We start from the raw sequence: 57,272 nt of genomic DNA, 5'->3' as shown, positions 1-57,272 counted from the left end.
CGGCGGACGCCTCAACCGCCTCCCTCCTGGAGGCCGGCGTCGACGACGTCAAGATCACCCGCCAATAGCCCCTGCGACACGTACGGCGGAGGCCACGCGACGTGGCCTCCGCCGTACACAACTCAAGCTGTCAGCGGCGCACGCCGACGGCCTGGCCGACGCGCCTGACGAGTTTGGCCGGAATGGAGCGGCCCAGCGCGGTGAGCGCCTTGTAGCGCTTGGAGGGGATGCTGACCCGCAGGCCGTGGGCGAGGTCGCGCATGGCCTCGTCGACGACACGGTCGGCGGAAAGCCACATGAACCCCGGGATGCCCGACACGTCGAGCGTGGCTCGCTGATGGAACTCGGTGCGCACGAAACCGGGGCAGAGCGCCATGACGCGGACCGGTGAGTCGCCGAGGCCCTGGGCCACCGACTCGCTGAAGCTCGTGACGTATGCCTTGGTGGCGCTATAGGTGCCGGTGGGGAAGAACCCCGCGACCGAGGAGACGTTGACGACCCCGCCGCGGCCCCGGGCGAGCATGCCGGGCAGGGCGGCGTGGGTGAGGCGGAGCACCGCCTCGCAGTGCACGCGGAGCATGCGGAGCTCGTCCTCGATGGGCGACTCGGGGAACGTCCCGTGCAGACCGAAACCCGCGTTGTTGACCAAGAGGTCGACGTCTTTGCGCAGCCGCCTCTCGACCGACTCAAGCCCGTGTTCGGTGGCGAGGTCGGCGGGGAGCACCTCGACGCCGACGCCGTAGCGCAGCCGCAGATCGCGGGCGCACTTTTCCAGCCTGTCGGCGTCGCGGGCCGTGATGACCAGGGAGAACCCGTCGGCCGCCAGTCTCCGGGCGAACGCCGAGCCGATGCCGGCGGTCGCCCCGGTGATCAGAGAGATGGGCATGTGGTCAGCCTAGTGCCGTACGTGGCCGCCCTTGAGCGCGCCATTCCGACAGGAGAACGGGAGGAAGCCCTCGCCACGGGAGGGGGTCGCGGCGAGGGCCTCCGCAGAAGGCGACGACCGGCAGGTGGTCAACCGCCTCGGAGATGCCGCTCCGGCCCTGGCAGGCGGTGCCGGAGCGGCGGGAAGGGTCTAGCGGCCGATGTTCGCGGGGTGGCCGATGGCCAGGCCCGAGTCGGAGTCGAAGAAGTGCAGGTTGTGCGTGTCGACCGCGAGTTCGATGTTCTGGCCGGGGCGCACGTGGCTGCGGGCGTTGACGCGGGCGGTCCACAGGGACTTGCCGCTGGTGAGCGGCATGCTCGGCTCGGAGTCCTCACCGGCGTCGGCGGCGGCGACGGTGTCGCGGTGCACGACCGGCGGGGCGTCGATGAGGAACAGCACGTTGATCTCGCTGCCCAGCTCCTCGGTGACCTCGGCGCGGGCGGGGATGCGCACCCAGCCGTTGCTGACGTTGCCGTTGGCGGCGACGGCGTCCTCGAAGTCGGAGGGGCGCACGCCGAGGATGACCTTGCGGCCGATGTACTGCTCAAGGCCCGGCTTGTTGTGGAACGTCGAGTCGGGCACCGGCAGGCGGTAGCCGGCGAAGGCGACGGCGGCACCGGTGGCGTCGCGGACGAGCTCGGCGTTGACGAAGTTCATCGACGGGGAGCCCATGAAGCCGGCGACGAACAGGTTGACCGGCTTGTCGAAGAGGTTCTGCGGGGTGTCCACCTGCTGGAGGAGACCGTCGCGCAGGACGCAGACCCGGTCGCCGAGGGTCATGGCCTCGACCTGGTCGTGGGTGACGTAGACGGTCGTGACGCCGAGGCGCTCGTGCATCTGGTTGAGCGAGGCGCGCATGGAGACGCGGAGCTTGGCGTCGAGGTTGGACAGCGGCTCGTCCATGAGGAACGCCTGCGGCTCGCGCACAATGGCGCGGCCCATCGCGACACGCTGACGCTGACCACCGGAGAGGGCGGCGGGCTTGCGCTTGAGGTACTGGTCGAGGCCGAGCATCTTGGCGGCCTCGTTCACCCGCTTCTGGATCTCCGTCTTCGGCATCTTGCGAAGCTTGAGGCCGAAGGCGAGGTTCTCCTCGACCGTCATGTGGGGGTAGAGCGCGTAGTTCTGGAACACCATCGCGATGTCGCGGTCCTTCGGCGGCAGGTGGTTGACCTGCTTCTCGCCGATATGGATCTCGCCGCCGCTGATGTCCTCAAGACCGGCGATCATCCGCAGCGCGGTGGATTTTCCGCAACCGGACGGGCCGACCAACACCATGAACTCGCCGTCCTTGATCTCAAGGTTCAGGGAGTTCACGGCCTTAACGCCGCCGGCGTACACCTTGTCGACGTTGGTTAGAACGATGGATGCCATGACAGTCCTTCGTGCTCCGGAACCGCTCACGGAGACGGCCCGTTTCCGTGGGGATGACCACCGGAAGTGGATACGTTTTCATGCATCTCACCCGAAACGGACAAGTGTGTCAACCCCTTCGCGCAAACCGGCTTATCAACCGCTATCCGTTACCAGGCCGAGCTTTCCGTGACTTGGAAACTATGATGGAATCGTTTCCATGAAGGTCAGTGGGCATCGCCGTATAACGATCAAGGACGTGGCGTCCGCCGCCGGCGTCGGAGTCGCGACCGTGTCGCGAGTCCTGTCCGGCGGGTCGGCGAGTCCCGAGACACGGGAACGTGTGCTCGCCGCCGCCGCGCAACTCGACTACCGCCCGAGCGCGCTCGGGCGGAACCTCCGCCAGCGAAGAACGGGGGGCATCGCCCTGCTCGTGCCCGACATCACCGACACGTTCTACGGGCGGCTCGCCGAAGGGGTGCTCTCCTGCGCCCGGTCCGCCGGCGAACCCGTCATGGTCGGCGCCACCGGCGACGACCCCGAACAGGAAGCCGAGCTCATCGGCACCTTCCTCGAACAGAGCGTCGACCGCGTCATCGCGGTTCCCTCCGGCGACGCCGACACCTGGACCCCCGCCCTCCGCGCCGGGCTCACCGTCGTCTTCGCCCACCGCAGGCCCCCCGGCCGCGACGACGTCCCCGCCGTCCTCGCCGACGACCGCCTCGGCACACGCACCGCCGTCGAATATCTCGCCGGCCTCGGCCACCGCCGCATCGCCTTCCTCGGCGGCCCCGGCGGCGGCCCCCGCCTGCGGGCCTTCCGCGACACCCTCGCCGCCCTCGGCATCCCCGGCGACGACGAACTCGTCGTCACCGCCCGCGCCGCCCGCGACTCCGCCTACGCCGCGGCCTCCGGCCTCTTCCAGCACCGGCCCGACCTCACCGCGGTCGTCGCCGGCGGCAACATGCTCGGCGAAGCCGCCATCCTCGCCGCCCGCGAACTCGACCTGCGCATCCCCCGCGACGTCTCCATCGTCATGTTCGACGACGTGCCCTGGGCCGAACTCTGCTCCCCGCCCCTCACCGTCATCGCCCAGCCCGCCCAGGACATCGGCTACCGCGCCGCCGAGCTCGTCATGCGCGAAACCACCCGCCGCACCCGCGACACCGTCCTGCCCACCGAGCTATTGGTCCGCGGCAGCTGCGGCCCCCGCCTCGGCAAGCCGTAACCCGGCGGCCTCAGGCAGCGTCCCGGCGCCCTGCAGGCGGCGTTCCAGGCGCTCTACAGGCGGCTTACGGCAGAGCCCGCATGGCGCGCCCTCGCCGCTCCCCGTCCCGTCCCCCCGCGAGCGTGCCACCGCTCCGGCACAGCGCCGCCGTCCCCGCCCCTGAACCCTCCCGGGGCGGGCACCCGCCGCGCACCGCCGCACTTCCCGGGGTCACTCGTCCCTGAGCCCTCTCCCCGGGCGGGCACCTGCCGTACGTGCTCCCGCGGGCTCACCCCCGCATGACCCCCGTGAGCATCAGGTCCAGCAGCCTGTCCGCCTCGGTCGTGTCCTCGGGCAGGTCCTCGGTGGCCCAGGCGAGGGCGGCGGCCAGGCGGAGGAGGTCCGCGGGCGAGGCGTCCTGCCGGACGACGCCCGCGACCTGCGCGTGGACGACGAGGACATCCCAGGCGACCTGCATCTCCTTGCAGGAAACGAACAGGACCGACCCCTCGTCGTAAAGCGCGTTCTTCATCGATGTGGCCAGCCCGCGAAAGGCGCGCAGGTCGCGGACGAACGCGCTCAGCCATCGCGGCACCGCCTCGGCGGGCGGCGCCGTGCCGGCCAGGTCGCGGGCGTGACCGGCGAGGGCGTGGTAGCGGTCGGCCAGCATGGCCTCCAGCAGCGCCTCCCGCGTGGGGAAGTGGCGGTAGAGGGTGCCGGGCCCGACGCCCGCGCGGCGGGCGATGTCGTTGAGGGAGGCGTCGACGCCGTGGCGGGTGAACGCCTCCCTGGCCGCGGCGAGGATGCGCTCCTGGTTGCGGCGCGCGTCGGCGCGCGGTGGACGCGCGCCGCCGGCGGGTGTCTTCGCCATGACGTCCTCCCATACAGGGTGCCGAAAACAGGTGCCGAAAACATGATGCGGAACGGAGAACCGTTGCTAAACGGAGAACCGTTCCGTATCGTCGTGACCGTCAACCGGAGAACCTCTCCGATTAGTCCGGACCTCCAGGAAACGAGGGTTCCATGACGACGTCAACCGTAGTCGAGGAGGCACGGCGGCGGCTCGGCCCGATCGGCGTGTGGCTGCCGATCTCCGCCCTGCTCGCGGCCCCGGCCGAGGTCGAGCGGGACGCCGTCCGGCGGCTTGAGGCGGCGGGATACGGCTCGTTCTGGACGGGCGAGGTCCTCGGCGGGAAGGAGGCCTTCGCCCACCACGCGGTCCTGCTCGCCGCCGGGCGCTCCATGGTCGTCGGCACGGGGGTCGCCAACCTGTGGGCCCGCCACCACGCCGCTATGCAGGGCGGCGGCGCGACGCTCGCCGAGGCGTATCCGGGGCGGTTCGTGCTCGGGGTGGGCGTGAGCCACCGGCCCCTCGTGGAGAACAGCGGGCTGACCTTCGACGGCTCCCCGCTCCAGCGGGTGCGCGACTATCTGGACGGGATGGACGCCGCCGCGGCCGGACCGCCGGACGCCCGCTTCCCGCGGGTGCTCGCCGCACTCGGCCCCAAGATGCTCGAACTGGCGCGCGACCGGGCCGACGGCGCCCATCCGTTCCTGGCCACCGTCGAGCACACGGCCCGCGCCCGGCGCATCCTCGGCCCCGGCAAACTGCTCATCCCCCACCAGCCCGTGCTCCTCCTGCCCGACCCCGCGCAGGCCCGCGCCGTCGCCCGCACCGACCTGGCCGAGGCCGTGGCCGTGGAGTCGGTCTACGGCAGGCACTTCAGGCGCCTCGGATACGGCGACGACGACCTGGCCGGCGGGCTCAGCGACCGGTTCGTCGACGACGTCGTGGCCTGGGGCGACGAGACGGCGATCGCCAAGCGTGTCCGCGGGCATCTCGACGCGGGGGCCGACCACGTGCTCCTCCACCCACTGCTTCCCGGACGTCCTCTGCGGGCGGCGGGGGCCGGGGATGTGGCCGCTGCCGTCGGGGTGCTCGAAAACCTGGCTCCTGCCGTACTCGGAGCGTGAGGCGGGGTAACCTGCCTCGGTGGGGGAACTGCGGGAGATGACCGCGCAGTGGATCCGGCTGCTCACCGTGACGGGCGACAAGTCCCTGAGCAGGCAGGAGCAGATCGACCTGATCCACGAGGTCAACGGTCCGATCGTGTTGGACGTCCCGATCGGGCGTTATCGGTCGGCATGGGACCAGGCCATCGCCGACGAGGTGCTCGACGCCGCCGGCACCGCCGCGCTCGCCATGCTCAACTGGCGGGTCAACGCCGCCCGGCTGTGCACCGACCACCTCGTCAAGCGGCTCTCGGAGGCCACGGGCGAGTCCCGGGAGCAGATCCTGCAGGAGATGGCGCTTACCCTCGACGCGGCCATCGTGGCCGCCGAGGAGGAGCTCGACGGGTTCGACTAGTCAGGTGCCGTCCTTGTCGGAGTCGATCGCGAAGACGATGGCGCCCTTGTAGCCGTCGTCGGCGGGTTCGGTCTTCATCAGCATCATCGGGTCGAAGATGCCGTCGTCCTCGTTGAGGGTGTCCCGGCCGCGGCGCTGGTTGTAGGGCGCCTTCCCGAGCACCTTGGCGTTGACCGCCTCGTCGAACATGATCTGCGTGGTCAGGGGGCGGTTGTCGTCGATGTGGACCATCGCGTGGATGTGCACGGTGCGCCCGCGATACCACCCCGGCCAGATCGTGACGAAGGTCACCCGCCCGAAGGCGTCGGTGACCTGCGCGCCCCGCAGGTAACGGTTGGCGTCCTGAGGTTCGAGGTCGCCCCCGCCCCCGCCCGGCGCCTGCCCTGCGCCGCGCGACAGGTCCTCGGCGCCGGAGTACAACCCGCTCGCGTCGCAGTGCCAGAGCTCCACCACGGCGTTGGGCACGGGAGTGCAGAGCTCGCTGTCCTGCACCTGGATGGCCAGCTCCAGCCGCGTGCCCGGCCGGCTCTCCCGGATGTCGCTGCGGATCTTGTCCGCGTCGAAGTAGTAGGGCCCCTGCGTGGTGCTCGGGGTGAGCGTGCAGGTGTTCGCCTTGTCCAAGAGTGCCGTCGCGCTCGGCGTGACCTCGGCCCGCGGCGAAACGGGCGCTTGCGTGCCCGTCGTCGTCGTGGCCGTGGGCTCGTTCCTCGAGCAAGCGGTAAGAAGCGCGGCCAAACCCACCGAGCTGATCCCCGCCAATGCCTTCCGGCGGCTTACCCGCTTGCCTTCGTCGTGCATAACGTTCCTCTCGATCAACACTTGCACAGATTGTGCCTGGAAAATCGATAAGGCCGCCGTGAGCCAGTACGCGGTGACGAAGTTGCCCATCATCGTCATGTCTTCGTGTTCAAGATTGTCGCAGTGGAAGCATCCCGGCGAGGTCGGCGGTATGGCCAGATCTCTGCTCGTGACGGCGGGCTGCGCGGTAATCTTCACGGTTGTCGCGGTCGTGCGTTTTCAGCCCTCGGAGGGCAAAGCGGGAACGACGTGACGCCGGAGCGGTGAGGGGAGGGTCACGTGAGTGCCGAGCGGCCCGCCGGACCGGCGCTCAACCGTGACTACATCATCCGGATGGCACTCGGCCTCGTCGACCGTGTGGGGATCGAGGGGCTGTCCATGCGCGAACTCGGCGTGGAGCTCGGGGTGGACCCCATGGCGGTCTACTACCACCTGCCCAACAAGGCGGCGCTGTTCGACGGCATCGTCGAGGCCGTCTACGCCGAGGTCGACGTCGCCCCGGGGGCCTCCGGCGACTGGCGCGAGCTGGTCGCGAACTTCATGCGGCGGCTGCGCGAGGTGCTGCGGCGCCATCCACGGGCGGTGCCCATCCTGGCGACCCGCCCGAGTTACACGCCGAAGTCCCTCGCCGACCAGGCGCTCGGCAGCCTGCAGGCGGCGGGGCTGCCGCCGCGCCGGTCGCTCGACATCGTCGCCTGCCTGGGCGCCTACACAATCGGCCATGTGCTCGCCGAGGTCTCCCCGCCCGCGGGCGGGGAGACCGCCACCGCGGAGGAGGCCGCGGAGCCGATGGCCCCGGACACATTCCCGCACCTGGCGCGGGCCGTGGCGGGCGGCTATCGCGGGGACGAGCAGTTCGAGGCGGGACTGCGGGCGATGCTGGCGGGGTTCACCTCCGACTAGATGGCGCCCCGCGCCAAGCTCCGTGCGCCACCACGGCTGCGGGCGATGCCGGCGGGGTTCACCTCCGACTAGGGCCGCTCAGGCGACGACCTTCTCGATCGCCGTGACGACCTCCGGGTCCTCCGGCTCGGTGCCGGGCCGGAAGCGGGCGACTACGCCACCGTCCGGGGCGAGCAGGAACTTCTCGAAGTTCCACTGGACGTCGCCCGCCTCGCCGGCGGCGTCGGGGACAGTGGTGAGGCCGGCGTAGAGGGGATGCCGGCCGGGGCCGTTGACGTCGGCCTTGGCGAGGAGGGGGAAGTCGACGCCGTAGGTCGTCGAGCAGAACTCCTGGATCTCCTCGGCCGTGCCGGGCTCCTGGCCCTTGAACTGGTTGCAGGGCACACCCACCACGGTGAACCCGCGCGGCGCGTAGCGCTCCTGGAGGCGCACCAGGCCGGTGTACTGCGGGGTGAGGCCGCACTTGGAGGCCACGTTCACGATGAGTACGGCACCGCCTCCGGAGAGCTCGGCCAGGGTGGTGGGGTCGCCGGCGAGGGTCTGGAGCGGAATCTCGTGGATGCTCATGAGGGGGAGCCTACTCACCCGTCCGGCGCACGCTGCGAGGCAACACCGGGCGCCGCAGACCTGGATATTATTTGCGCAATTACGCAAATATGCTAGTCTCTGAGCCCTGGTAGTGCCGTAGCGACCATGTGTGTCCCCGCCGATTCCTGCCGGGACCTCGTTCGAGGCCGACAAGGCGGGGCCGTTGAGGGCGTGGGCGCCGGCACGCGCCGATGGGAAGGAGGCGGAGATGGACGGCCACTGTCCGAGCCATAGTCGGGCCTCACTCCCCCCGCGCCCGCTTCCGCCCATCGGCGCCTAACGGTTGATCGCCGACATCGACGGGGTGAAGGAGAACGCGAGCTACGAGCACGACAAGGTGCGCTGTCTCCAGCAGTCGATCATGACCTCGCTCGACGTGAAGCAGAACCAGATCGTCAAGGTTCACGATCATCACCGCCGTCTTCCTGCCACCCACCTTCTACGGCGTGAACTTCACGGTGATGCCTGAGCCGGCCGGAGAGCACGGCTTTCTCACCGCGACGCTGCTGACGCTCGTGGCGGCGCTGATCCCGCTCTGGCATATCCGGCGCAAGGGCTGGTTGCGCTGAGCGCATCGGGGGTCTCCTTGCGTAACCGTCCGTGCGCTTAGACTTTTCGCATGGTTGCGCAAGTGCCGTCCGATGACCCGGTGGTGTCCGTCGACGCGATCGTGGACGTGCTGAAGGCGGTGGCCGACCCCACGCGGTTCCAGATTCTGCACGCCGTGTCGATCGAGGAATACGGCGTGAGCCAGCTCGCGGAGAAGGTCGGGGCGCATGTCGCGGCGGTCTCGCAGCACCTGGCCAAGCTACGGGCGGCCGGGCTCGTGCTCTCGCGCCGCGACGGCACGCGGATCTTCTACCGCGCCGCCAACTCCCACGTCGCCGGGCTGCTGACGGAGGCGGGGCTGCTCACGGGATATGTGACCGGCGTGATCGACTCCCCCGGCGACGGCGGGACCGCCGCCGGGGCGCGAGACGCCCCCCGCCCCCAGTGGGTGCTGACCCCCGGACGCCTCCGCCCCGCCGGCGTCTGACGCCTGGCGGGGGGCCGGGCGCAGGCCGAGCGGGGGCAGCGGCGCCGCCTCCGGGCGGCCGGTCATCACGGCGTAGAGCCGTTCGATCTGGGCGGCGAACTCCGGCGCGTCCCGGTCGCGCGGGCGGGGCAGCGGAATGTCGTAGACCGTGCCGACGGCCCCGCCAGGCCCGGTGCCGAGCACGACCGCGCGGTCGGCGAGCAGCACTGCCTCCTCCAGGTTGTGGGTGACGAGCACCATCGCCTGGGTGGGGAACTCCCCCGACTCCCACAGCTCCAGCAGCTCGCCGCGGAGGTTCTCCGCCGTCAGCACGTCGAGCGCGGAGAAGGGCTCGTCCATGAGCAGCAGGTCCGGCTCGACCACGAGGGCGCGGGCGAAGCCGACGCGCTGCCGCATGCCGCCGGACAACTCCTTGGGATAGGCCGACTGGAACCCCGCCAGCCCGATCAAATCGAGGGCGTTGAGCGCGGCGTGCCTGCGTGCGGCGCGGGCGACGCCGCGGGCCTCCAGGCCCACCTCGACGTTCTGCAGCACGGTCAGCCAGGGCAGCAGCGCGAAGGTCTGGAAGACCATCGCCGCGCCCGGGTTGGCGCCGGTCAGCGCGACGCCCCGGTAGGTGACCGCCCCGGTTGAGGGCGGGAGCAGGCCGGCCAGGCAGCGCAGCAGGGTGGACTTGCCGGAGCCGCTCCTGCCGAGCAGCGCGACGATCTCGCCCTCACGCACGTCGAGGTCGAGGCCGGCGAGCACCGGCGGGCCGTCGCCGTAGCGTTTCGTCAGCGCGTGCGCCGCGAGCAGCACGTTCGGTTCACCGGACACAGCAGGACCCCCTTCAGTCAAGCGAGTAGCGCCTGTCGGCCAGCCGGTAGAGCCTGCGCCAGACCAGCCGGTTGAGCGCCATCACGTAGAACGCCATGACCAGCACACCGGCCACCAGCCTCGGATGGTCGCCCGCGTCGGCGGCCTGGGAGACATATGCGCCGAGGCCCGTCGCGGTGACCACCGTGCCGCCGAAGGTGACGACCTCGGCCACGATGGAGGCGTTCCACGCGCCGCCGGAGGCGGTGATGCCGCCCGTGACGTAAGCCGGGAACACCGCCGGGATGACGAGTCTGCGCCAGCGGCGCCAGCCGTACACCCCGAGGCTGTCCATCGCCTCGCGCAGGTCGGCGGGGACCGCGGTCGCGCCCGCGATCGCGTTGAACAGGATGTACCACTGCGCGCCCAGCGCCATGAGGAACGCCCCTCCCACGTCGAGCCCGGCGCCGGTCGCCAGGAACAACCAGGTTGCCAGCGGGAACAGCAGGTCGGCGGGGAAACTCGCGAGCACCTGCACGATCGGCTGGGCGATGCGGGTGAGGCGCGGCGACAGGCCGATCGCCACCCCGATCGGCACCCACACGAGCGTCGCCACGGCGACCAGCACGAGCACGCGGACCAAGGTGACCGCGCCCAGCAGCAGCGGTTCGAGGAGCAGGGCGGGCCCCGCGGGGTGCCGCGCCAGATAGACGGCCAGTACGGCGAGAGCCGCGCCCGCCGACGTGCAGACGGCGGCGTTGATCAGCGTGTCCCCCGAATGGCCGTTCTGCTGCCACCCGTCGCCCCGGCGCAGGCATTCACCGGGGCGACCGGCGCCCGGACGGTGCGAGCCGGCCCTTTCGAGCATGTCGCGGGCCAGGCCCAGGGCCCGCCCGGCGAGCCGCGGCCACCGGGACCGCCGCAGCAGGTCGAGCACGACCGAGCGCTGCACCGTGGCCCCCTCGGCCTGCTCGACCTTGAAGCGCTCGGCCCACGCCACCAGCGGACGCCAGAACAGGAAGTTGACCACGACGACGGTGGCGGCGGTCGCGGCGACGGCCCAGCCGACGCCGCCGAGGTCGCCGGCGGCCACTGCGGCACCGGCGAAGGAGCCGACGCCGGGCAGCGCGTGCACGCCGCCCGCCGCCGTGGCCGCCTCGGCGGCCACGAGGAAGAACCAGCCGCCCGCGAAGCTCAGCATCCCGTTCCACACCAGGCCGATCGCCGCCGACGGCAACTCGACCTTCCAGAAGCGCATCCACCGGGTGAAACCCATGTCGCGCGCCATCTCGTCGAGTTCACGCGGCAGCGTGATCAAGGACTGGTAGAACGCGAACGCCATGTTCCACGCCTGCGAGCTGAAGATGGCGAAGACCGCGGCGGCCTCAAGACCCCACTCCGACCGCGGGAGCACGGTGGTGAACCCGCTCACCGCCACCACGAGGAAACCCAGCACCGGCAGCGACTGCAACACGTCCAGCAGCGGGATGAGGACCCGGCCGACACGCCGTGACCGCGCCGCGGCGTAGGCCCATACCAGCGCGAACACCAGCGACAGGGCGAGCGCGGCGAACATCCGCAGCAGGCTGCGGCCCGCGAGGTAGGGCAGATCGGCCGGGTCGGTGCTCACCGAGGCGGGAGACGAGGCGGCCTCGTAGCCGAGGCGGATCGCGGCGTAGGCGACGGCGAGGACACCGAGCCCGACGACGGCGTCGCTCAGAAACGACGGCGCGAGCCGGGCGGTGCGGCCACCCGCGCCCGACGGCATGGCCATGGGCGGCCCTTTCCGGGTGGGGGACACATTTCACGGGTGGGGACACGCCGGGCCATCGGCCTCCATGGGCGTCCCCGGGTGTGGTGTCATGGACGGCCTCTTGCGCAGACTCATGTACGGCATAAGCCGAATGTCCCTGCACATTCCGACGAGTGTGACATCTCGCCATGTGCCCCTGCAATCCAGGTGTCTTGCCGCCGCCCCGCTCCGATAATTGTCGGGTTTTAGCAATCGATAACACATTCCGGGGTTGGCATCCCGAGTTGGCGTACGGCACGCGTCTGTCATGGGCGCTGCGGCGCACTTCGCGTCTTAAACCCCATGGCGGGCAGATTTTTCGCACAATGGCGCACCAGACTGCGGTCGGGGCCCGTCAAGAGGAGCCCCCCAAGCCGTACAAATCAAACGCCCCGTTGGTAAACACCTGTCCGACGCGTGCCTCGATCGGCCGTGCCGGGCCCCGGCGCGTAATACAAACCGCCTTGAGAACCCGTCGCGGTGCCGCCTGGAGGCTCCCGCCCGGACGACAGGCATTCGCCTGCCGTCCGGCGCGGAGGTCAAAGGATCCAGACGGCCACGCGGGACGCCGGCGTCCGAGCCACGGACGAGGGACGACACAGCGCGCGGCACACCAGTGTGCCCGCGCCGCCCGCACGCGACCCGACGACAAGGATTGATTTGAACAGTACTCGTGTCCTACGCACCGCAGTCGCGACCGCAGTCGCCGCAGCCGTCATGAGCGGCTCCCCGGCGGCGGCGGAAGCCCAGCAGAAGGACCGGCCGAAGTCCGAGAACCGCATCATGCGGACCTGGTCTCTCGTCGCGGTCCAGCAGCGTGCGGCCCGTAAGAAGGTCGTCCCCAAGCGTGTGATCCACCGCAAGTGGACGACGGCCACCAAGCCCAAGATCCGATTCAAGGCGCGAAAGGCCAAGAACTCTCCTGGCAAGAACAAGGCGATCGCGTTCCGCCTGGTCGTCCAGCGAGCGTGGTCGATGCGGCAGTTCCGCTGCCTCGACAGCCTCTGGACCCGGGAGAGCAACTGGAACCACCGCGCACAGAACCGCTCATCGGGGGCCTATGGCATCCCACAGGCGCTTCCCGGTCGAAAGATGAGCGGGATCGCCAGGGACTGGCGGTTCAACCCGGCGACACAGATCCGCTGGGGACTGAAGTACATCAGGGGCCGCTACGGAACCGCGTGCGGCGCGTGGGGTCACTTCCAGTCGCATAACTGGTACTGATCCACGTCGAGCGCCTCCCCGGGCCGCGCACAGCGCGCACGGGTTCGGAGGAGCTCGTCGAGTGCCCGGGGGAAGGGCGCACTCACAGACCCCCGGGGCCCGCGTTTTGCGGGCCCCGGGCGTCCAGCCGTCCGGCCACACCTCGGCCGTGCCCCCCCGGTTACGCCCGTCGGACACGCGCCCGGCCGCGTCGCGGCCGGGGACGACCGGGCTTTGCCGTACTCTCCCTTGTGAGCTCTGGCCCTTGTCAGCTCTGGGGCTCGTCGGTGTTGGAGGGGGCCCTGGGAACGACTGCCGCCGCCTCCACCAGCATGCGCAGGCCGAACTCGAACTCCGCCTCGTGATCGCAGGTGGCGAGCCATCCGTAGAGGTCGGCCGTCTCCGGGAACAGGGTGGCGTCGAAGCTGCCGGCGATGGAGCCGCCGCCGCCCGCCGGGTCGAAGGTGGAGGTGACGCCGACCTCGCGTAGCAGGCACCCCACGATGTAGGCGACGAAGGCGCGCAGCACGCTGACCGCCTGGTCGCGCTCGAAGCCCGCCCTCTTGAGGGTGGCGAGCGCACGCTCGGTGGGCAGCAGCCCGGCGGGGGTGCGGAGCTGGCGGGTGAGCACCACGAGGGTGCAGCGCGGGTAGTGCATCGCGATCTGCCGCAACGCTCTGGCCTGGGCTAACACCTGCTCCTGCCAGGGGGCGGAGATGTCGTCGTGGAATTCGATCTGCGCCATCACCGACTCGGCCACGCCGTCGAGGAGAGACGACTTGTTGGGCACGTGGTTGTAGAGCGACATGACCCCGACCCCGAGCTCGGTCGCGATGCGGCGCATCGACACCGCGTCGGCTCCCTCACGTTCGATGAGGTCGACGGCTGCGGCGACGATGCGCTCCCGGGACAGGGGCTCCGGCTTCATGGCGGCCTTCATACCGGCATTGTCCCGCCCTTGTCTGCTCCTGCGCATCCGGCACGCCGAAAGAATTGACAAATTCGTTTGTCAATTGGCAGCATGAGGCCTGTGAACGGGATCGACAGCGACCTTGACGTCGTCAGGGAGGCCGAGCGGCTGCGCGGCACACTCTCCCCGCTGCGGCGCCGCCTGCTGGAGGAGCTGCGTGAGCCCGCCTCGGCCACCGGCCTGTCCACGCGGCTCGGCGAGAGCCGTCAGCGGATCAACTACCACCTGCGGGAGCTGGAGAAGGCCGGCCTCGTCGAGCTGGTGGAGCTGCGGCAGCGGCGCGGCCGCACCGAGCGGCTGGTGCGGGTCACCGCACGCGCCGTGGTGGTCGCGCCCGAGGTGATCGGAGAGCTGGGCCCCGCCGGGCAGGACCGGTTCGCCGCGTCCACCCTGATCGCCTCGTCCGCACGCACTCTGGCGGACGTGGCCGAGATGCGTGAGGCGGCGGCCGAGCTGGGCAAGCGGCTGCTGACCTTCCACATCGAGACCGAAGTCCGCTTCGCGCGCCCCGCCGACGTCGAACGCTTCGCCACCCGGCTGGCCGAGGCGATGGCCGAGGTGGCCGCCGAGTTCGACACACCCGGGATCTCCCGCCGCTACCGCGTGACCGCGGGCGGCCACCCCGCCAAGACAGCAGAGTCCAAGGAGGAGACATGAGCGAGCAGAGGCCGTTCACCGTCGAGCAGGTCGTCGCAGCGCCGAGAGAGGAGGTCTGGCGGGCCCTCACCGAGCTTGACCAGGTCGCCGAATGGTTCGGCTGGGACCACCCCGGGTTTCAAGGGGAGATCCAGTTCATCTTCGCCGACTACGCCAAAACATCGGCGCCGGAGCGCATCGAGTGGGACAACGGCCAGGACATCACGCTGGAGGCCGACGGCGACCGCACCGTCGTGCGGGTCACCATGGCCGGTCCTGCCGACGACTCCTCCTGGGAGGATTTCTACGACGGGCTCCGCGAGGGGTGGCGCTCGTTCTTCGAGCAACTCCGCTTCTGGGTGGAGCGGCGCCCCACCGGGCGCCGCCGCACGCTCTTCCTGACCGGCGAGCTGGTTCCCGCCGCCGCCGTCGCCACGGCGGAGGAGAGCGGAGTGCGCGAGGTGTGGCACCGCAGCCACTTCCAGCACCAGTTCGTGGACGACGAGGGCCACTTGATCGTCGTCAACGCGCAGGTCCCCCTGACCAGCCAGGACGAGGCCCAGGTCGGCATCACGATCACGACCTACGGCCTGACCGACGCCGACTTCGCGTCCCTCCGCGCCCGCTGGGAGACCCGCTGGTCCACCGCGGCCCGCAACCACGAGGTGACCGTCTAGGCCCGATCCCCTCGCTCTGCGAGCGTCTGTTCGCCCACCCCGTGCCCCTCGGGCCTCTCCCCCGCACACGCGGGATGACCTGGTAGGGCGACGCCTCACTCGGGCCCATGCCGGCCCCGTGGGGGCAGGCAGGTTCCGGGGAGTGACCACCGCTAAACCATGGCGGGGAAGGGGCGGCCCCGCAGGCACGCAGATGTTCCCAGGTCACCCCGTCCGGGGCGCGGTGCGCACACGTCGGCCCCGCACACGCGGGGATAGTCCGGGCAGTAACCACGGCCCAACCGTGGCGGGGAAGGGGCGGTCCCACAGGGCGCGGGGACGTTCCCCGGGCACCCCATCCGGGCGCCCACACCTCGGCCCCGCAGCCACGGGGGCTTCCGGGCGAGAACGCCCCACTCGGCCGCCGACCTGGGTCGTCCCTACACACGCCGCGGCGCGACGTTCACTTTGATCCTTGGTACTTCCTCCCCGCAGGCGAGGGGTGGCCCCACTCAGGGCACATCCCCCTGACCGCCGCCGATATCCATAGATGCCAGGCATTGCCCTCCTCAGCGAGGTGCGGCGTGCAAGCGCCAGCCCCCCGGGGTGTCGATGGGCCGACGCCCACCGGGCGGCCCAAGTCCACCAGCTCGAGTCCACCGGCCCGAGGGCAACGTGCGGGCCCGAAAGCCGCAGGCGGGCCCGAGGGCAACCTGCGGGCCCGAAAGCCGCAGGCCAGCGCGAACCCACCAGACGGCCCGAGTCCGCAGCCGGCCCGAGGGCAACGCGTGGGCCCAAAAGCCGCAGGCGGGCCTGAGGGGCAGAAGGCGGCGCGAACCCAGCGGGCGCCACAAGTCCGCCAGGCGGATCCGAGGGCAACGCGTGGGCCCAAAGCCGCAGGCGGGCCTGAGGGCAGAAGGCGGCGCGAACCCACCGGGCGGGCCCGAGGCAGCGGGCGGCCGGAAGTCACCGACGTGCCCGAACCCACAGGGCGGCCGGAGTCCGAAGCCGGCCCGAGGCCAACGTGCGGGCCCGGAAGCCACAGGCGGGCCTGAGGGCAGAAGGCGGCGCGAACCCACCGGGCGGGCCCGAGGGCGGCGGACGGCCGGAAGCCACCGCTGGCGCGAACCCACCAGACGGCCGGAAGGCGCCGGATGGGGGCCACCGGGTGGCCGTAACCTCCGGTGGGTGGGTTTGGGGTCACATTCGCAGGGCGAAGATCAAGGCGCCGGCCGCGATCGCGAGGGCGCCGATCCAGGCGATGAAGCCGTCGACCTCGTGGGACAGGGCGCGGTTGTCGTGCAGGGCGTTCTGGACGCGGCGGTAGCGGCGGCCGGTGCGGGCGAGGAGTACGGCTCCGCAGAGGGCGGCCAGGATGAAGGCGGCGGTGTCCACGGCGGGCAGGCCGGCGCGGACGGTGATGCCGGCGGCGCCCAGGCCGCCGACGGCTAGAGCCATGGCGGTGCGGACCCAGGCCAGGCGGGTGCGTTCGCTGGGCAGGCCGGGGTCCCAGGGCCCGTGGTCGATCACCGGTGACTCACCGGAGGGCCGCCACGAGGACAAGGACGAGGGCGAGTACGGCTACCGTCGCGACGCCGTAGCCGAGGACCGGGGCCAGCGCGGGGGTCGGGAGGGGCGCGTCGGCGCGCATGGCCCGCTCCACGCGGCGCCATCGGGGGTAGGCGAGGGCCGCCACGGCGCTCGACAGGACGATGAGGGCGACCGCGAGGAGGGTCCGCAGCCAGGGGAGGAAGACGTCGGTGGGCACGGCCGCCATGGCGACGCCCGCCGCGCTGAGCGCGAGTGATGTGCTGAGCCAGGTGAGGTAGGTACGTTCGTTGGCGAGCGTGAACCGAGGATCCGGTTCCTTCCCCTGAACTTTCATGAAATGAGGCTATTTTTCCAGTATTTCCCGTAGAGAAGCTGGGGTAGCCCTACGGCCCCCTCCCCACGGAAACGCCGACTCCGGCCAGGTACGGCACTGCCGGCACACCTCAAGACGCACACGGAAACGCCAGTTCAGGCCGGGTGCGGCACCGGCGACGGCCACCTCAAGACCCACACGGAACCGGCGGAGAAGGCCCCTCCCCCGGAAACGCCAGTTCGGGCCAGGTACGGCACCGGCGACGGCCACCTCAAGACCCACACGGCACCAGCGGACCAAGCCCCTCCCCTCGGAAACGCCGGCTCAGGCCGGGTACAGCACCGGCGGACCAGGCCCCTCCCCCCGGGCAGCCGCCAGGCGCTGGGCCCGAGGGGCATGGAAACAGCAGGTCAAGTCGGTTATCCCCCCGGCAACCGCCTCAAGACCACGACCGGCCGATCCTCCTGGGCAAAGGGATCGAAACGACCCCCGCGAGGAAACGGCAGGTCAGGTCAATTGCCCCCGCCGCCGCAGGAGCTGTTGAGGTTGGTGATGAACTTCGTGGAGTCGGTGACGACCTTCTGCGCCGCGTCGACGGCGTTGTTGGCGTCGGCGACGCTGAAGTTCTCATAAGACTTGGCGAGGTCGTTCATCGCTTCCTGGAGCGTGGTGTTGCCGACCTTGTCCGCTGCCGTCTGGAGGTCGGCGGCGGCGTCGTTGAGGGTCTTCTCCAGGGCCGCGGGGTCGGTAGCCTGGCCTATCGCCTTGCCCGCGACCTCGCCGGCGGCCTGCACCGCCTGGGCACACGCCTGCACGTTGCCCACAGCGTTCTGAACATCGTCTACGGCGTTGTTGATCTCCTGAATCTCACCACAACCGGTAATGAGGACCGCCGCGAGAGCAGCGGTTGCAAGGGGGGCAAAGCGCCGCGAGATATATCGCATAGCTTGACCCTACCCAACCCCTGTGGGGAATACGCGATGTCAGAAGATGCACTATAGCGACATGAGCACTTGTGAACACCTCCGTGCCGCGAACGAGCCGACCCCACGCACCACGGCGGGGTGTGAGGAGTGCCTGCGACTGGGAACCTCATGGGTCCACCTACGGAAGTGCCTCAGCTGCGGACACATCGGATGCTGTGACTCCTCACCGGAGAAGCACGCCACGGCGCATTTCCACGAGACCTCTCACCCTGTTGTGAAGTCGTTCGAGCCCGGCGAGAGCTGGCGCTGGTGCTACGTGGACAACGTCGTCGGCTAGTCCCGCTCCAGTGTGGCCTCCTCGAAGTCCAGCTCCGCCATGACGCGGCGCATCACCTCGTCGTCAATGCGCCGCTCGTCGCGGAGCCGGACAAGCACGTCCCGCTCGGACTGCAACATCTCCCGTCGCAGACGGCGGTAGACGGCGCTCGGAGTCTCCTCCCCGCGCGGCCCGGTGCCGCCGCCAAGGCGTTCCCACGCCTGCAGGGCGCGCCGCTCGGACCGTGTCCGCAGATCGGCGACCACGTCCGCGTGCACGGGGTCCACTCCCTCGGCGGTGAGCTCCTCCAGGCGGATGAGCGCGGCGGCCGCGGCGGCCTGCTGGGCGGCGGCCTCGGCCAGGTTGTCCTCGTAGACCTCGCGGTCGGCGCTGACCCCGAGAACGCGGATCACGCGGGGAAAGGTGAGGCCGTGCACGAGCAGGGTGGCCACGACGCTCGTGAAGGTGAGGAACAGCAGCAGGTCCCGCTCGGGGAAGGTCGCGGGCATGGCGAAGGCGGCGGCCAGCGACACGACGCCGCGCATGCCCGCCCACGAGATCACCGCGACCTGCTGCCAGGGTGGTGAGGGGTCCCGCTCGCGGATCTTGCGTGACAACATCCTCGGCAGGTAGGTGCTCGGCACGAGCCAGACGATCCTGGACAGGACGGCTGCGCCGTAAACCGCGGTGGCGTAGCCGATCAGCTCCCACGGGCCGCGCTCCGACAGGCCCTCCATGATCGGCTTGAACTGGAGCCCGATGAGGGCGAAGACGATCGCCTCCAGGACGAACGTGATGACCTTCCAAACCGCGTCGGAGATCAGCCGGGTGCCGAAGCCCGCTCTGGGCATGTGGTGGCCGAGATAGAGCCCCACGATCACCACGGAGATCACGCCGGACGAGTGGAGCAGCTCGGCGGCGAGATAAGCGGCGAACGGGGTGATCAGCATGACGGTGTTCTCCACGAGCGGGTCGCGGAGACGCTTAAGCACATAGAGCAGGGGAAGCGCCAGGGCGAACCCGACCGCCACTCCCCCGGCCGACGACAGCAGGAACTCCCCGATCGCCCCCCACGCGCTGATGCCGTGCCCCACAACCGCGCCGACCGCGACCCTGTAGGCCGTGAGCGCGGTCGCGTCGTTGAACAGGCTCTCGCCGACCAGGATCGTGATCACCCTGCGCGGCAGGCCCAGCCTGCGCGCGACCGCCACGGCGGCGACCGCGTCGGGCGGCGCCACGATCGCGCCCAGCGCGAACGCCGCCGCGAGCGGGAGGCCGGGCAGCAGCCAGTGCACCACGAACCCGATGACGACCATGCTGAACAGTACGAGCCCGATCGATAGCAGCCCCACCGCGCGCCTGACGTCGCGCAATCGCAGGTAGGAGCTCTCCAGCGCCGAGGAGTAGAGCAGCGGCGGCAGGAAGACCAGCAGGATGATCTCAGGGTCGATCTGGTAGGCCGCCACCCCGGGCACGAACGACACGATCAGGCCGACCAGCACCAGCAGCAGCGGCCCCGGCAGGTCGCGCCTGCGTGCGAAGCCCGCCACGGCGACCGCACCGACGGGAAGCAGAAGCAGCTGCAGGGCTGTCGTTGTGTTCATGCCGGGACTTCCCCTCCGCCGGTGACGCGAGTCGGCGGGGGCTTGGTGGAGCCGCCGTCACCACACCGCGGGGATCAGCGTAAGGCTTGCGCGGCCGTGGGTCGCGCAAGCCCGGTCACCAGTCGCGGCGCTCCCCACGCCGGCGGCGCTCGCCACGCTCACCGCGCGCTTCGGGGCCGCGCTCGTCGTATTGCCCGCGACCGTATCCCTGGTCGTCGTAATGCTGGTCGCCGCCGTAACCCGGCTCGTCGTAGCCGCCGTCAGGGCGCATGCGCTCACCCGTCGTATACATCGAGTCGTGCACATAGGGCCGGGAAAGCTGCGGGTCCACGCCCGGCGGCACATAACCCTGCCCGCCGGGAGCCCCCGGGCCACCCGGGCCTCGTGGGCCGCCCAGGGGGTCGGCCGGGTCGAGCGGCCCGGCATATGCCTGTCCGCCGCCCTGGCCCCCCTGCGGGTAGGCCCCGCCGGGCACGCCGTAGGGATCGGAGGCGTTGCCGCCCTGCTGCTGCCCATAGCCGTCGGAGTATTGCGAAGCCCCGTAGGAGTCACCCTGCTCGGGCCGGTGGCGCCTGCCGTAGGACGCCTGGTCGCCGCCGTAGTGCTGCTGCTGGCCGTAGTGCTCGGCGGGGTCGCCGCCGCGCGGGGTGCCGTAGGTCGTGCCCGTGAACGGGTCGGCCGGCTCCTGGAAGGTCGCGCGGGGCGGGTAGGGCTCGGCGGACCGCGCGCCGTAGGGGTCGGACTGGGCGCCGCCGTAGTGGTCGGGACCGCCCTGCTGCGGGGGCATGCCGTATTGCTCGGGCCCGTCGGGCCGCTGCCCGCCGTAGGGGCCGTCGAGGTGGGACTGGGCGCCGTAGCCGGGGGTCGCGTCGGCGCCGTGCGCCGCGTGGGCGGGCTGCGCCGCGGGCTGGGCGGCGAAACCGTGGGGGTCGGTGCGCGGCGGGGCGTTCGCGGCCGGGGACCTGAAGGGCCCGCCCGGCATCTGGTAAAGGGGCTCGGAGTCGCCGGGGCCCTGGCCCGCTCCGTATGGCAAGGCGTCGCCGACGATCATGTTCTCCCTGGGCACGACGTCGCCGCCGCCCTGGCCGGCGTAGGACGCCACCAGGCGGTCCTTCTGGCCCGGCGCACCCCTGGCCACCAGCACGTCGTTGGGGCCGACCGTGGGCGCGGAGCGCTCCTCGACGGCCGGGGCGACCTGGGTCTCGGCGTCGTAGTGGCCCACCTGGAGGTTCTCCGGCCGCACATATTGCCCGGTGCCGGGATATCCGCCGCCCGAGTCGCCGTAGCCGTCGTCGCCCTGCTCCTCCTCGGGCGGCACGCCGGCGACCTCGGCATAGCCCTCGTCGAGCGTGTCGAGCAGGCGGTCGACGTCCTCCAGCGGCATGCGGAAGCTCGCGGTGCACATCTCGCCTCGCCACAGGCTGAGCACCAGCGTGCCTTCGTGCCAGGTCACCCGGAGCACACGCTCCTGACCTCGCGCGTCGAAGAACACCTCACCGAACGATGGCAACGGGACAACTTCCGACATGGCAGACATAGTGCTTTAACCAGCCTTTATTCGTCCACTCGACCCCGGAGAACCCTACCGACCGGACTAACCAGCCCCATCCCGATCCCCTGCGCAACCACGAAGGGAAGATCGTCGTTGACCATTCCGCCCGGCCCGCAGAGACGGCACCGCCAGTCTGCCACGCGACATCGCCCTCCGGTTCCGGAATGCCGGTATGCGTCCATCCAAGGCCTCCCGCGCGGGCTCCGGCAGGGCCCGGGGAGGAGTGCGACCGGCCGCCGCACCCGAAGCAGTTTTCCACAGACCCGGCCCCCTCGCTCCGGCCCCGGGCGGCAGGCGAACACCACGCCGCCGAGAGGAGGTGCCGGATCGGCCAGGGCACGGATTTCTACAAGTCCGGCATTCCATCACGTTTTACATTGAACTTATTTGTCGTGCCACACGTTTCACAGCCCCCGTCGGCGCTGCTTTCCGCACGGGAAGGATCACGTCGACCTCCGGATCACATACGCGCAAGAGGGAACGCCCACAACCAGCTCTACTTCCTCGAAAAGGAAGAGCCCAGCTGCTTTTCCCGGCCGGCACCGGGGGCGGGAATGGCCTCCGGTTGATCCCTCCTCCCAACCACCGCCATCGGGTGAATTCCCACGCTTTTCCCGACCTCTGGCTCAGGAGGCTTCGCCGTACGGGGCGGCAATACCATCCGGTTCCGGAAAGCCGCATATGCCCTCCCCACAGGACTCCGTGAGCGGGCCCCGGAGGGCTCGGGAAGGGGGTACCGTTGGCTGTCGTGCCCGAGCAGATTTCCGTCGACGCGACGTCCTCAGACCAGCCCGAGACCGTTGCCCTCCCGCCCGTCGACGAGCTGCTCCACGCCGCCGTCGAGGCTCTCGGCGGCAGCAGCAGGCCCGGCCAGATCGCCATGGCCGAGTCGGTCACCCAGGCGCTCGACGACGACCGGCACCTCGCCGTCCAGGCGGGCACCGGCACCGGCAAGTCGCTCGCCTACCTCGTGCCCTCCGTCCGCCACGCGGTGGGCAAAAGCGAAGCCGTCGTGATCTCCACGGCGACCATCGCGCTCCAGCGGCAGCTCATCGACCGCGACCTGCCGCGCCTCGCCGGCGCCCTGGACGGGCACCTCCCGCGCGAGATCTCCTTCGCCATCCTCAAAGGCCGGCGCAACTACCTGTGCCGCCACAAGATGGCCGAGGGGTTCCCCGAGGACCAGCCCGACCAGCTGTTCGACCCCGGTGAGACGAGCGCCCAAGGGCGCATGGTGCAGCGCGTCAACGACTGGGCCGACACGACCGAGACCGGAGACCGCGACGAGCTGGTGCCCGGCGTCAGTGAGCAGGTGTGGCGGCAGTTCTCCGTCAGCGCCAGGGAATGCCTCGGCGCCCAGCGCTGCCCCAGCGGGGAGGAGTGTTTCGCCGAACTCGCCAGGCAGCGCGCCGGCGAGTCCGACATCGTGGTCACCAACCACGCGCTGCTCGCCATCGACGCCATGGAGGAGTTCCCGCTGCTGCCCGAGCACGGCGTGGTCGTCGTCGACGAGGCCCACGAGCTCGTCGACCGGGTCACCTCCGTCGTCACCGACGAGTTGTCCGAGTCCACCGTGTCCCTCGCCGCCCGCCGCGTCGGCCGCCTCGTCGAGCAAGCCGTCGCCGACCGCCTCACCGAGGCCGGCGAAGACCTCAAGGCGCTGCTCGCCGCCGCCCCGCCCGGCCGCCTCGACGAGCTGCCCGAGGTCCTCGGGCAGACCCTCGCCCTGGTGCGCGACGCCTCCAGGGCGTGCGTCACCGCGCTCGGGCCGCGCGGCGCCGACAAGGACAAGCCCGACTCCGCCGCCGCGCGCAAGCTCGCCTTCAGCGCCCTCGACGAGGTGCACGACACCGCGGTGCGCATGCTGGAGGCGTTCGGCCACGCCTCGGAGGTCGACCGCGCCGACGTCGTGTGGCTGGAGCCCTCGACCGACCGGCGGCCCCCCACCCTCCGAGTCGCCCCGCTGACCGTCGGCGGCATGCTCCGCGACAAGCTCTTCGGCGACCGCACCGTGGTGCTCACCTCCGCCACCCTCGCCCTCGGCGGCTCCTTCGACGGCCTCGCCCGGCAGTGGGGCCTGCCCGACGGCCACTGGTCCGGCCTCGACGTGGGCTCCCCCTTCGACCACGCCCGCAGCGGCATCCTCTACATCGCCAAGCACCTGCCCCAGCCCGGCCGCGACGGCCTGCCCGCCGCCTATCTCGACGAGATCGCCGAGCTCGTCGAGGCCACCGGCGGGCGCACCCTCGGCCTGTTCTCCTCCATGCGCGCCGCCCGCGCCGCCACCGACGCACTCCGCGACCGCCTCCCCTTCCCGCTGCTGTGCCAGGGCGACGACTCGACGTCCCAGCTCATCAACGAGTTCGCCGACGACGAGAAGACCTGCCTGTTCGGCACCCTGTCCCTCTGGCAGGGGGTCGACGTGCCCGGCCCGTCGCTCCGCCTCGTGATCATCGACCGCATTCCGTTCCCCCGCCCCGACGACCCCCTCACCTCGGCCCGCCAGCGCCACGTCGCGGAAAAGGGCGGCAACGGCTTCATGACCGTCGCCGCCACCCACGCCGCCCTCCTCCTGGCCCAGGGCACCGGCCGGTTGCTGCGCTCCCAAGCCGACAAGGGCGTCATCGCCGTCCTGGACCCCCGCCTGGCCACTGCCCGCTACTCGGGCTTCCTCCGCGACTCCCTCCCGCCCTACTGGACCACCTCCAACCCCGACGTGGCCCGCGCCGCCCTCAAACGCCTCCGCGACTCCTAGGGGCCATACGGCAAAGCCCTGCCACGTGGCCGTGGCTCCGTACGGCAGAGCCGGGCCACCTGGCGTGGCTCCCCAGGAGGCGATACGGCAGAGCCCGGCCACGCGGCTGTGGCTTCCGGCGCGTTGCCGGCTCACAGGTACCCGATTCCAACCGGGCACCACCGGGCGACATGTCGTAAGAAGCCCCCGGCGAGATGGCTTCGCCGTACAGGGCGGTTACACGTGCCCGATCCCAAGTCGGCCACCGCCGGGCGACATATCGCGATATGCCCTGGGGTGATGGCTTCGCCGTACGAGGCTCTCCTTACCTGCCTTCACGACCGACGTGTCAGGTGCACCCGCCCGCCCCGGCGGCGACAGCCGTACGGCACTGCCCGGCGCGACGGCCTCCCCCACCGTGGCCGGACCCTCCGCCGCCGACGTCCGCTTCGCCGAGACACGCGGCTCGTCAGGACGAGGCCGTGCGCGCCGGCCTTGCGATACAACGCCACCCCCGTCGAAGCCCACGTCCGCTGGACGACGGCCCGAGCCCGGCAACCTGCGCAGCATCCCGCCCTGCTCATCGGCCGAAGCATCCCTAAAAGCCAGGTGAGTGCGGTCGCCGACGGTCGTGGAACGTGGTCATCTCCCTCGCCCACACAGGCTCACGATGGCCATGTGGGCGCCGCCGCTGCGGATGCGGCCAGGCTCTCCCCTTCCCAGGTGGGCGACTGGCGCAGGATGCTCGCAGCGGCGGGGTGATTGCGGATGGGGCGGACGAGTGCACCGGTCACACTCGGACACATACGGCACGCCGTGGTGGCGCGGGGCGCAGATGACAAGGCGGCATCCCTGTGACTCTGGCGGGCCGGTCAAGTCCGGCATCGCGGTCTGGCGCGGGATGCGGGTGACAGGGCAGGCACACCTCTGGTCCCGGCGGGCCGACCGGGTCCGGGCCCGCGGTCTGGCGCGGGATACGGGTGACAGGGCAGGCACACCTCTGGTCCCGGCGGGCCGGTCGGGTCCGGGCTCGCGCTCTGGCGCGGGATACGGGTGACAGGGCGGGCATACCCGCAGCCACGGCAGGCCGGTCAAGTCCGACATTGCGGTCTAACGGGGGAAGGTCGCGCTGCTCAATGCCCGGCGGGGACCGGGTGAGCCGAGCCCTGCCGCGCGATGGTTTGTCCCCAGGGGGTGGTGGGGCCTAGGGCCACTCGGTCAGGTTGGGGCGTTTGGGGGGGAGGCCGTCGCCGGAGGAGGTGCCGCGGAGGCGGCGGCCCAGCCAGGGGAGAAGGTGTTCGCGGGCCCAGCGGGCGTTTTCCGTACGGCTGGCGGTGGGGGCGGTGGGGAGGGGCCAGGTTTTGTGCCATTCGCCGGCGTCCGGCACGTCCAGGGCGGTGAGGACCTTGGCGGCGACCAGGCGGTGGCCTGTCTCGTTGAGGTGCAGGCGGTCGGGGTTCCAGGCTCGCCAGTCGCGGAGGCCCTGCATGGACCACAGGTCGACCAGGCGGCAGCCGTACAGGTCGGCGAGGGATCTGATGTGCAGGTAGTAGGTGGCGAACCGGCCTCGGGCGTGGCGGATGACCGGGCTGTCCCGGGGGTCGACGCCGGTGAACAGGAGCACCTCGGCGCCGGTCGCGCGTAGTTCGCGGATGCCTTTGGCGAGGCGTTTGGCCAGGGCGTCGGGGTCGCCGTTCGGGCGGAGGAGGTCGTTGTTGCCGGCACAGAGGCTGATCAGGGCGGGGCCCATGGCTACGGCGCTCGGCACCTGCTCCTCAAGCACCTGGTCGAGGACTTTGCCGCGGATGGCGAGGTTCGCGTAGCGGAAGCCGGGGGTCAGTGCTGCGAGGTGCTCGGCTACGAGGTCGGCCCAGCCGCGGAAGGTCCCGTCCGGGGCGAGGTCGCTGAGCCCTTCGGTGAAGCTGTCGCCGATGGCTACGAATGAAGCGTAAGTCGCACCTCGGTCGTCACCGGGCTTCGTCGCCGTGTCCCCCGTCGCGTCGTCGTCGCTCACTTGCTTCCCCCTATGGCGCTGAGCCGTCAAGCCACACCGTGCGCACCCGCGCAGGCGGCATCCATGCTGCCCTAGATCCCACCGGACACCTCGACCGCCCCCGGCCTCAGTATGCCGAGCCAAGGATGCGGTGCCGTACCGGACGGCCCTTCCGACCACAGCGCGGGACACCGGGCGCGCTTACTCCCCCGCGACGGCCCAAAGAGCCCGAACCCGGCGAAAGCCCGCGCCGCCGTACCGGGCGGCTCCGAGTCTCCACCGGCCGGGAGCCCTTACTCCTTGGCGCCCGCGATCGCCCGCAGGCCCAAGACATAAGACTGAAGCCCGAACCCCGCGATCGTGCCCGTGGCGACCGCGGCCACGACCGAGGTGTGCCGGAACTCCTCGCGGGCCGCCGGATTGGAGATGTGCACCTCGACCAGCGGCGCGGTGCGCTGGGCGATGGCGTCGCGCACGGCGTAGGAGTAGTGGGTGAACGCGGCAGGGTTGAGCACCACGGGGATGCGCCCGTCGGCGGCCTCGTGCAGCCACGAGATGAGTTCGGCCTCGGAGTCGGTCTGCCGCACCTCGACGGACAGGCCGAGTTCGCGGCCGGTCTCACGGCACAGCTCGGCGAGGTCCTCGAAGGTCTGGGCGCCGTAGACATCGGGTTCGCGGATGCCGAGGCGGCCCAGGTTGGGGCCGTTGAGCACGAGTACGTGTGTCATCGGGCGACCTCAAGACGGGACAGGCGAGGGTCAGGCACGGCGGACCTCGCGGTAGGCGGCGGCGAGCAGCTCCTCGGACGGGTTCTCCAGCCGTGCGGGACGTGCCACGTCGTCGAGGACCACGAACCGGCGAGTGGCGCCGCGGTTCTTCTTGTCGACGCTCATGTGCTCGACCAGCGCGGGGAACGCGTCCGCGCGGTAGGACGTCGGCAGCCCCACCGAGGTGAGGATGGCGCGGGTGCGGTCGACGAGCCCGGGGCCGGCGTGGCCGGAGAGCTCGGACAGGGCGGCGGCGAACACCATGCCGATGGCGACGGCCTCGCCGTGGCGCATGGTGTAGTGCTCGACGCGCTCGATCGCGTGGGCCAGCGTGTGGCCGTAGTTGAGGATCTCCCGCAGCCCCGACTCCCGCAGGTCGGCGCCGACGACGTCGGCCTTGACCTGGATCTTGCGCTCGATGAGCTCGCGGGTGTGCACCCCCTCGGGGTGGCGGGCGCCTGCCGGGTCCTCCTCGATCAGGGCCAGGATGGCGGGGTCGGCGATGAAACCGCCCTTGACGATCTCGGCAAGCCCGGCGACGTAGTCTTCACGCGGCACACTGACCAGGGTGGCGAGGTCGCACAGGACACCGGCGGGCGGATAGAAGCAGCCGACGAGGTTCTTGCCCTCGGGCGTGTTGATGCCGGTCTTGCCGCCGACCGCCGCGTCGACCATGGCGAGCAGGGTCGTCGGCACCTGCACGACCTTGACGCCACGCAGCCAGGTCGCCGCGATGAAGCCCGCGAGGTCGGTGGTCGCGCCGCCGCCGACCCCGACGACGGCGTCGGAGCGGGTGAGTCCGTGGCGGCCGAGCGCCGACCACAGATCACCGGAGACCTCGACGGTCTTGGCCCGCTCACCGTCGGGCACGGGCAGCGGCACGACGGCGAACCCCGCCGCCGCCAGCGCCCCGCACACCGGACGCGCGATCTCGGGCAGGGTCTCGGGGTGGATCACCGCGACGGTGCGCGCCCCGGCGCCGATGAGCCCGGGCAACTCGCCGAGGACGCCGGTGCCGACGACCACGTCGTACGGAGCGTCCCCCTTGACCGTGATGCGGGTCGCGGTCACCGGCCGCCCTCCTTGCCAGTCGTCGGGTACGGCGGAGCCGTGTCACGGGCGATCGACGCCATGGCCGGCGGCTTCGCCGCGCCGTGGCTCGTCGGGAGCGTCACCCGTCCTCCCCCTTCGCGATGGACTCGGCGATGGACTCGGCCACCTCGGCGGCCTCACGGCCGCCGGTGGGGACCTGGAGGGTCGCGAGGCTCTCGTAGATGGGTTTGCGCTCGGCCATCAGAGCGCGCATGCGGCTGCGCGGGTTGAGCACGAGCAGCGGCCGGGCCTGGGCGAGGCCGACGCGCTTGACCGCGTCGTCGAGGGGCACCTCAAGGTAGATCACCGTGTGGCCGGCGAGCAGCTCGCGGGTCTCGGGGCGCAGCACGGCGCCGCCGCCCAGGGACAGCACACCGTCGTGCTCGGCGAGGGCGAGCCGCACGGCGTCGGCCTCAAGGTCGCGGAACCGCTCCTCGCCGTCCTCGACGAAGATGTCGGGCACGGGCTTGCCCGCCGTCGCCTCTACGTCGGAGTCGGTGTCGCGGAAGCCCGTGCCGAGCCGGTCGGCCAGGAGCCGGCCCACGGTCGACTTGCCGGAGCCGGGCGGCCCGATCAGCACCGCCTTCGGGGCGGTCATTTGACCACCAGGGAGGACATGTAACCCGCGAGGTTGCGGGCGGTCTCCTCGACGGAGTCGCCGCCGAACTTCTCCGCCGCGGCGTTGGCGATCACCAGCGCCACCATGGCCTCGGCGACGATGCCGGCGGCGGGCACCGCGCACACGTCGCTGCGCTGGTGGATGGCCTTGGCGGGCTCGCCGGTCCTGACGTCGATGGTCGACAGGGCCCGCGGCACGGTGGAGATCGGCTTCATCGCGGCCTGCACACGCAGGACCTCGCCGTTGCTCATGCCGCCCTCGATGCCTCCGGCGCGGTTGGTGACCCGCTCGACGTTGTCGAGGGAGCCGACGATCTCGTCGTGAGCGACCGAGCCGCGGCGGCGGGCCGTCTCGAAGCCGTCGCCGACCCCCACGCCCTTGATCGCCTGGATGCCCATGAGCGCCGCGGCGAGGCGGGAGTCGAGGCGGCGGTCCCAGTGCACATAGCTGCCGAGGCCGGGCGGGAGTCCGTAGGCGAGCACCTCGACGACTCCGCCGATCGTGTCACTCTCCTTGCGGGCGAGGTCGATCTCGGCGACCATCGCGGCGCTGGCCTCGGGGTCGAAGCAGCGCACCGGGTCGTCGTCGACGGCGGCCTGGTCCTCGGGGCGGGGCAGCGTCCCGGCGGGGGCCGCGGCGGTGCCGATGGAGACCACGTGGCTGACGATCTCGACGCCGAGGGCCTGCTTGAGATAGTTGCGCGCGACCTGCCCGAGCGCGACGCGGGCCGCGGTCTCGCGGGCGCTCGCCCGGTCGAGCACGGGACGGGCGTCGTCAAAGCCATATTTCTGCATGCCGGCGAGGTCGGCGTGGCCCGGCCGCGGCCGCGACAGCGGCGCGTTGCGGGCCAGGCCCTCCAGCAGCGCCGGGTCGACGGGGTCGGCCGCCATGACGTTTTCCCACTTGGGCCACTCGGTGTTGCCCACGCGGATCGCGACGGGCGCCCCCAGGGTCCGGCCGTGGCGCACGCCGCCGACGATCGTCACCACATCCTGCTCGAACTTCATGCGACCACCCCGGCCATAGCCGAGTCTGCGGCGACGCAGGGCCTCGACGATGTCGGCCGTGGTCAACTCCACCCCGGCGGGCAGCCCTTCGAGGATCGCGACAAGCTCGGGGCCGTGGGACTCTCCTGCAGTCAACCAGCGCAACATGCCCACAAGTCTTCCATGCGCACGGTGGTGCGGCGTCCCCCGGCCGCGTACCGGCGGTTAACTAGGGAATCAGCACGCCCGCCAGGCCGCCCAGCAACATGAAGGGGCCGAACGCAAACTCGGTCTTCCTTGTCGCCTCTTTCCAGACAAGCAGGCTGATGCCGTACAGGGCGCCCAGGAACTGGCCGCCGAGCGCCGCCACCGTCCACGCCTGCACCCCGAGCATGCCGCACACCATGCCGATCAGCCCCGCGAGCTTCACGTCCCCGAGGCCCAGCCCACCCGGGTTGACCAGCCAGAGCACCAGGTAGGCGAGCCCCAGCGCCAGCCCGCCGAGCAACGCGGGGCCGAGCTCGCCGGTAAAGGCGATCAACACGGCCAGCAGCGGATAGGCGGGCAGGGTGATCACATCGGGCAGCCTGCGCGTGCGCAGGTCGACGGCCGCGAGGAGGATCCCGATCAGAGCGGCGCACAGCCCCACCACGAGGTACGGCACAGCCCAGCCGGCCCCGAACCGCCACACCATGCCCGCACACACCACCCCGGTGACCACCGCGAGCACCGGGTCCACGCTCCGCCACCCGCCACCCGCCGCGGCTTGGCGCATCGCCGCCAGTTCTTCACGCCACCCGACGGGTTCCTCCCCAAAAGCGCCTGCAAGCGCCCGAACAGGCCCACTCACGAGCACCCCCAGCAGGGCCGTCGCGATCAGCGTCAGCGATGTGAGGAGAGACACCCCCACGACCCTACGGCAGAGCCCGCCCTCACTCGCAGGCATCGACGGAGGACGGGCTCCGACCTGGAAGTTCTCAACAGCCGTTCTCGATCCGCCCGGCAGAGACCAGGGGGTGGTGGTCACTCTCGGCGAGCAGGTGCCGGGACAGATGATGTAGGTGACCCAACCTGATCAGGAAGAGCTCTGTTTCCTCTTCATCACCCTGGCTGCTTGAAGTCGCTTGGAAGTGAACGGGTCCACGGCTCCGGCCCCCTCGCCCGGGGTGGAGTTCCACCCGCTGATCCTGTTTGCGAGCGCGTCCAGGCGTTTGTCTCCGGGAGGGACGTCGATCTGGAAGTGACTTTCCTTCGGCACCTTGAAGTCGCCGCCCCAGCGAACAACGCCGTCACACTCCGCGAGGATGTCTCTCAGGATCAATTCCTCGTGGTGGCGGACTGTTCTGGCTTGTCCAGCACACCCCGGCCGACCAGACGCCTGGAAAAATCATCGCGAGGCAGGCCCGGTATCCCTGGTCATTCGGAACTCAGAAGATCGACCTGTACACACCGCCTGAGACGAGGGCCGCTCCCGACTACCCCGCCCCCGCCGTCTACGGCGCGCGAGTGCATCTGAACACGCCGGGCAACGACGGGAGAATCGTCGTCTCCCATATTGTAGGGACAAGCGCGGCGAGCCTTCACTGCTGGAACCGCACCAACTACTTCCCCGACGATTATCGCGTGCGCTTCATCGACATCTCCCCAGCGGACTTCTTTATCAGCGGGAGCCCTTAACCGATGTTCGGCCACAGAAACGTGAGGCGGCCGGTCCTTGTGGCCGGCCGCCGTCGGCCCCCTGGTGTTCTGCACGCGCTGGTCGTTGTTCTCTTGCTTGTTGGATGTACGCCGACCGACGATGAGATGTTCATGATCGTGAACAACACCAGCGAAGAGGTGGCCGTAAGGTGGAAGCTCGACGCCAAACCGTTCAAGACATTCGCCCCCGGCCAAGGGCTCCACCTTTTCCCGACCAAAGAGCGCTGCCGGTTCGCCAAAGACGAAGACTCCCTCGTGGCGACCACCGCCTCCGGACAGACATACACCTATGGGCCGCCTATCTGCGCCAGGGAGGCGTTCGTGATCGGTCGGTGATCCGCCCGCCGCGTGGGCAGCAGCGCCAGCCGTCGGCCCTGATCGCGTGTCATCGAAACTTAAACCCAATGGCGCGGGGACCAGATCTTGCGCGAGCCTCTGACCAGCACCATTACCAGATCACCCTCACAGACGAAGGAAGCAGGCACGCTGGTAGAGCGCCATTTGCATGTCGGGTGGCTCACCACCACGGGCGTGGGGACCAGTGGAGGTGTCGTCTCGCTTACTCATGATGCCCTGGCTCACCCCCACGGGTTTGGGGACCAGAGCGAGGCTCGCAGCAACACCTCTCAAGCGGCCGGCTCACTCTCACAAGCATTGAGACCAGCTACTCGACTGAAGACGGCACATTCGCCATCAAGGCTCACTCCGTGAGCTGACCTCAATGCGCTGATCTCACAGCACCACGTGGTCCTTCCCCCGGACGTGGGGGTGGGTCGCGTCCAGCGGAGTGGTATACGAAAACGATCTCCGCGTGATCCTTTTTCCGCAGATTAAGAGGTTCAGGGTTTCCACCTTTGAGAGCACCGTTTTCCGGGACTGCATCCTGGCCAAGGCCGACTTTCAGAACGCCGATCTGCGCGGGGTCCGCTTCGAGAGATGCGATCTGACCGGCGCGCAGTTCTCTCAGGCTCAGATGGCGGGGGCGCGATTCACCGACTGCGCCCTCCTGGGGGTGAACGGCGTGACAAGCTTCGCCGGCGCCACCGTCTCCAGCCGCGACGCCCAGGAGTTGCTGCACGCGCTCGCCGGTGCCCTGGGCATCACCGTCGAGGAAGACTAGGTCTGGTTGTAGAACCCTTCGTCGGCGATTTTCCCGTCGTCGGTGATGAAGGACGAGCCAGCCGGCATGATCATGAACACCTTGGCGGACAACCGCTCGATGTCTCCCCGGCGACCGAGAATGAGACCCGACGCGAAGTCGATGATGCGACGGGCATCCGCGCTGTCCATGTCCTCGAAGTTCATGATGACCGGGATGTCCTGGCGGTAGTACTCACCGATGGTGAGAGCGTCCCGGAAAGTCCGAGGCCGCACAATCGCGATCTGCAACCCGCTCGCGCCCCCGTCGGCTTCCTCGCCCGCGAAGTCGTCGTCGAGGGCCTCCTCCGCGTCATAGACGTCGTCGTCATGTTCACCGAGACCTAGCCGGACGCCCGCCCTGCGAAGCCCCACACGCACCTCACTACCAGACCACAATGTCTACTTTGACAAAGGTACGTCATGTTTCCGCCCAGGCCTCGGCAACACGCCGAAGGCGGCAAAGGATAGGTCGGCTCTGCCGTACTCGAGGGGAAGGCCGTTTGTGGCTTCTGTGCTTGTATCGGGCATCCTCCAGGCTCGGAGACAGAGCACGATGCGAAACTGCCCGGTCAGCTGCACGACCGGGCAGTGGGGGGCATCTCCGACGATGTCAGGTGTTCTCGGTGGTGGAGTGGGCCAGGTTCTTCGGCGACCTCCCGCAAGAGGACGCCTTCGGTGTCCGGGCGGGGTGGGTTCAGCGGGCCGCGCGGAGGATAAGGTCGGCGACCGCTTCGGGTTCGGAGACGGTGACCGCGTGGGAGGCGCTGTCGAGGGTGACGGTGCGGGCGTCGGCGCGGTCGGCCATCCATTCCTGGGCCTTGGGCGGGATGTTGTAGTCCCGGCCGGCGACGAGGGCGTAGGAGGGGATGGTCTTCCAGGCGGCTTCGGTGGCCTTCTCCTCCAGGGCGGCGGTGGAGACCGGCCGCTGGGTGGCGGCCATGACGGCGGCGGTGGAGGCGGATACGTCGGCGGCGAACTGCTTGCGGAACCGGTCTTGTCTGATGGTCAGTTCGGTGCCGGTGCCGCCGCCGGGTAGCGGGTAGCTCGCGGTGTTCAGGGTTTCGCCGAGGGTGCTGCCGGGGAACTTGGCTGCCAGTTCGCCGGCGCTTTCGCCGGTGTCGGGGACGAACGCGGCGATGTAGACCAGGGCCTTGACGTTAGGGTTGCCGGCGGCGGCCTGGGTGATGACCGAGCCGCCGTAGGAGTGGCCGGCCAGGACCACGGGCCCTTCGACGGTGGCAAGGACGCTGCGCAGGTAGGCGGCGTCGCTGTCCAGGCCGCGCAGGGGGTTGGCGACGGCGATGACGCGGTGGTCGCCGCGTTGCAGGCGCTTGATGACGTCGGACCAGCTGGAGGCGTCGGCGAAGGCGCCGTGGACGAGGACGATGGTCGGCTTGGGCTTCGCCGTACCGGCGTCGCGGCCGGCGGCGCTGCTGCTGGTCGCGGTGGCGGCCAGCAGGGCGCCGGCCACGATGGGCGCGATGGCCAGGGTGGCGAGGGTGCGGACGGTGGATCGGGTGCGGGTGGAACGGGTCATGATGAATTTCCTTGTGGGTAGGGCCGCCGGGGGTGAAGGCGCGGGTGTGCCGCATTGATCGGGTGCCGCATTGATTTCGGCGGGCGCCGCCGGGGCTCTCGCGGCGCGGGCGGGGCCGAGGCGGCGCAGGCAAGGCCGACACGGCCCAGGGCGCAGGCGAGGCCGACACGGCCCAGGGCGCGGGCGGGGCTGAACGCGGCGCGGCCGGACGTGAGCGTGCCAGGCCGCGCTGCGTTCAGCCCGTGTGCAGGGCAGTGCGCAGTTCTCGGGATAGGCGGTGATGTCGTGACATCCGGCAAGCACTGGGTTCAGCCCGGATACCGGGCACTGCGCAGTTCTCGGGATAGCCAGTGATGTCCCGGCATCCGGCAAGCGCCGCCTTCACTCCGTGTGCAGGGCGGTGCGCAGGGTGTGGACTGCCGTGTCGATGGCGGACTGGGCGGCGTGGGTGCCGCGCAGGGAGTTGATCATGACGAAGTCGTGGATGATGCCGAGCTGGCGGACGGCCACCACGGGCACGCCGGCCTCGCGCAGCTTGGCCGCATATGCCTCGCCCTCGTCGCGCAGGACGTCGGCTTCGGCGGTGATGACCAGCGCGGGCGGCAACCCGGCCAGTTGCTCGGTGGTGGCGCGCAGCGGTGAGGCGGTGATCTCGGCCCGCTCCGCCTCGGAGGTCGTGTATTGGTCCCAGAACCACTGCATGCCGTCGCGGCGCAGGAAGTAACCCTCGGCGAACTGGTGGTAGGAGGGGGTGTCGAAGTTCGCGTCGGTGACGGGGTAGAACAGCACCTGGGCGAGCAGGGGCACGTCGCCGCGTTCCTTGGCCATGAGGGTCAGGGCGATGGACATGTTGCCGCCGACGGAGTCGCCGCCCACCGCGATGCGCTCGGCGTCGAGGTCCTTGCCCGCGCCGTGCGTGACGACCCAGCGGGCCACGGTGTAGTTCTGCTCGATGGCGACCGGGTAGCGGTGCTCGGGTGAGCGGTCGTACTCGGGGAAGACCACCGCGGCCTGGGCGCCGACGGCAAGCTCGCGGACGAGCCGGTCGTGGGTGTGGGCGTTGCCGAACACCCAGCCGGCGCCGTGGATGTAGATCACCACGGGGAGGGGGCCGGTGACGCCCTTGGGCCGGACGATGCGGGCCTGGACCGAGCCGGTCGGGCCGCCTTCGACGGTGACCCATTCCTCGTCCACCTCGGGCTTGGCGATCTCGCCCCTCTGCACGTCGTCGACGGCGGCGCGCGCTTCGGCGACGGCGATCTGGAACAGGTATGGCGGCTTGGCGGTGGCCTCGGCGAATGCCGCGGCGGCCGGCTCAAGCACCGGCATGAGGTTCTGATCGGACATGTTGCACTCCTTACGAGAGGTGACGCTGTCTGCGTCTGGTCTAGACGGGAGATCTCTCCTGGGGCTACACACGCGGCCGCCTTCGGGGCTGCATTGACATCGCCTATGACTCGCGATGACGATCACCATGCGCTAAGGCGGCTCCGGAGGCACGCAGTACGGGGTCATCCGCGGCCGGCGGGTTGTGCCGGGCGGAAGGCGGTGGCGTAGTCGCGGGCGAAGTCGGTCAGGTCCCGCGCGGGGCGCCCGGTGAGTTCGGCGACGTCGGGGCAGACCTCGGCCGCCTCCCCCCTCGCATAGTGCGCGTAGTCCTCGATCAGGCCGTCGGCCTGCCACTCGGGCATCATCGTGCGGAGCAAGGCGGCGAATGCCTCGGGGGGCACGTCGGTGAAGGCGATCTCGGCGCCCACCGCCTCCGACAACGCCTGGGCGATCTCGGCGTGGGTCACCGCACGCGGCCCCGTCAGGGTGTAGGTGCGGCCGTGGTGGCCGGGCCGCGTGAGCACGACCGCCGCCGCGTCGGCGATGTCGCGGACGTCGACGGCGCTCACGGCGGACGTGCCGATCGGTGCGCCGAACCGGCCCTGCTCCCTGATCAGGCCGGCGAACCCGAGCGCTCCCTGCAGGTACAGGTTCGGCCGCAAGACGGACCACTCGTCGAGCCCGAGTGCCCGCACATACGACTCCACCGCGGCGTGCCAGCGCAGGAACCGCACCGGGGAGTCGGACCGCGCCGCATATTGCGACAGCAGTACCAGCCGGGGCACACCGACGCTCCGGGCCCGCTCGGCGAACTGGATCTGCAAGTCCGCGGCGTCGGGGGCGGACGGGCTGTTCAGGAACACCGCGTCCACCCCGTACAGCGCGCCGGCGACCGCCCGGGGGTCGCGCAGGTCGGCCACGACGGGCTCGACGCCGGCGGGCAGGGCCGCCGCGCGTTCGGGGGTGCGGATCATCCCGCGCACGTGTGCCCCGCACTTCAGCAGCGCCGGGCCCAGCAGCGAACCAACCTGTCCCGTGGCGCCGACCACCAAGATCGTCGGCTTGTCCATGATCCCCTCCGTGGAACTGTCGATCACAAAGCTCACCGCGCGTCGCCGGGAGCCGTCTCGCGCCGGGCCGCTGGGGTGAGCGAGACGACGACGGCGATCAGGGCGAGCACCGCCGCGCTGAGGAAGGCGTCGTTGTACGCTCCGCCGTACGGTGCTCCGGCGCCCGACCCGGCGGCCATCGCGATCAGGGCGGCCAGGCCGAGGCCGCCGCCGAGTTGGCGTGCGGCGTTGATCAGGCCGCTGAGCAGGCCGGTCTCCCCCATGGCCGCGCCGGAGACCGCCATGGTGGTCGCGTAGACGAAGCCGAGGCCGAGGCCGCCGCCGATGAGCAGGAAGGGTCCCAGCAGTGCGGTGACGTATTGATCGGCGGGCCCGCTCTGGGCGAGCCAGAACAGGCCCGCGACCAACGCGATCAGTGAGCCCACCGTCGCCGGCCGGAAACCTGCAAGCCGGGCCAGCAGCGGGGCGGCGAACCCGCCCAGCGCGATCATGACGGCGATCGGCAACTGGCTCAGGCCGGTCGCGACCGGCGACATGCCGAGCACGTTCTGCTGAAACTGGGGCAGGAAGTAGAACAGGCCCACCGACACCGCGCCCAGCAGGAGCATCACGATATTGGCGACGACCACGGGGCCGCGGCGGAAGACGCCGAGCGGGACGAGGGGCTGGGGCGAGCGCAGTTCGACGGCGGCGAACGCCGCCAGCGCGGCGACGCCGACGGCAAGGCTCACCAATGTGCGCGGGGAGCCCCAGCCGGCGTCGGGGGCCCAGATCAGCCCGAGGGCCAGCGCCGAGATCGCCAGTGTGATCGTGGCCGCTCCAGGCAGGTCGAACCGGCCCGGCCGTGCCGGGGAGTGCGGCACCGCGTACCACACGGCGACGCCCGTCAAGATCATGAACGGCACCGGCAGCCAGTAGATCGCCGGCCACCCCAGGGACTGGGTCACCACGCCGCCGAGCGCGACCCCGAGCAGGCTGCCCGCGCCGGCGACCCCGCCCCAGACGCCGAGCGCCCGTCGCCTCTCGTCGAGCGTGGCGTATAGGCCGAGCATGAGGGACAGTGCGGCGGGGGTCAGCAGCGCCGCCCCCACTCCCTGGACGACTCTCGCGCCGATCAGCACGGCGCCGCTCGGGGCGAGGGCACAGGCCAGGCACGCGATCGTGTAGACCGCGAGGCCCGCCTGGAAGACCTTTTGTCCGCCGAGCACGTCGGCGAGCCTGCCGCCGAGCAGCAGCAGCCCCGCGAAGGCGATCAGATAGCCGTCCACGACCCAGGACAACTCGGTGGCCGACAGCCCCAGCCCGGCGCGCATGGCGGGCGTGGCCAGGTTCACCATCGAGGCGTCGAGGATCACGACTCCCGCAGCGGTGGCCAGGCCGGCCATGGCGAGGCCGCGCGGCACGGCCCGGGGGATGTTTCGCGACGTGGATCTAGTGATGGTCAAGGCTGCGTCTCTCTCGATCCGACAGGGGCTTGCATGACCCCCTCCGAAGTGTGAGAACCTCTACGAGATGAGAGATTAACACGGCTTTGTGAGACTTCAAGCGAAAGCTAGATGTTCTCACTACCGTGCATATGCCTTGTGGTTGCCAGATATGAGGAGGGGTGCGATGCCGCCGACGACCCCCCGCAACTCACTGCGCGAGCGGTTTCGTGAGCAGGTCCGCGAGGACGTCAAGGCCGCGGCCTTGCAGCAGCTCGCCGCGGGTGGAGCCCAGGCCATCTCCATCAACGCCATCGCCAGACAGCTCGGAGTCTCGGGCCCGACGCTTTACCGCTACTTCGCGAGCCGCGACAACCTGCTCACCGCACTGGTCGTCGACGCCTACGAGGACCTGAGCGACACCCTCACCCGCACATTCGGCGACCGGGCCGCCGGCGGCACCCCCGAAGAACACTTCCGCGCACTCGCCCGGACCTACCGGGCATGGGCCCTGACCGAACCTCACCGCTACGAACTGCTGTTCAAGCCCCCGTTACCGGGCTACAGCGCCCACACCGAACCACTCGCCGCCGCTGCCCGCTCCCTCATGGGGCTCCTGCTGGGCCTTTTGCCCGAACTCACCCCCGCGAACCCGCCCCCACCCGTGGCCACCGCCCCGATCACCAACGCCGACGTCCTCACCGCCCGCTCCCAGAGCGCACCGGGGTTCCACCTCGCCGTCTCCGTATGGACCTGCATGCACGGCATCGTCAGCCTCGAACTCGGCGGCGGCCTCTCCGCCATGACCATCGACTCCGGCACCCTCTTCGACCACGAACTGGAAATCCTCATCGCCAGAATCACCAAGGGACGCGACGCCCCCCAGAAGACCCGGCGGGCCCCGTGACGAGGCCGGCACGGCGAGAGCCCGCCAAAGGAAAGGCGGGTGGTTATCGGATTTCGTGGTCGGGGTGCCCGTTGTCGTAGGCACGGCGGGCTTGGGCGATGATGTCGCGGTGTGCCAGCGACCAGTCGGCGAGGGCCTTCACGAGGTGGGTGAGACTGGTCCCGGTCTCGGTGAGCCGGTAGTCGACCTGGGCGGGCACGGTCGGATAGACGGTGCGGAGCACCAGGCCGTCGCGTTCGAGCCGTCGCACGGTGAGAGTGAGCATCCGCTGCGAGATCCCGTCGATGGCCCGTTGGAGCTGCCGGAAGCGGCGTGGCCCGCTCGCGAGTTCGACGACGACTAGCACGGACCATTTGTCGCCCACACGGTCGAGGACGTCGCGGATGCCGCAGTCAGGGTGGTCCGCACGACCGCAGGGGTCCAGGTCGGCGGCTCCCGTGGTTACCTCGGTGTGCGTCGGTGACATGAAACTGCCTCCTTGTGAGCGGCCTCCGGCTGAATCACGATTCCATCGTAGTTACCGAAGAGAACCACGATGGAGATCCCATGATCATGGTCACCGGGGCAACAGGGCAGCTCGCCTCCGCCACTCTCGCCGAGCTCAATGCTCAAGGCGCGACAGCCATAGGAGGTAGCCGCACTCCAAAGGACTGTGGCCGGCATCTCGACTTCGACGATCCGGCCAGTCTTGATCTGAAAGACGTCTCGACACTTGTGCTGGTCTCGGCCGGATATGCCGAGGACGACCAGGTGATCGCCCGGCATGCCGCAGTCGTGGACGCCGCAGTGCGCGACGGGGTCGGCCACATCGTCTACACCAGCCTGACCACGGCAGGCGACCATCTCGGGTTCGCCCTGGCCCACCGCGCCACCGAGATAACGGTGATGAACAGCGGGCTTGGATGGACCATCCTCCGCAACGGACTCTATGCCGAACTGTTCGGCGCGCTGCTGACCTGGACCCCCGGCGGCCTCGTCTCGGCGTTCGGCACCGGCGCCCTGTCCGCCGTGGCACGCGCCGATCTCGCAGCCGCCGCCGCGGTGGTCGCGACCGGCCCCGCGGCACATTCTCACAAGATCTACGACCTGGTCGGCGAACCGATCGCCGCCGCCGACGTCGCCGAGCGCCTCGATGTCACACACCACACGATCAGCCTGGGTGAATATCGGGATCGTCTGCTCGCCTCAGCCGGGCTTCTGCCGTTCCAGCCGCCCATGCTGGTCTCGATCGCCACCGGCATCCGGCACGGTTTCCTCGATAAGACCGGCTCGGACCTGCGTAAACTCCTCACCCGGCCACTGATCGACCCGCTCGGGGTCGCCGCCGGCAGCGCGGCGGCACTGCGCCCTGCCCTGGTCTGAGCACCGGCGGACGGTCAGGACCGCCCCTAGGAAGACGCCTTCCGGCGCCACCGAAAGCGGCGGCGGGCCGGGGTTTGCGGGGCGGGGGCCAGGCGGGTCACGCTGACGCCCGCCCCGGCCAGGGTGTCGGCGATCTGGCCGGCCGGCCGGTCCATGGCGGCCATCGTGTGCACCGCCCCGCCCTCCAGCACGAACGGGATGGGCCCCGCCACGTCCAGCACCACGGCGGCGGCTCCCTCGTGGAGGGCGGCCTGGCACACCTGGGCGCCGGTGACCTGGATGGGGCGGGCGTCGCGGCGCCAGCGGATCATGGCCTCGACGCCGGTGAAGGCGATCACCGCCTCACGACCGTCCTTGCCGACGAGCTTGGGGAGAGCCATTTCGCTCTCCTTCTCCTGCTTCAACCCGTGTGCGCCGATCTCGGACTCGGTGAGGAGCGCCACCACCGGCACCAGCAGCCTGGCCCGGCCGAGGACCGCGATCACATCGCCGACGTCGGCTCGCCCCTCGGCGTGCGCGGCGAGCGTGGCGGCGACGGCGGCGTCGGTGCTGCCGTCGTCGTCGGGGACCAGGGGTTGAGGAATGCTCGGCACGACTCCCGAGCCTACCGAGGTTGCCCCGTTGCCCTGTTCTCCGGGCGGAGGGAAACCCCTTATCTGCTGATCGCCGGAAGTACGACGCTTGCGAAGCGAGGTGGCGACGGCGTGTCGATCACAGGGGCCGGCACGCCGTAACCAACGAGTGCTCCGCCGGCGGGTCCGATCACTTCACCGTGACGTCGAGGAAGATGGGGTTCTTGCCGGCGAAGACCGGGACGTCTTCCTCATTGGTCATCTTCCAAAAAATCTTGCACCGCGCCGGTTCCCTGGCCGCCTTGACGTCGACCTTGATATCCACGGTCTCACCAGGCTTGGTCGCCGGGACGGGAACCCGTTCCGGCGCCTCACACGGCGTATTGTTGGTCCGGGTCATAAACCGTTTCTTCCAATGCGTGCCGCCGGTGTTCTTAAGCCGCCACACTTTAGTGAAAGTCTGCCCCCGCTCCACCTTCGTGCCGTCCGGAATAGTGATGTCCCCCACAAAAGCCGAGTCGTCCTGAGGAACCGTTTCCGTGCGGGGCACCGCCTCCGCCTGAACCTCCCGCCCCGAAGGCGTGCCCGACGGCGTCCCGGCCAGGTTTCCGAAGGTCAGCACCCCTCCCACCACCCCCACCACGGCCCCGGCGGACACCAGCGCCAGCAACATCGCCCTACTGCCACGCTTACCGGCGACGGGAGCCGGCTCCGGAGTAACAGCGGAAGGGGCGGCAACAGCCTCCGGCGAGACCGAAGGCTCCTCCGACTCCACCCGCGCACTCTCCCAGTGCCCGCGCCATTCGCGGCGCACCTCCTCGGCGTCCCGCCCAAGCCGGTCGACGGCGAGGACACGGACGAACTCCCAGGTCGTCTCCCACGTGGGCAGCACCTGTCCCCTGGCCGCCGCCGCCAGAGACGACTTCGACGCGGCGGCCCCCAACCGGGACGACATCTCGGCGAACGACGGAGCTCCCGCCTCGTCCTTGAGCTCCCACAGCCGATGCGCCAGAAGCGCCACGGGCCCCGACCGCGGGTCGGGCCGAACCGGCTTGCGCCCACGTGGCGCGCCCGTGTCTCCACCCGCCTGCTCCGGTGATCCAGCCATCGCTCACCCACTCCGCTCCGCCTCGCGCCTTTCCCTCTTCCCCCTGTCACAGGCGAGGACCGCTCTCCACCAGGGAAAAGCCTCTCGCCGTGGGAGCGGCCCGCCCGCGGCCTCTACTCCCGGACATACGGGGAATGGGCATGAGAGTACCCGAGCCACCGGCCGCCGACGGCCCCTCGCCGATCGATCACGGATTGGGCGCCAAGGGAATTCCAAAGAGAACCCGATAACCGCCCCGAAATCAATTAAGGTGATAATTGATAATCGGCCGCCGCGCATATTCTCCGGTCGCACGGGACCTCCCCGAGCCGGCTCGCACGAGCACTCCCACCTCCGCGAGGGACCTGTACGGCACAGCCAAGCGAGTGCAGGCCCACCCTCCTGACCTGCGCCTTTCGTTGTCCAGCAACCTCTGGACAATGTTTGGCCGCCGATCCCCCGGATCCGGCTTGCCGCCGGGGCCGCTCCCGGGCATAGTCGGGTCCCGTCTAGCGATGGCGTGCAGCACGCATAAAGACAACCTTCACCGCGGCCACGCGTCTCCACGCGAGGAAACGATGGAAGGACGGCGGATCGCGCCCGGCGTCACGCGGACTCGATGCCGGTGCGGGGGCCAATCCGACGTCCCGCCACGCGTTATTCACAGGTGAATAGAGAATATGTGCGACGAAGGGCGGTAACCGATTCGGCCTCACCCTCCTTCGCCGATGTAAGACCGCCGGGGCATCTGCGGGCCGCCCCGGCAGCCAAGGGCGTTCCGCTTACGGGGGTCGTAGAGCGGAACGCCCTTTCAATTGCCGCCGGGTCGTTTACGGCACCCGGCACGAGAGAAAGGGACAGGAAACCGTTGCGTTCCATAAGAACGAAGGCCGCCGTCCTCTGCGCCGCAGCCGCTCTGACGTTGGCGGGAGCGGGTCTCGGCGCAGGGGCGGCCTCCGCCCATGCCGTGCCGCAGGGGTCGTGTGGTTCCGGCTTTGTGAAGGTCGGCTCCCACAAGCTCACCGCGGACTGGGGCAAGCCCCACGTCGGCGGGACCGTCACCGTCTACTACAACCGTTCCACGGGCAAGAACTGCGCCATCGCACGCCCCATTCACGCCTGGGCGGGCAAGGCGAAAAACGTCTCCGTCTGGATGCAGCGGCTCCCCCACGGCGCACGCGACGCCGACAGCAGCGACAGCTACCGGTTTTACGCGGGCCCCATCTACGTCTCCGCCCGCCACAAATGCATCAGGGTCTTCGCCCAGGTGAAGTCACCCCAGGGTGAGATCTACGTCGGGGGCACGCCCCGCGGCTATTGCAGGTGACCTGCCCGCCGCCCGGGCCCGCAGGCGGCTCGGGCGGAAACCTGGCCGGCGCAGGCACTTCTTCCTACACCCCGCACTATGTCACCACTTTAAGTGGCAACCTGATGTCGGTGAGTAGTCGACGGGAAGGCGTGCGTGCGCATGGGCGAGAGCCGCGACTCGACCGGTGCCGGAGCCAGGCTGCGGCGCCTCCGGGTGGAGCGTGGGCTCTCACTCGGTGAGATGTCCCGCCTGACGCATTACAGCAAGGGCTACCTCAGCAAGATCGAAACGGACGACAAGGCGCTGACGCCGGGCGTGGCACGCAGGTGCGACGAGGTGCTGGAGACCGGCGGCGAACTGGCCGACCTGGTCGCGAGCGCCGCCGACGAGTGCCCCTATGTCGGACTGAGCGCCTACGAGCAGGCGCACGCCCGGTGGTTCTTCGGCCGGGAACGCGCCGTGAGCATGCTCGTGGCGCGGCTGGCCGAGCGGAGCGCGGCCCGCGCGAACGGCAGGAGCGCGGGCCACGGCCCGATCGTCGTGGTCGCGCCGTCGGGTGCCGGCAAGTCGTCGCTGCTGCGCGCGGGGCTGCTGCCCGCCGTGCGGCGCGGCGCGTTGCCGGCGCCCGAGTCGCGCACCTGGCCGGTGACCGTGTTCACCCCGGGAGAGCATCCGGCCGCCGAGTTGTCGGCGCAGGTCGGCGCCCTCGCAGGGCTCGACGTCCCCTCCCTGTCGGCGACCCTCGCAGAGGATCCAGGACTGTTCGCCGCCCGGGTGCGGACCGCGCTGCACGAATGGGGCCGGCCCGGCGAGGCCCAGGGCCACGGGCGGCGCCTGCTGCTGGTGGCCGACCAGTTCGAGGAGATCTTCACGCTCTGCCGCGACCCGGGGGAACGCCACGCGTTCCTGGCCGCGCTGCACGCGCTCACCCGCCCGCCGCACAGCACGGCGCTGGTGGTGCTCGGGCTTCGGGCCGACTTCTACTGCCGATGCCTGTCCCACCCGGAGCTGGTGGAAAGCCTGCGGGACGGCCAGTTCCCACTGGGGCCGATGACACGCGCCGAGCTGCTCGATGTGATCAACGGACCGGCCAGGGCCGCGGGCCTGCGCCTGGAGCCGGGGCTCGCCGAGCTGCTCCTGCGGGACATGGGGGTGTTTCCCACGGGTGACCGTACGGACAACGCCGCGGGCGTGTCCTACGAACCAGGGGCGCTCCCGCTGCTGTCGCACGCGTTGCTCACCACGTGGCAGCGGCGCAGCGGGGACACGCTGACGGTGGAGGGTTACCAGCTCACCGACGGCATCGTGGGCGCGGTGGCCTCCTCGGCCGAACGCGTCTTCACCCGCCTGGCCCCCGCCCACCAGGAGATCGCCCGCCTGATGCTGCTGCGCATGGTGTGCGTCGGCGAGGACGACACAGAGACAGGGCGCCCGGTGAGCATCTGCGATCTGCCGCCCTCCCACTTCCCGCCGCCGGCCACCGGCGAGGTCGTCGAGGCGTTCACGCACGCCCGGCTGCTGACCGTGAGCGCCGACCACCTCCGGCTCAGCCACGAGGCGCTGCTGTGGGCGTGGCCGCGCCTGCGCGAGTGGATCCGGGCCGACCGCGCCGGGCTGCGAACCCACCGGACGTTGTCGGAGGCGGCGCTGAGCTGGGAGCGGGAGGACCGGGACCCGTCGCTTCTGTATCGCGGCACACGTCTCCAGGCGACGGTCGAGTGGGCCGGGACCGGCACCGGAGTGCTGAGCGGGTCGGAACACGCGTTTCTCGACGCCGGCCTGGCCGCGTGGGCGGCGGAGGAGGAGGCGGCGCGGCGCCGGGCGCGCAGGCGGCGCCTGCTCGCGGGGGCGCTCGCCGGGCTGCTGGCCATGAGCGGGGCCGCGACGGCTTTCGCCGTACTCGCGCAGCGGGCGACCGAGCGGCAGCGTGGGCTCGCGTCGTCCCAGCGGGCCGAGTCGCTGTCCCGCGGGCTCGCCGCGCGGAGTGTCCTGGTGACGGGCGATCCGGCGGCGGCGGCGCGGCTGGCCACGACCGCGTGGCGGCTCGCGCCCACCGGGGAGGCGCATGCGAGCATGGCCATGCTGCTGGGCCGGCCGGATCGTGCGGTCATGTCCGGCCTTTCCTCGACGTTGGCCTTCAGTTCGGACAGCCGGGTGCTGATGGGCGCGGGGAAGGACGGCACGCTGCGGCTCTGGGACACCGCCCGCCACCAGGCGCTCGGCGAGTCGCGGGCGGGGCGGGGGCCGCTCAGCGCCGCGGCGTTCAGTCCCGACGGGCGTCTTCTCGCCGGTGCCGGGCCGGAGGGGGCCGTGCGTGTGTGGGAGGTGGCTGCCCGCGTGCCCGTCGCCGCCACGCTCGGGGGACACACGGGGGTGGTGCGGGCGCTGGCGTTCGGGCCCGACGGGCGTGTGCTGGCGACCGCGTCGAAGTCGTCGGTGCGGTTGTGGGACGTGGCGACCCTCCGGCCTGTCGGCGAGCTGGCGGGTGGGCGGGCGGTCCCGATCGCGCATGTGGTGTTCAGCGGCGACGGGAACACGGTGGCCGCGGTCGGGGCCTCCGCCGTACGCGTGTGGGATGTCGCGGCGCGCCGTCCGCTCGGCGGGACGCTGCGGCATGAGGGCGGGGCGCCGTCGGCGGCGGCCTTCAGTCCCGACGGGCGTGTCCTGGCGGTGGCGGCGAAGGACTCGGTGCGGCTGTGGGACGTCGCGGAGGGCCGGGCGCTCGGCTCGCCGCTCGCGGGTTACAACGGGGTGGTGCGGTCGCTCGCGTTCAGCCCCGACGGGGGCACCCTGGCCACGGCGGACGACGCGTCGGTGCGATTGTGGGACGTCGCGGCCCGCCGCCCGCTCGGGTGGGCGTATACGGGGCACACCGACTGGCTGACCAGCGTGGTGTTCAGCCCCGACGGCCGCATGCTGGCGAGCGCGGCCTCGGACGGGACGGTGCGCCTGTGGGACGTGACCGCCCACGGCCCGGCGGGCACGATCCTGCGGGGGCATAAGGGGTGGGTCTACTCGGCGGTGTTCGGGCCCGACGGGCGCACCCTGGCCAGCGGGGCGTCCGACAAGACGGTCCGGCTGTGGGACGTCGCCGGCCGCCGCCCCCTCGGCCCTCCGCTGACCGGGCATCGCGGCTCTGTGGCATCGGTGGCCGTAAGCTCCGACGGCCGGACGCTGGCCAGCGGATCGGTCGACAAGACGGTCCGGCTGTGGGACCTCACGGACCGCCGTCCTCTCGGCCGTCCGCTGACCGGGCATCGCGGTGCGGTGTTCCCCGTGGCGTTCAGCCCCGACGGGCGCACCCTGGCCAGCGGCGACGCGACCGGCGAGATGCGGATGTGGGACATCGCCGGACGCCGCGCCGTCGGCGCGCCGCTCAAACTGGGCAACGGACCCGTCGCCTCCGTCGCCTACAGCCCCGACGGGCGCACCCTCGCCGCCGGCACCGCCGACGGAACGATCCACCTGTGGGACGCCGCCACCCTCCGCCCCCTCGGCGCTCCCCTGCCCGCCCACCACGGCATGGTGTTCACTGTCGTCTTCAGCCCCGACAGCCGCACCCTCGCCGGGGCCGGCCAAGACGGGACCGTCCGCCTGTGGGACGTCCGGCGGCGCACCCCTCTCGGGGATCCGCTCACCGGACACCACGGCATGGTGTTCGCCGTCGCGTTCAGCCCCGACGGGCGTTTCCTTGCCAGCGGCGCCGTCGACGGAACCGTCCGCCTGTGGGAAACCGCCGGCGGCCGGTCGGTCGGCGCCCCCCTCACGAGCCCGCACGGCCCCGTGTTCACCGTGGCGTTCAGCCCCGACGGGCACACCCTGGTCAGCGGCTCGGGCGACGGCGATGTGCGCTTACGCCGTACGGCACTGCCCGACGACCTTTTCACCGCCCTGTGCGCCGTCGCCGGGCGATCCCTCACCCCCGAGGAGTGGCGCCGCCAGGCGCCGGGAGCGGCCTACCGGCCGGTGTGCCCTTGACGGAGGGTTGCCGGGTTTCCCTGCCTCGTGTGGGGAGGGAAACGCCTGTCCACCGCCCGCTTGGGCGGGGGACGATCTCCGTGTGGAAGGAGTGAGGCTTTTGAAGCAGGACGAGTTCGACTATAAGACGGCTGCGGTTCTCACGGCGGCGATCCTCGGTCTGGGAAATCGTGGGGATCGCCACGACACCGGCCGAACCCCACGATGCGGGACAGGCGGTGCAGGACCGGGGCGGGGGGTAGCGGAGTCAGTCAGGCAGGACGTCCGTGATCCGTCGCGCGCGGGGGGAGCCGATGCGCCGGTAGATCGCCAGTGCTTGCCTGAGGAGGGGTGTGCCGTCGCCGGGTGGCTGGCGGAGGCCGATTCCTTCCAGGGCTCGTGCTTCCTGCAATGGGGCGCCGATCGTGCGGGCGACGGCCAGGGCTTCATGGAAACGGCCGGGGGAATGGTGCAGTTCGCCGAGGTCGTTCAGGGTTTCGGCCTGTTCATAGCGGTTGCCCAGCTCGGTGAACAGGGTCAGGGCCTGGGTGAGGCGCCCCTGATCCCTGTGCAGGTTGCCGAGGTGGTGGAGGGTGTGGGCGATGCCGTACCTGCTGCCGAGGTGGGTGAAGGATTCGAGCGCGTCGGTGAGGTGGTCCGACGCCGCCGTGTGGTCGCCGGTCAGGCGGTGGACGACGCCCAGGTTCGCGCGGGCGGTGGCCTGGCCCCGGCGGTCTTGCAGGGTGGTGTAGAGGTCGAGGGCCCGGGTGTGGTGGTCTGCCGCCGCCGGGTAGTCGCCCGTCTCGCGGTGGGTGAGGCCGAGGTCGTTGAGGGCGATCGCCTCGCCTCGGCGTCCCCGCAGGTCGACGTATAACAGGAGGGCGCGGGTGTGGCAGTCCGCCGCCGCCTCATATTCTCCCAGGCAGCGGTGCATTCCGCCGAGGCTGTTGAGGATGACGGCCTGGCCGCGGCGGTCGCCGGCGGCGGTGTAGAACTCAAGGGCACGGCTGTGCCGCTCGGCGGCCGAGGTGTACTCCCCCACTTCGCAATGCACCAGGCCGAGGTTGAACAGCGCGACGGCCTGGCCGCGGTGGTCCTCGACGGCGGTGTAGAGCGCAAGGGCGCCGGTGTGGTGGGCGGCCGCGGCGGTGTACTCCCCCAGTTCGCGGTGCATGACGCCGAGGTTGACGTGCACACCGGCCTGGCCGCGGCGGTTTCCTGTGGTGTTGTGCAGATGGAGGGCACGGGTGTGGAGATCGGCCGCCGAGGTGTATTCGCCCATGCGCCGGTGTAGGCATCCCATGTTGTCGAGGGCGACGGCCTGGCCGCCGGGGTCGGCGATACGGCGGGCGGTGGTCTCGGCGGTTTGGTGGAGGGCGAGGGCCTGTTCCCAATGGCCGCGGAGTGCCAGATAGTCGGCCAGCATGGCGGGGATCGCCACAGCGTGGGCGGGATGGGTGCCGGCGGCGGCCAGCACGGCGGCGTACAGGTTGTCGCGTTCGGTCCTCAGCCACTCCTCGGCGTGGCCGCTTGTGGCGAAGGAGGTTTCGGTCTGGGTGGGCACCAACCGGGGACTCTGCAAGGTGAAGTGCAGCCCCGCGGCGTATGCCGTGTGGGTGTAGTAATCCAGCAGCCGTTCCAGCGCGGCGTCGCCGGAGGTGTCGGCGAGGGCGCGGGTGTAGTGGGCGAGGAGGTCGTGCAGACGGTAGCGGCCACGGCTCGGCTCCTGGAGGAGGGAGGCCGCATAGAGGGCGTCGAGGTGCCGCCGTGCCTGCGCGAGCGTGACCCCGCCGAGGGCCGCCGCGGCGTGGGCGTCGATGTCGTCGCCGGGATACACACCAAGGAGGCGCACCAGGCGCTGCCGGGCGGGTGGCAGGTCCCGATAGGACAGTTCGAAGGCGACCGCCACGCTTTTGCCGTCCTCTTGGAGTTCCTCCAGAGGTTCGGCCATCTGGTCGGCCAGGTCGCCCACGCTCCACGCCGGCCGGTGGGCGTAGCGGGCGGCCATGATGGTGATCGCCAGCGGCAGCCCGCCGCAGGCCGCGACCAGCCTGTCCACGGCCTCGGCGTCGTCCGCCGGGATGGGGCGGCCGGTGCTGCGGGTGAACAGCTCCACCCCGTCGGCGCGCGGCATCGCCCCCACCGTGAGCGGCACGGCACCGGGCACCGCCAGGCGGTTGCGGCTCGTGATCAGCACCAGGGAACCCGGGGTGCCCGGCAGCAGCGGTTCCACCTGGGCACCGCTCGCGGCGTTGTCGAGCACCAGCAGGATCTTCTTCCCCGCCATCCGGTCACGCCACATCCCGGCTCGCCCGTCCAGCGTGCGCGGAACCCCTTGGGGTTCGACCCCGTAACCGATCAGCAGATCGGCGAGGATGTCCGCGGGGTCCGAGGGCGCCTGGCCCGGGGTGTGGGCGTGCAGGTCGACCTGGATCCTGGCGTCGGGGAACCTGTCGGCCATCCGATGAGCGGCGTGTACGGCAAGAGCCGTCTTTCCGACACCCGGCATGCCGTTGACGGCATAAATCACGACCTCCGCCCCCTCGACCTCGGCCAGGCCCCGGGAGAGGTGATCCAGCTCCCATTGGCGGCCGGTGAAGACCGGGGTGTCGCGGGGGAGGGTGCGCGGCGCGGTGGACATCTTCGGCGGGGAGGCCAAGGTGATGTCGCCGTGAACGGTGCCGGCCTGAATCACCGTGTGCGCGGCGCCGGTCACCATGTTGCCGTCTGGGGCCGGGCTTGTGCCGTACCTTCGAAGCAGGTAGTCGGCGACAGCCGCGAGAAAGCCGACCCGCATATGCCCGAGCCTCTTCTTCACTCAGCCTCCCGGATCACTCCTCCAGTCTTAACCGCTTGGGCAGAACAGGCCAGCCGCGACCGGATCCCGGTCAAGGCTCCCGGAAGTCCGCGGGCTCACCTAAGACAACGCTCACCCCAAGTCCGCGATGGCCGCGACCGGGCCGCCGCCTGAGGGGCCCTGGTGGACGGCGGCCACGGAGACGAAGACGGCCGGGTCGCCGGTGACGGAGGCGGCCACGCCGCCGACGGCGGCTTTGATTTGGCGGTGCCAATGCACGTCGGAGTCGTCGAGCATGATGTTGCGCCGGCCGCGGACATGGCCGCTGGGGTCGGCTTCGCATTTCATGAAGACGTTGACGAGGCGGTCGCCGAGGTCGGACGGGTGGGGGCGGTCGGGGAGGTCGATGCCGCTGTCGCGGATGGCGTCCCAGATGCCGTCGGCGTCGAGGGCGTCCCTCATGGTGCTGTGGCCGATGCGGTAGCGTCCGCCGATGCCGCGTACGTTGCCGACGACGACGATCTGGGCGCGGTCGAGTTCGACGCCGCTGGAGCAGGAGGCGACGCTCGAATACAGCGACAGGTCGCGGTGAATCTGGTCGGCGCCGGGCATGTCGATCTCGCCGAGGGCGACGGCGATGCCGAGGGCGGTGGTGGAGTTGGAGATGTCCATGGAGGGCCCGGTGTCCTCGGTGACGACGTCGTGGCCGCGGTTTTTGGCGTCGGTGATGGTGGCGAGGGTGAGCAGCGGGGTTTTGGTCTGTACATAATGCACGTCGGCCGGGTCTTCGATGCCGGCGATCTTCATGGCCTCACGCACCCCGGCCGCGACCTTCTCCACCATGGCGGGGCGGCCGATGTCTTCGGGAAGGATGACGTCACTCATGGCGACACCGACGGAGACGCGGGGTTCGTCGCTGCGAGGGGCTTTCGCGGGGTCGACGGTGGCGAAAACGGTGGCGTGGGGGCTGAGCACGCCGTCGGTGCCGCCGGACCAGACGAGAGGCACTTGGGAGACTTCGTCCGGGGTGCGGGTGCCTTTGGCGATGAGCACTTCGCGGAAGGCACGGTCGGCCAGGATGCGCGTGTAGTCGTTGACGCCGCCGTTCCCCTCGGTCTTGCCGATGACGGCCAGCACACGGTCGGCGTCGATCACACCGTCGTCGATGAGCTTGGCGAGCCCGGACGCGTCGGTCACACTCTCGATGGCGACTTTGCGCACTTCAATGGGATCCGGCATGTTCTTCACCTTTCGCCAAGAATTAGGATCAAACTTCAACTCTGGTGCCAACGTCTCCGGTCAGAGCCTCACCGAGCGACTCCAGCGACGTGATGACCGCCCGGCGCCCGCCCCCGGCAACGAACCGCAGCGCCGCCTCGACCTTCGGCCCCATGCTGCCCTCGCCGAAATGCCCCTCTTCGGCAAGCCGCCGCAGTTCGTCCACACCAATGCGCCCAATCGGCCGAGCCTGCGGCGTGCCGTACCCGACCTGGGCATGCGGAACGTTCGTGGCGATGAGCAGGCTGGTGCACCGTACGGCGGAAGCCAGCATGGCCGCCGCCAGATCCTTGTCGATGACCGCCTCGACCCCGTGCAACGCGGCGTCGGGTGCACGCACGACCGGCACCCCTCCCCCACCGGCGGCGACGACCGTGTAGCCGGCGTCCATCAGCGTGGCCACCGCCGGAGCGTCGAGGATTTCCAGTGGCTCGGGTGAGGCGACGACCCGCCGCCACCCCTTCTCGAACCGATGCCACCGCTGGCCAAGCTCCTGGAACCTCTTGGCCTCGTCTTCGCTGAAGTATCGCCCGATCGGCTTGACGGGATGGCGGAAGCCGTGGTCGTCGGGGTCGACAAGTGTGCGGGTCACGACGGCGGCGGACGGCACGCCGTGGGCCGCGAGGGCGTTGAGCACGAGCACGCCGATGGTGGCCTGGGTCTGCGCGCCGCACCAGTCCAGAGGGACGGGCGGCACCACGTCGGCGGCGAGCTGGTTCTTGAGCAGCAGATTGCCCACCTGAGGCCCGTTCCCGTGGGTCAGGATGACCTGGTGGCCGGCGTGGACGAGCGCGGCCACGTGGGCCATGGCACGCTCCACGGCCTCGCGCTGCTCCTTCGGGGAGGCGTTGCCTTCGGGCGCGGTCATGGCGTTGCCGCCAAGGGCGAGCATGACACGCTCGTTCCCACCGGAGCCGCTGTCTCCGGGCATGGCGGCGTTGCTCTCGGAGGTGCTGCCGCCTGCGGTTTCACGCCCGGATTCGCGCTGCGTCACGTTCACCTCGCCCGTCTGGCTCGATTGCCGGCACTTCCCACCGTTCCCCTTCACATCCCCCTCACAGCGCGACGCTAACGGTGGGGTGGGGCGGCCCTCATGGGCACTCGTTGCCCAAGGCGAGCGTGTTCTTCGGCATTTCCCACGAGACGCCCAGTGTGACCTTCGACACATCGGAACATCCCACGAATCCGACATTTCACACTATTGGGCCCCCTCGGGGGATATTTCACATAGAGGTATCACGCACAGTTAGTTGACTGTTCTCCTACCCGTCACTTGGCGGCATAAGCCAGAGTTCTCCGATTGATAAGTTTGTTTTTAGAAAGGTCGTGCAAGCTGACGAAATCGGGGACTTCGGCATGCCCGCTTTGGCGACACCGACGTCGACCGCCTCGCCGCACGAAGAGGCGGTCCCTCATCTTCCGGTCCCACCGGAAGACACAGAAATAGCACTTTATTTCGGTCCGCAACGCCGCTGGGTGCTGCTGACCGTGCCTATATCACTGATTTTGACCGCCGGAACCCTCTACCTATTCTCCACCAGGAGTCCGGCCCTCTGGCCCTTCCTCGCCGCGCTCACCCTCAACCTGGTCGGCTGGCTGCTGTCGCTGGTCGACGGGCAGCGGCAGCGCTCCACGAGCTGGGAGTCCCACGAGCTGCTGGTCCGCTCGTGGCAGCCGGCGCGGGTGCCGAGCGTGGACGTGTTCATTCCCACACGCGGCGAGCCGCTGGCCATTCTCCGCAACACCTTCACGTATATCGCCGCAATGCATTGGAACGGTCCACTTACCGTATGGGTTCTCGACGACGCAGGCCGTGCCGACGTCGAGGAACTGGCCGCAGAACACGGCTTCCGATATACGGCCCGGCCCGATAGAGGCCACCTGAAGAAAGCCGGGAATCTCAACCACGGGTTAACGCTCAGTGACGGCGAACTGGTCGCGGTGTTCGACGCGGACTTCTGCCCGCGACCGGACTTCCTCTTCCACCTGGCGCCCTATCTGGAAGACCCGAACATCGCGATCGCCCAGTCGCCGCAGTATTTCGACACCGACGCGACGATGAACTGGCTGGAGCGCACGGCGGCCGCCAGCCAGGAATTGTTCTACCGCTGGCTGCAGCCCTCAAGGGACGCCGACGGGGGCGCGATCTGCGTCGGCACGAACGTGCTCTACCGGCGTTCCGACCTGGAGCGCATCGGCGGCTTTCCCAAGATCGACCACAGCGAGGACATCTACACCAGCGTCGCGCTGATGAGGCACGGCCTGCGCACGAAGTACGTGCCGGTGCTGCTCGCCAAGGGCTTGTCGCCGGACAACGTCGCCGCCTACATCTCCCAGCAATACCGGTGGGCGATGGGCTGCCTCAGCCTGCTTTTCAGCCGCGACTTCCACGCGACCCCCATGGGGTGGCGGGTCCGGGTGTCGTATTGGTGCGGCTTCCTCAGCTACTTCGTCTCGGCCCTGAACATCGTGGCCGTGCCACTGCCCGGTTTGATCATGCTCTACCTCTACCCGGACGAGGTCCAGGCCTGGCACATGATCCCCTTCCTGGGCCCGTTGTGGATCGCCCTCGTCCTGCTCCCATCGGTATCGGTGAGCAGGTGGCGCTTCGAGGTGATCCGCGTGCAGACGCTCTACGCCTACTGCCACTTGATCGCGATTTGGCACGCGCTGCGCGACCAGGCCGCCGCCTGGGTGCCGAGCGGCGCGGGAGGCGCACGTTCCAGGCTGGTATCGCAGGTCGGCTGGCTCGCGCTCATCTGGCTGTCGGCGACCACGGCCGCCACCTGGATCGGCATCGCGCTTCAGGCGCCCGTCCACGGGTGGGGCGATTACTGGGCGATGACCGCTTTCGCCATCGCCACCTCCTACATCGCCCTCCCCCTCATCCGCGACCTCTGGAGAACCCTCCGTTGACATCCTCCCCCTCGTAAACGAGGGGGAGTCCCACGGTCACCCCTGGGGCTTCCTGCTTCACAGCCAGTAGCCCGCCCGAGAGGACTCCCGTTGAGGTCTCACACCGGCTCCACAGGCGTTTCACCTCTCCGCAAGCCCTGCGGCGAGGATGTTCCGGGCCGCGTTCACATCACGGTCGTGACGCGCCCCGCAGGCGCACTTCCACGACCTGACGTCCAGCGGTATCGACTGCTGAAGCGCCCCGCACACCGAGCACAACTTGGAGGAGGGGAACCAGCGGCCGGCGACCACCAGCTCACGCCCGTACCAGGCACACTTGTACTCCAGCATGGAGCGCAGCCTCCGCCAGGACGCATCCGAGACGGCGCGCGCCAGCGAGCGGTTGCGGACCATGTTGCGGACGGCCAGGTCCTCCACGGCGATCACTTGATTCTCGTGAACAAGCCGTGTGGTGACCTTGTGCAGGAAATCGCGGCGCCGGTCGGCGATCCGGGCATAGACCCCGGCGACCTTCACCCGGGCCTTGGCCCGGTTCGCCGAGCCCTTCTCCTTGCGGGCGAGTGCCCGCTGCGCCTTAGCCAGCTTGCGTCGGTCGGCCCGCTCATGCCGGGGGTTGACGATCTTCTCTCCGGTCGAGAGTGCGGCCAGGGCGGTGATGCCCGCGTCCACGCCCACCGACGCCTCGACCGGTGCCAGGGGTGCGATCCTCTCCTCGACCAGGATCGAGACGAACCAACGCCCGGCCGCGTCCTTGGAGACGGTCACCGTGGACGGCTCGGCCCCCTCCGGCAGGGGACGCGACCACACGATCGCCAGCGGCGCCTCCATCTTCGCCAGTGTCAGCGTGCCGCCGCGCCGGCGGAACGCCGAGCGGGTGTACTCAGCGCTCGCGCGGGACTTCTTGCGCGACTTGAACACGGGATATCCGGCGCGCTTGGCGAAGAAGTTCGTGAACGCGGCCTGCAGGTGACGCAGTGCCTGCTGCAAAGGCACCGACGACACCTCGAAAAGGAAGTCGAAGTCACCGCTGCGCTTCCACGCCGTCAGCGCCGCCGACGACTCCGCATAGGAGACACGACGCCCCTCGAGGGTGTAGGCGCGGGTCCGCTCCTCCAGCGCCTTGTTGTAGACCAGCCGGACGCACCCGAACGTCCGCGCAAGCTGTTCCGCCTGCTCAGAGGTCGGATAGAAGCGGTACTTGTACGCCCGCTTCACGGTCGGCGCCACACCTCACATTCTAGTGACGCGATCAGCTAGGCATGGCACGGATGTTCGAAACGGCGGTTCGCCTGATGGTGAAACGCCTGCCCCTGTCCTGCTCTGCAGGGGTCCGATTCCTCCCCCGCCTGAAGGCGGGGGTCTCCTCGGAGGTATCTGATGAATCGCATGGCATGGCCGGAAGCTCTGGCCATCACCGCGTTGCTGCTGCTCGGCGCCCTGCTGGCCTCCGGCTGGGCCGTACTCCCGCCGCTGATCCCATGAGGTTCCGCCCGGACATCGAGGGGCTGCGCGCCGTCGCGGTGCTCGGCGTACTGGCCTTCCACGCGACGGTGCCCGGCCTGACGGGCGGCTTCGCCGGAGTGGACGTGTTCTTCGTCATCTCCGGCTTCCTCATCACCGGCCTGCTCCTGCGCGACATCGCCGCCCACGGGCGGTTCTCGCTGGTCGACTTCTACGCCAGGCGGGCGCGGCGACTGCTCCCGGCGGCCGGCATCGTGCTGGTCGCCACCGCCGTCGCGGCCTGGCTGGTGTTGCCTCCGCTGCGCGCTCCGGACATCGCGGGCGACGTCATAGCCTCCGCCCTATATCTAGCCAACTGGCGGTTCGTCGCCGCGCAGACCGACTACCTGGCGGCCGAGGCCGATCCGAGCCCTTTGCTGCACTACTGGTCTCTCGCGGTCGAGGAGCAGTTCTACCTGCTGTGGGCGCCGATCGTGCTGTTCGTCGCCTGGGCGGCCCGCCGCGGCGCCGCAGCCGCGATCGGTGTGGTCACCGTGCTCATGACCGGCGGCTCGTTCGCCCTGTCCATGACGTGGACCGAGATCAGCGAGCCTCTGGCGTACCTCGCGACGCCGACCCGGGCCTGGCAGTTCGGCGCGGGCGCCCTCGCCGCGGTGGCGGCGCACTACGCCGCACGCCGCGATAGCCGTACGGCACAGGCCGGCGAAGGCGAGAGCCGTACGGCACGGCTGTGGCGGCAGGCCGGCGCGGTGCTCGGCGTGGCGGGTGCGGGGGCGGTGGTGTGGTCGATGGTGGCCTTCGACGCCTCGACCCGCTATCCGGGGGTCGCGGCACTTGTGCCGACGCTGGGGACGACGGCGGTGATCCTGTTCCGTTCGCCGGTTACGGCGCTGCTGTCGAGCCGGGTGCCGCGTGCGGTCGGGCGGTTGTCGTTCTCGTGGTACCTGTGGCACTGGCCCGTGCTGGTGATCACCGAGGCGGCGGCCGGGCCGCTGGCCTGGGGGTGGCGGGCCGCGCTCATGGTGGCGGCGGCGCTGCCTGCGTGGCTCACGATGAAGCTGGTGGAGAACCCGGTCCGGTTCTCCTCGGTGGTGGCGGAGTTGCCGCGCCGGGGGCTTGCCGTGGGCAGCGCGGCGATGACGATCCCGGTGGCGGCGGCGCTGCTGATCAGCGGCGGCGCGGTGCACAGCGCCACGGTTCCGCCGGTGCGGGCCGCGGTCGTGGAGCAGCGGATGGATCCGGCGGCGGCCAAAGTGGACTTCCCGCCCTCCCAAGGGTGCGAGGTCGAACTGACCGCGACGACGAGCCCGCCCTGCCTGTTCGGGAACACCGCGAGCAAGGACAGGATCGTGCTCATCGGCGATTCGCACGCGGGCCAGTGGTTCAGCGCGGCCGAGCGCATCGCGTCGCGCCGGGGGTGGGCACTTGAGGTGCTCACGAAGCCGGGCTGCCCCCTGGCCGCGATCAAAGTGGTGGACCCGCGGCTCGGCCGCGAATATCGCGAGTGCGACTCGTGGCGGGAATACGCGTTCAAGCGGCTCGCCGACGGCCCCGCGCCGCGGTTGATCGTCATGGCGTCGCTCAACTCCTACGCACCCAACGCGCGCACGCTCAAGGTGGGCTGGGAGAAGTCGCTGGCGAAGTTGCGTGCCATCGGCCCGCCTCTGGTCTATGTGCGCACGCTGCCGGTGCCCGGCCTCGACGTGCCGCTGTGCCTGTCGGGCAAATCCCCGGACGAATGTGCG

General features: G+C 70.4%; 52 protein-coding genes and 2 pseudogenes (2 of these 54 cut by a window edge). 22 read left to right on the top strand and 32 right to left on the bottom strand.

The features are described 5' to 3' along the window. Positions 1-68: the 3' portion of a M14 family metallopeptidase gene (locus Ssi02_RS12125; RefSeq protein WP_204024881.1), read on the top strand. Its footprint begins 1,759 nt before the window's first position; the window shows 68 of its 1,827 coding nt (coding positions 1,760-1,827); the start codon falls outside the window, past its left edge; the stop codon is at positions 66-68. Between the two features lie 62 nt (positions 69-130). On the opposite strand, the gene Ssi02_RS12120 is transcribed toward Ssi02_RS12125, so the two are convergent. Then, entirely contained in the window at positions 131-886 is a 756-nt protein-coding gene (locus Ssi02_RS12120) for an SDR family NAD(P)-dependent oxidoreductase (protein WP_204024879.1), read from the bottom strand. 189 nt (positions 887-1,075) lie between these two features. Continuing rightward, entirely contained in the window at positions 1,076-2,299 is a 1,224-nt protein-coding gene (locus Ssi02_RS12115; RefSeq protein ID WP_204024877.1) for an ABC transporter ATP-binding protein, read from the bottom strand. Between the two features lie 238 nt (positions 2,300-2,537). On the opposite strand from Ssi02_RS12115, the gene Ssi02_RS12110 reads away from it, so the two are divergent. After that, positions 2,538-3,506, top strand: a complete 969-nt coding sequence (locus Ssi02_RS12110) for a LacI family DNA-binding transcriptional regulator (protein WP_307825650.1) — start codon at positions 2,538-2,540, stop codon at positions 3,504-3,506. A gap of 268 nt (positions 3,507-3,774) precedes the next feature. On the opposite strand, the gene Ssi02_RS12105 is transcribed toward Ssi02_RS12110, so the two are convergent. Then, the gene (locus tag Ssi02_RS12105) at positions 3,775-4,356 is read right to left on the bottom strand and encodes a TetR/AcrR family transcriptional regulator (RefSeq protein ID WP_204024873.1); all 582 of its coding nucleotides are present in this window, start codon (positions 4,354-4,356) and stop codon (positions 3,775-3,777) included. 152 nt (positions 4,357-4,508) lie between these two features. On the opposite strand from Ssi02_RS12105, the gene Ssi02_RS12100 reads away from it, so the two are divergent. Both Ssi02_RS12100 and Ssi02_RS12095 read left to right on the top strand, forming a co-directional pair. Next, entirely contained in the window at positions 4,509-5,459 is a 951-nt protein-coding gene (locus Ssi02_RS12100; RefSeq protein ID WP_204024871.1) for a TIGR03620 family F420-dependent LLM class oxidoreductase, read from the top strand. 19 nt (positions 5,460-5,478) lie between these two features. After that, complete coding sequence (locus Ssi02_RS12095; RefSeq protein ID WP_204024869.1) at positions 5,479-5,853, top strand: hypothetical protein; 375 nt, start codon at positions 5,479-5,481, stop codon at positions 5,851-5,853. Here the strand turns inward: Ssi02_RS12095 and Ssi02_RS12090 are convergent, their stop codons facing one another. Continuing rightward, positions 5,854-6,474, bottom strand: a complete 621-nt coding sequence (locus Ssi02_RS12090) for an intradiol ring-cleavage dioxygenase (RefSeq protein WP_204024867.1) — start codon at positions 6,472-6,474, stop codon at positions 5,854-5,856. On the opposite strand from Ssi02_RS12090, the gene Ssi02_RS12085 reads away from it, so the two are divergent. Continuing rightward, complete coding sequence (locus Ssi02_RS12085) at positions 6,446-6,904, top strand: hypothetical protein (RefSeq protein WP_204024865.1); 459 nt, start codon at positions 6,446-6,448, stop codon at positions 6,902-6,904. The genes Ssi02_RS12090 and Ssi02_RS12085 overlap by 29 nt on opposite strands. 26 nt (positions 6,905-6,930) lie before the next feature. Next, on the top strand, positions 6,931-7,554 hold the full coding sequence (locus Ssi02_RS12080; RefSeq protein WP_204024863.1) for a TetR/AcrR family transcriptional regulator C-terminal domain-containing protein: 624 nt from the start codon (positions 6,931-6,933) through the stop codon (positions 7,552-7,554). Positions 7,555-7,632: 78 nt separating this feature from the next. Here the strand turns inward: Ssi02_RS12080 and Ssi02_RS12075 are convergent, their stop codons facing one another. After that, positions 7,633-8,121: a glutathione peroxidase gene (locus Ssi02_RS12075; RefSeq protein WP_204024862.1), complete on the bottom strand. Its 489-nt coding sequence runs from the start codon at positions 8,119-8,121 to the stop codon at positions 7,633-7,635. A 304-nt stretch (positions 8,122-8,425) separates the two neighbouring features. On the opposite strand from Ssi02_RS12075, the gene Ssi02_RS12070 reads away from it, so the two are divergent. The 3 genes and pseudogenes from Ssi02_RS12070 to Ssi02_RS39775 all read left to right on the top strand — a co-directional run. Beyond that, positions 8,426-8,611 carry a hypothetical protein gene (locus tag Ssi02_RS12070; protein WP_204024861.1) on the top strand — a complete coding sequence of 62 codons (186 nt, stop codon included), beginning with the start codon at positions 8,426-8,428 and terminating at the stop codon, positions 8,609-8,611. Beyond that, positions 8,589-8,711, top strand: coding sequence for a hypothetical protein (locus Ssi02_RS12065; protein ID WP_307825649.1), 123 nt, complete (start codon positions 8,589-8,591; stop codon positions 8,709-8,711). The genes Ssi02_RS12070 and Ssi02_RS12065 overlap by 23 nt, the downstream gene beginning before the upstream one ends. Positions 8,712-8,761: 50 nt before the next feature. Further along, a pseudogene (locus tag Ssi02_RS39775) lies at positions 8,762-8,974 on the top strand (ArsR/SmtB family transcription factor); the annotation flags it as partial. Here Ssi02_RS39775 and Ssi02_RS12060 read toward each other — a convergent pair. Together Ssi02_RS12060 and Ssi02_RS12055 are read right to left on the bottom strand one after the other, a co-directional pair. Continuing rightward, the gene (locus tag Ssi02_RS12060) at positions 8,951-9,925 is read right to left on the bottom strand and encodes an ABC transporter ATP-binding protein (protein WP_373870124.1); all 975 of its coding nucleotides are present in this window, start codon (positions 9,923-9,925) and stop codon (positions 8,951-8,953) included. The pseudogene Ssi02_RS39775 and the gene Ssi02_RS12060 sit on opposite strands and share 24 nt — an antisense overlap. A gap of 82 nt (positions 9,926-10,007) precedes the next feature. Further along, on the bottom strand, positions 10,008-11,747 hold the full coding sequence (locus Ssi02_RS12055) for an ABC transporter permease (RefSeq protein ID WP_204024859.1): 1,740 nt from the start codon (positions 11,745-11,747) through the stop codon (positions 10,008-10,010). Positions 11,748-12,425: 678 nt separating this feature from the next. Between Ssi02_RS12055 and Ssi02_RS12050 the strand changes: the two genes are divergently transcribed. Then, entirely contained in the window at positions 12,426-12,989 is a 564-nt protein-coding gene (locus Ssi02_RS12050; protein WP_204024852.1) for an aggregation-promoting factor C-terminal-like domain-containing protein, read from the top strand. A 247-nt stretch (positions 12,990-13,236) separates the two neighbouring features. Here the strand turns inward: Ssi02_RS12050 and Ssi02_RS12045 are convergent, their stop codons facing one another. Beyond that, positions 13,237-13,896, bottom strand: a complete 660-nt coding sequence (locus Ssi02_RS12045; RefSeq protein WP_204024850.1) for a TetR/AcrR family transcriptional regulator — start codon at positions 13,894-13,896, stop codon at positions 13,237-13,239. A 102-nt stretch (positions 13,897-13,998) separates the two neighbouring features. Between Ssi02_RS12045 and Ssi02_RS12040 the strand changes: the two genes are divergently transcribed. Together Ssi02_RS12040 and Ssi02_RS12035 are read left to right on the top strand one after the other, a co-directional pair. Next, positions 13,999-14,595 carry a helix-turn-helix domain-containing protein gene (locus tag Ssi02_RS12040; protein WP_204024848.1) on the top strand — a complete coding sequence of 199 codons (597 nt, stop codon included), beginning with the start codon at positions 13,999-14,001 and terminating at the stop codon, positions 14,593-14,595. After that, a complete protein-coding gene (locus tag Ssi02_RS12035; RefSeq protein WP_204024847.1) occupies positions 14,592-15,251 on the top strand; it encodes an SRPBCC family protein in 660 nt (219 codons plus the stop codon). Before Ssi02_RS12040 ends, Ssi02_RS12035 begins: the two co-directional genes overlap by 4 nt. A gap of 1,179 nt (positions 15,252-16,430) precedes the next feature. Here Ssi02_RS12035 and Ssi02_RS12030 read toward each other — a convergent pair. From Ssi02_RS12030 to Ssi02_RS12020, 3 genes are all read right to left on the bottom strand, one after another. Beyond that, positions 16,431-16,760, bottom strand: coding sequence for a DUF202 domain-containing protein (locus Ssi02_RS12030; protein ID WP_239128829.1), 330 nt, complete (start codon positions 16,758-16,760; stop codon positions 16,431-16,433). A gap of 7 nt (positions 16,761-16,767) precedes the next feature. Continuing rightward, positions 16,768-17,115, bottom strand: coding sequence for a YidH family protein (locus Ssi02_RS12025; RefSeq protein ID WP_204024846.1), 348 nt, complete (start codon positions 17,113-17,115; stop codon positions 16,768-16,770). Positions 17,116-17,606: 491 nt separating this feature from the next. Further along, a complete protein-coding gene (locus tag Ssi02_RS12020; RefSeq protein ID WP_204024845.1) occupies positions 17,607-18,038 on the bottom strand; it encodes a DUF8711 family protein in 432 nt (143 codons plus the stop codon). A 46-nt stretch (positions 18,039-18,084) separates the two neighbouring features. On the opposite strand from Ssi02_RS12020, the gene Ssi02_RS12015 reads away from it, so the two are divergent. Continuing rightward, positions 18,085-18,357, top strand: a complete 273-nt coding sequence (locus tag Ssi02_RS12015) for a ubiquitin carboxyl-terminal hydrolase 14 (RefSeq protein WP_307825648.1) — start codon at positions 18,085-18,087, stop codon at positions 18,355-18,357. On the opposite strand, the gene Ssi02_RS12010 is transcribed toward Ssi02_RS12015, so the two are convergent. Next, complete coding sequence (locus tag Ssi02_RS12010) at positions 18,354-19,940, bottom strand: Na+/H+ antiporter (protein WP_204024843.1); 1,587 nt, start codon at positions 19,938-19,940, stop codon at positions 18,354-18,356. The two genes, Ssi02_RS12015 and Ssi02_RS12010, sit on opposite strands and share 4 nt — an antisense overlap. 115 nt (positions 19,941-20,055) lie before the next feature. After that, a complete protein-coding gene (locus tag Ssi02_RS12005) occupies positions 20,056-21,450 on the bottom strand; it encodes a hypothetical protein (RefSeq protein ID WP_204024842.1) in 1,395 nt (464 codons plus the stop codon). A gap of 790 nt (positions 21,451-22,240) precedes the next feature. On the opposite strand from Ssi02_RS12005, the gene Ssi02_RS12000 reads away from it, so the two are divergent. Next, complete coding sequence (locus Ssi02_RS12000) at positions 22,241-24,247, top strand: ATP-dependent DNA helicase (protein WP_239128840.1); 2,007 nt, start codon at positions 22,241-22,243, stop codon at positions 24,245-24,247. Between the two features lie 1,183 nt (positions 24,248-25,430). Here the strand turns inward: Ssi02_RS12000 and Ssi02_RS11995 are convergent. The 7 genes from Ssi02_RS11995 to Ssi02_RS11965 all read right to left on the bottom strand — a co-directional run bounded on the left by Ssi02_RS11995 (position 25,431) and on the right by Ssi02_RS11965 (position 31,004). After that, a complete protein-coding gene (locus tag Ssi02_RS11995) occupies positions 25,431-26,240 on the bottom strand; it encodes an SGNH/GDSL hydrolase family protein (RefSeq protein WP_204024841.1) in 810 nt (269 codons plus the stop codon). A gap of 272 nt (positions 26,241-26,512) precedes the next feature. Beyond that, positions 26,513-26,947 (bottom strand): type II 3-dehydroquinate dehydratase, encoded by a 435-nt coding sequence (gene aroQ / locus Ssi02_RS11990; RefSeq protein WP_204024840.1) that lies wholly within the window; start codon positions 26,945-26,947, stop codon positions 26,513-26,515. Between the two features lie 30 nt (positions 26,948-26,977). Then, positions 26,978-28,057, bottom strand: a complete 1,080-nt coding sequence (aroB, locus tag Ssi02_RS11985; RefSeq protein WP_204024838.1) for a 3-dehydroquinate synthase — start codon at positions 28,055-28,057, stop codon at positions 26,978-26,980. A gap of 100 nt (positions 28,058-28,157) precedes the next feature. Next, positions 28,158-28,676 carry a shikimate kinase gene (locus tag Ssi02_RS11980; RefSeq protein ID WP_204024836.1) on the bottom strand — a complete coding sequence of 173 codons (519 nt, stop codon included), beginning with the start codon at positions 28,674-28,676 and terminating at the stop codon, positions 28,158-28,160. Next, positions 28,673-29,851, bottom strand: coding sequence for a chorismate synthase (gene aroC, locus Ssi02_RS11975; RefSeq protein ID WP_204024834.1), 1,179 nt, complete (start codon positions 29,849-29,851; stop codon positions 28,673-28,675). The genes Ssi02_RS11980 and aroC overlap by 4 nt, the downstream gene beginning before the upstream one ends. Before the next feature lie 61 nt (positions 29,852-29,912). Then, the gene (locus Ssi02_RS11970) at positions 29,913-30,587 is read right to left on the bottom strand and encodes a prepilin peptidase (RefSeq protein ID WP_204024826.1); all 675 of its coding nucleotides are present in this window, start codon (positions 30,585-30,587) and stop codon (positions 29,913-29,915) included. 171 nt (positions 30,588-30,758) lie between these two features. Next, positions 30,759-31,004 (bottom strand): hypothetical protein, encoded by a 246-nt coding sequence (locus Ssi02_RS11965; RefSeq protein WP_204024824.1) that lies wholly within the window; start codon positions 31,002-31,004, stop codon positions 30,759-30,761. A 488-nt stretch (positions 31,005-31,492) separates the two neighbouring features. Here Ssi02_RS11965 and Ssi02_RS11960 point away from each other — a divergent pair, with 488 nt between their 5' ends. Continuing rightward, on the top strand, positions 31,493-31,717 hold the full coding sequence (locus Ssi02_RS11960) for a hypothetical protein (RefSeq protein WP_204024822.1): 225 nt from the start codon (positions 31,493-31,495) through the stop codon (positions 31,715-31,717). A 475-nt stretch (positions 31,718-32,192) separates the two neighbouring features. Continuing rightward, positions 32,193-32,501 (top strand): pentapeptide repeat-containing protein, encoded by a 309-nt coding sequence (locus tag Ssi02_RS11955; RefSeq protein WP_239128828.1) that lies wholly within the window; start codon positions 32,193-32,195, stop codon positions 32,499-32,501. Here the strand turns inward: Ssi02_RS11955 and Ssi02_RS11950 are convergent. From Ssi02_RS11950 to Ssi02_RS11930, 5 genes are all read right to left on the bottom strand, one after another. After that, the gene (locus Ssi02_RS11950; protein WP_204024818.1) at positions 32,498-32,893 is read right to left on the bottom strand and encodes a cell division protein SepF; all 396 of its coding nucleotides are present in this window, start codon (positions 32,891-32,893) and stop codon (positions 32,498-32,500) included. The genes Ssi02_RS11955 and Ssi02_RS11950 overlap by 4 nt on opposite strands. Positions 32,894-33,215: 322 nt before the next feature. Beyond that, entirely contained in the window at positions 33,216-34,058 is an 843-nt protein-coding gene (locus tag Ssi02_RS11945) for an alpha/beta fold hydrolase (protein WP_204024816.1), read from the bottom strand. Positions 34,059-34,439: 381 nt separating this feature from the next. Then, positions 34,440-35,405, bottom strand: a complete 966-nt coding sequence (locus Ssi02_RS11940) for an alpha/beta hydrolase (protein WP_204024814.1) — start codon at positions 35,403-35,405, stop codon at positions 34,440-34,442. Positions 35,406-35,569: 164 nt separating this feature from the next. Further along, entirely contained in the window at positions 35,570-36,457 is an 888-nt protein-coding gene (locus tag Ssi02_RS11935; RefSeq protein ID WP_204024812.1) for an SDR family oxidoreductase, read from the bottom strand. Positions 36,458-36,489: 32 nt separating this feature from the next. Then, positions 36,490-37,902 carry an MFS transporter gene (locus Ssi02_RS11930; protein WP_204024810.1) on the bottom strand — a complete coding sequence of 471 codons (1,413 nt, stop codon included), beginning with the start codon at positions 37,900-37,902 and terminating at the stop codon, positions 36,490-36,492. Between the two features lie 166 nt (positions 37,903-38,068). On the opposite strand from Ssi02_RS11930, the gene Ssi02_RS11925 reads away from it, so the two are divergent. Further along, positions 38,069-38,788 carry a TetR/AcrR family transcriptional regulator gene (locus Ssi02_RS11925; protein WP_204024808.1) on the top strand — a complete coding sequence of 240 codons (720 nt, stop codon included), beginning with the start codon at positions 38,069-38,071 and terminating at the stop codon, positions 38,786-38,788. A gap of 43 nt (positions 38,789-38,831) precedes the next feature. Here Ssi02_RS11925 and Ssi02_RS11920 read toward each other — a convergent pair whose 3' ends face one another. Then, entirely contained in the window at positions 38,832-39,254 is a 423-nt protein-coding gene (locus tag Ssi02_RS11920) for a winged helix-turn-helix transcriptional regulator (protein WP_204024806.1), read from the bottom strand. Between the two features lie 80 nt (positions 39,255-39,334). Between Ssi02_RS11920 and Ssi02_RS11915 the strand changes: the two genes are divergently transcribed. Next, positions 39,335-40,150 (top strand): Rossmann-fold NAD(P)-binding domain-containing protein, encoded by an 816-nt coding sequence (locus tag Ssi02_RS11915; RefSeq protein ID WP_204024804.1) that lies wholly within the window; start codon positions 39,335-39,337, stop codon positions 40,148-40,150. A gap of 26 nt (positions 40,151-40,176) precedes the next feature. On the opposite strand, the gene Ssi02_RS11910 is transcribed toward Ssi02_RS11915, so the two are convergent. Continuing rightward, the gene (locus Ssi02_RS11910; protein WP_204024802.1) at positions 40,177-40,743 is read right to left on the bottom strand and encodes an SseB family protein; all 567 of its coding nucleotides are present in this window, start codon (positions 40,741-40,743) and stop codon (positions 40,177-40,179) included. A 169-nt stretch (positions 40,744-40,912) separates the two neighbouring features. Then, a complete protein-coding gene (locus tag Ssi02_RS39275; protein ID WP_204024799.1) occupies positions 40,913-41,830 on the bottom strand; it encodes an NBR1-Ig-like domain-containing protein in 918 nt (305 codons plus the stop codon). 847 nt (positions 41,831-42,677) lie between these two features. On the opposite strand from Ssi02_RS39275, the gene Ssi02_RS11900 reads away from it, so the two are divergent. Next, complete coding sequence (locus tag Ssi02_RS11900) at positions 42,678-43,136, top strand: hypothetical protein (protein WP_204024797.1); 459 nt, start codon at positions 42,678-42,680, stop codon at positions 43,134-43,136. A gap of 141 nt (positions 43,137-43,277) precedes the next feature. Continuing rightward, positions 43,278-47,096 carry an nSTAND1 domain-containing NTPase gene (locus tag Ssi02_RS11895; protein ID WP_204024796.1) on the top strand — a complete coding sequence of 1,273 codons (3,819 nt, stop codon included), beginning with the start codon at positions 43,278-43,280 and terminating at the stop codon, positions 47,094-47,096. Between the two features lie 247 nt (positions 47,097-47,343). Here the strand turns inward: Ssi02_RS11895 and Ssi02_RS11890 are convergent, their stop codons facing one another. From Ssi02_RS11890 to Ssi02_RS11880, 3 genes are all read right to left on the bottom strand, one after another. After that, the gene (locus Ssi02_RS11890) at positions 47,344-49,893 is read right to left on the bottom strand and encodes an ATP-binding protein (RefSeq protein ID WP_204024794.1); all 2,550 of its coding nucleotides are present in this window, start codon (positions 49,891-49,893) and stop codon (positions 47,344-47,346) included. Positions 49,894-50,004: 111 nt separating this feature from the next. Further along, positions 50,005-51,111 (bottom strand): barbiturase, encoded by a 1,107-nt coding sequence (gene bar / locus Ssi02_RS11885; RefSeq protein WP_204024792.1) that lies wholly within the window; start codon positions 51,109-51,111, stop codon positions 50,005-50,007. 28 nt (positions 51,112-51,139) lie between these two features. Next, positions 51,140-52,144, bottom strand: a complete 1,005-nt coding sequence (locus Ssi02_RS11880; protein WP_239128827.1) for a carbamate kinase — start codon at positions 52,142-52,144, stop codon at positions 51,140-51,142. Positions 52,145-52,656: 512 nt separating this feature from the next. On the opposite strand from Ssi02_RS11880, the gene Ssi02_RS11875 reads away from it, so the two are divergent. Then, positions 52,657-54,066, top strand: coding sequence for a glycosyltransferase family 2 protein (locus Ssi02_RS11875; RefSeq protein WP_239128826.1), 1,410 nt, complete (start codon positions 52,657-52,659; stop codon positions 54,064-54,066). Here Ssi02_RS11875 and Ssi02_RS11870 read toward each other — a convergent pair. Beyond that, positions 54,035-55,293, bottom strand: a pseudogene (locus Ssi02_RS11870) (RNA-guided endonuclease InsQ/TnpB family protein). The gene Ssi02_RS11875 and the pseudogene Ssi02_RS11870 overlap by 32 nt on opposite strands. Positions 55,294-55,544: 251 nt before the next feature. Here Ssi02_RS11870 and Ssi02_RS11865 point away from each other — a divergent pair. After that, positions 55,545-57,272, top strand: the 5' portion of a protein-coding gene (locus Ssi02_RS11865; protein WP_204024790.1) for an acyltransferase family protein. It continues 252 nt past the right edge of the window; only the first 1,728 of its 1,980 coding nucleotides appear in the window; its start codon is at positions 55,545-55,547; its stop codon lies beyond the right edge, outside the window.

The sequence above is a fragment of the Sinosporangium siamense genome (genome assembly GCF_016863435.1).
GTDB lineage: Bacteria > Actinomycetota > Actinomycetes > Streptosporangiales > Streptosporangiaceae > Sinosporangium > Sinosporangium siamense.
This window is presented reverse-complemented; position numbering and strand designations above follow the sequence as displayed.

Bases quoted from the DNA above. Each gene is read 5' to 3' on its own strand.
- Ssi02_RS12055 (WP_204024859.1), bottom strand. From the start codon at position 11,747: ATGGCCATGCCGTCGGGCGCGGGTGGCCGCACCGCCCGGCTCGCGCCG.
- Ssi02_RS11895 (WP_204024796.1), top strand. From the start codon at position 43,278: ATGGGCGAGAGCCGCGACTCGACCGGTGCCGGAGCCAGGCTGCGGCGC.
- Ssi02_RS11960 (WP_204024822.1), top strand. From the start codon at position 31,493: ATGATCGTGAACAACACCAGCGAAGAGGTGGCCGTAAGGTGGAAGCTC.
- Ssi02_RS11940 (WP_204024814.1), bottom strand. From the start codon at position 35,405: ATGTCCGATCAGAACCTCATGCCGGTGCTTGAGCCGGCCGCCGCGGCA.
- Ssi02_RS11935 (WP_204024812.1), bottom strand. From the start codon at position 36,457: ATGGACAAGCCGACGATCTTGGTGGTCGGCGCCACGGGACAGGTTGGT.
- Ssi02_RS12115 (WP_204024877.1), bottom strand. From the start codon at position 2,299: ATGGCATCCATCGTTCTAACCAACGTCGACAAGGTGTACGCCGGCGGC.
- Ssi02_RS11920 (WP_204024806.1), bottom strand. From the start codon at position 39,254: ATGTCACCGACGCACACCGAGGTAACCACGGGAGCCGCCGACCTGGAC.
- Ssi02_RS11925 (WP_204024808.1), top strand. From the start codon at position 38,069: ATGCCGCCGACGACCCCCCGCAACTCACTGCGCGAGCGGTTTCGTGAG.
- Ssi02_RS12035 (WP_204024847.1), top strand. From the start codon at position 14,592: ATGAGCGAGCAGAGGCCGTTCACCGTCGAGCAGGTCGTCGCAGCGCCG.
- aroC (WP_204024834.1), bottom strand. From the start codon at position 29,851: ATGTTGCGCTGGTTGACTGCAGGAGAGTCCCACGGCCCCGAGCTTGTC.
- Ssi02_RS11915 (WP_204024804.1), top strand. From the start codon at position 39,335: ATGATCATGGTCACCGGGGCAACAGGGCAGCTCGCCTCCGCCACTCTC.
- Ssi02_RS39275 (WP_204024799.1), bottom strand. From the start codon at position 41,830: ATGGCTGGATCACCGGAGCAGGCGGGTGGAGACACGGGCGCGCCACGT.
- Ssi02_RS12100 (WP_204024871.1), top strand. From the start codon at position 4,509: ATGACGACGTCAACCGTAGTCGAGGAGGCACGGCGGCGGCTCGGCCCG.
- bar (WP_204024792.1), bottom strand. From the start codon at position 51,111: ATGCCGGATCCCATTGAAGTGCGCAAAGTCGCCATCGAGAGTGTGACC.
- Ssi02_RS12105 (WP_204024873.1), bottom strand. From the start codon at position 4,356: ATGGCGAAGACACCCGCCGGCGGCGCGCGTCCACCGCGCGCCGACGCG.
- Ssi02_RS12010 (WP_204024843.1), bottom strand. From the start codon at position 19,940: ATGAACACAACGACAGCCCTGCAGCTGCTTCTGCTTCCCGTCGGTGCG.
- Ssi02_RS12025 (WP_204024846.1), bottom strand. From the start codon at position 17,115: ATGAAAGTTCAGGGGAAGGAACCGGATCCTCGGTTCACGCTCGCCAAC.
- Ssi02_RS12020 (WP_204024845.1), bottom strand. From the start codon at position 18,038: ATGCGATATATCTCGCGGCGCTTTGCCCCCCTTGCAACCGCTGCTCTC.
- aroQ (WP_204024840.1), bottom strand. From the start codon at position 26,947: ATGACACACGTACTCGTGCTCAACGGCCCCAACCTGGGCCGCCTCGGC.
- Ssi02_RS12075 (WP_204024862.1), bottom strand. From the start codon at position 8,121: ATGAGCATCCACGAGATTCCGCTCCAGACCCTCGCCGGCGACCCCACC.
- Ssi02_RS11945 (WP_204024816.1), bottom strand. From the start codon at position 34,058: ATGACCCGTTCCACCCGCACCCGATCCACCGTCCGCACCCTCGCCACC.
- Ssi02_RS12015 (WP_307825648.1), top strand. From the start codon at position 18,085: ATGCACTATAGCGACATGAGCACTTGTGAACACCTCCGTGCCGCGAAC.
- Ssi02_RS11980 (WP_204024836.1), bottom strand. From the start codon at position 28,676: ATGACCGCCCCGAAGGCGGTGCTGATCGGGCCGCCCGGCTCCGGCAAG.
- Ssi02_RS12120 (WP_204024879.1), bottom strand. From the start codon at position 886: ATGCCCATCTCTCTGATCACCGGGGCGACCGCCGGCATCGGCTCGGCG.
- Ssi02_RS12045 (WP_204024850.1), bottom strand. From the start codon at position 13,896: ATGAAGCCGGAGCCCCTGTCCCGGGAGCGCATCGTCGCCGCAGCCGTC.